Source organism: Flavobacterium urocaniciphilum (assembly GCF_900110615.1).
In the GTDB taxonomy this organism is placed as follows: domain Bacteria; phylum Bacteroidota; class Bacteroidia; order Flavobacteriales; family Flavobacteriaceae; genus Flavobacterium; species Flavobacterium urocaniciphilum.
Map to the genome: position 1 here is coordinate 1 of NZ_FOEI01000006.1, position 57,671 is coordinate 57,671.

General features: G+C 29.4%; 58 protein-coding genes (1 of these 58 running past the window's edge). 9 read left to right on the plus strand and 49 right to left on the minus strand.

Annotation, left to right across the window (positions count from 1 at the left end):
* Positions 1–291: T9SS type B sorting domain-containing protein (locus tag BMY86_RS10305; protein WP_143065642.1), on the plus strand; the 291-nt coding region annotated here is incomplete at its 5' end.
* Positions 292–362: 71 nt separating this feature from the next.
* Here the strand turns inward: BMY86_RS10305 and BMY86_RS10310 are convergent.
* The 5 genes from BMY86_RS10310 to BMY86_RS10330 all read right to left on the minus strand — a co-directional run bounded on the left by BMY86_RS10310 (position 363) and on the right by BMY86_RS10330 (position 6,003).
* The gene (locus tag BMY86_RS10310; protein WP_091468741.1) at positions 363–1,004 is read right to left on the minus strand and encodes an alpha/beta hydrolase; all 642 of its coding nucleotides are present in this window, start codon (positions 1,002–1,004) and stop codon (positions 363–365) included.
* Positions 1,005–1,007: 3 nt separating this feature from the next.
* On the minus strand, positions 1,008–1,319 hold the full coding sequence (locus BMY86_RS10315; protein ID WP_091468744.1) for a hypothetical protein: 312 nt from the start codon (positions 1,317–1,319) through the stop codon (positions 1,008–1,010).
* Positions 1,319–2,569 (minus strand): dihydroorotase, encoded by a 1,251-nt coding sequence (locus tag BMY86_RS10320; RefSeq protein ID WP_091469163.1) that lies wholly within the window; start codon positions 2,567–2,569, stop codon positions 1,319–1,321. The genes BMY86_RS10315 and BMY86_RS10320 overlap by 1 nt, the downstream gene beginning before the upstream one ends.
* Positions 2,566–4,494: a BatA domain-containing protein gene (locus BMY86_RS10325; RefSeq protein ID WP_091468746.1), complete on the minus strand. Its 1,929-nt coding sequence runs from the start codon at positions 4,492–4,494 to the stop codon at positions 2,566–2,568. The genes BMY86_RS10320 and BMY86_RS10325 overlap by 4 nt, the downstream gene beginning before the upstream one ends.
* Positions 4,495–4,659: 165 nt before the next feature.
* Positions 4,660–6,003, minus strand: coding sequence for a DEAD/DEAH box helicase (locus BMY86_RS10330; protein ID WP_091468748.1), 1,344 nt, complete (start codon positions 6,001–6,003; stop codon positions 4,660–4,662).
* 273 nt (positions 6,004–6,276) lie between these two features.
* Here BMY86_RS10330 and mnmD point away from each other — a divergent pair, with 273 nt between their 5' ends.
* Positions 6,277–6,945 carry a tRNA (5-methylaminomethyl-2-thiouridine)(34)-methyltransferase MnmC2 gene (mnmD, locus tag BMY86_RS10335; RefSeq protein ID WP_091468751.1) on the plus strand — a complete coding sequence of 223 codons (669 nt, stop codon included), beginning with the start codon at positions 6,277–6,279 and terminating at the stop codon, positions 6,943–6,945.
* A 385-nt stretch (positions 6,946–7,330) separates the two neighbouring features.
* On the opposite strand, the gene BMY86_RS10345 is transcribed toward mnmD, so the two are convergent.
* Together BMY86_RS10345 and BMY86_RS10350 are read right to left on the minus strand one after the other, a co-directional pair.
* The gene (locus tag BMY86_RS10345; RefSeq protein ID WP_091468753.1) at positions 7,331–8,032 is read right to left on the minus strand and encodes a VIT1/CCC1 transporter family protein; all 702 of its coding nucleotides are present in this window, start codon (positions 8,030–8,032) and stop codon (positions 7,331–7,333) included.
* Positions 8,033–8,174: 142 nt separating this feature from the next.
* Entirely contained in the window at positions 8,175–9,089 is a 915-nt protein-coding gene (locus tag BMY86_RS10350) for a ClpXP adapter SpxH family protein (RefSeq protein WP_177177166.1), read from the minus strand.
* A 161-nt stretch (positions 9,090–9,250) separates the two neighbouring features.
* Here BMY86_RS10350 and BMY86_RS10355 point away from each other — a divergent pair, with 161 nt between their 5' ends.
* The gene (locus BMY86_RS10355; RefSeq protein ID WP_091468762.1) at positions 9,251–9,562 is read left to right on the plus strand and encodes a winged helix-turn-helix transcriptional regulator; all 312 of its coding nucleotides are present in this window, start codon (positions 9,251–9,253) and stop codon (positions 9,560–9,562) included.
* A gap of 73 nt (positions 9,563–9,635) precedes the next feature.
* Here the strand turns inward: BMY86_RS10355 and BMY86_RS10360 are convergent, their stop codons facing one another.
* The 35 genes from BMY86_RS10360 to BMY86_RS10535 form a co-directional block, all read right to left on the minus strand.
* Complete coding sequence (locus tag BMY86_RS10360; protein WP_091468766.1) at positions 9,636–10,265, minus strand: class I SAM-dependent methyltransferase; 630 nt, start codon at positions 10,263–10,265, stop codon at positions 9,636–9,638.
* A gap of 182 nt (positions 10,266–10,447) precedes the next feature.
* Positions 10,448–11,215, minus strand: a complete 768-nt coding sequence (locus BMY86_RS10365; protein WP_091468770.1) for a hypothetical protein — start codon at positions 11,213–11,215, stop codon at positions 10,448–10,450.
* Between the two features lie 149 nt (positions 11,216–11,364).
* Positions 11,365–12,036 (minus strand): hypothetical protein, encoded by a 672-nt coding sequence (locus BMY86_RS10370; RefSeq protein ID WP_091468774.1) that lies wholly within the window; start codon positions 12,034–12,036, stop codon positions 11,365–11,367.
* Between the two features lie 151 nt (positions 12,037–12,187).
* Positions 12,188–12,730: a hypothetical protein gene (locus tag BMY86_RS10375; RefSeq protein WP_091468777.1), complete on the minus strand. Its 543-nt coding sequence runs from the start codon at positions 12,728–12,730 to the stop codon at positions 12,188–12,190.
* A 180-nt stretch (positions 12,731–12,910) separates the two neighbouring features.
* Positions 12,911–13,381 (minus strand): MlaD family protein, encoded by a 471-nt coding sequence (locus BMY86_RS10380; protein ID WP_091468780.1) that lies wholly within the window; start codon positions 13,379–13,381, stop codon positions 12,911–12,913.
* A 207-nt stretch (positions 13,382–13,588) separates the two neighbouring features.
* Positions 13,589–14,038 (minus strand): hypothetical protein, encoded by a 450-nt coding sequence (locus BMY86_RS10385; protein ID WP_091468784.1) that lies wholly within the window; start codon positions 14,036–14,038, stop codon positions 13,589–13,591.
* Positions 14,031–14,372, minus strand: a complete 342-nt coding sequence (locus BMY86_RS10390; RefSeq protein ID WP_091468787.1) for a hypothetical protein — start codon at positions 14,370–14,372, stop codon at positions 14,031–14,033. Before BMY86_RS10390 ends, BMY86_RS10385 begins: the two co-directional genes overlap by 8 nt.
* A 161-nt stretch (positions 14,373–14,533) precedes the next feature.
* Positions 14,534–15,103: a hypothetical protein gene (locus BMY86_RS10395; RefSeq protein WP_091468790.1), complete on the minus strand. Its 570-nt coding sequence runs from the start codon at positions 15,101–15,103 to the stop codon at positions 14,534–14,536.
* 190 nt (positions 15,104–15,293) lie between these two features.
* Entirely contained in the window at positions 15,294–15,953 is a 660-nt protein-coding gene (locus BMY86_RS10400) for a hypothetical protein (protein ID WP_091469169.1), read from the minus strand.
* 713 nt (positions 15,954–16,666) lie between these two features.
* Positions 16,667–17,206, minus strand: a complete 540-nt coding sequence (locus BMY86_RS10410; RefSeq protein ID WP_091468796.1) for a hypothetical protein — start codon at positions 17,204–17,206, stop codon at positions 16,667–16,669.
* 169 nt (positions 17,207–17,375) lie between these two features.
* Entirely contained in the window at positions 17,376–17,855 is a 480-nt protein-coding gene (locus BMY86_RS10415; protein ID WP_091468799.1) for a hypothetical protein, read from the minus strand.
* Positions 17,856–18,039: 184 nt separating this feature from the next.
* The gene (locus tag BMY86_RS10420; RefSeq protein WP_143065643.1) at positions 18,040–18,645 is read right to left on the minus strand and encodes a hypothetical protein; all 606 of its coding nucleotides are present in this window, start codon (positions 18,643–18,645) and stop codon (positions 18,040–18,042) included.
* 159 nt (positions 18,646–18,804) lie between these two features.
* A complete protein-coding gene (locus tag BMY86_RS10425) occupies positions 18,805–20,103 on the minus strand; it encodes an AbiH family protein (protein ID WP_091468806.1) in 1,299 nt (432 codons plus the stop codon).
* A 161-nt stretch (positions 20,104–20,264) separates the two neighbouring features.
* Complete coding sequence (locus BMY86_RS10430) at positions 20,265–20,804, minus strand: hypothetical protein (protein ID WP_091468809.1); 540 nt, start codon at positions 20,802–20,804, stop codon at positions 20,265–20,267.
* Between the two features lie 163 nt (positions 20,805–20,967).
* The gene (locus tag BMY86_RS10435) at positions 20,968–21,735 is read right to left on the minus strand and encodes a hypothetical protein (protein WP_143065644.1); all 768 of its coding nucleotides are present in this window, start codon (positions 21,733–21,735) and stop codon (positions 20,968–20,970) included.
* A gap of 162 nt (positions 21,736–21,897) precedes the next feature.
* The gene (locus BMY86_RS10440; RefSeq protein ID WP_091468817.1) at positions 21,898–22,695 is read right to left on the minus strand and encodes a cation diffusion facilitator family transporter; all 798 of its coding nucleotides are present in this window, start codon (positions 22,693–22,695) and stop codon (positions 21,898–21,900) included.
* A gap of 144 nt (positions 22,696–22,839) precedes the next feature.
* Entirely contained in the window at positions 22,840–23,367 is a 528-nt protein-coding gene (locus tag BMY86_RS10445) for a hypothetical protein (RefSeq protein ID WP_091468820.1), read from the minus strand.
* Between the two features lie 158 nt (positions 23,368–23,525).
* The gene (locus BMY86_RS10450) at positions 23,526–23,954 is read right to left on the minus strand and encodes a hypothetical protein (RefSeq protein WP_091468823.1); all 429 of its coding nucleotides are present in this window, start codon (positions 23,952–23,954) and stop codon (positions 23,526–23,528) included.
* Between the two features lie 137 nt (positions 23,955–24,091).
* Positions 24,092–25,732 (minus strand): S41 family peptidase, encoded by a 1,641-nt coding sequence (locus BMY86_RS10455; protein WP_091468827.1) that lies wholly within the window; start codon positions 25,730–25,732, stop codon positions 24,092–24,094.
* A gap of 161 nt (positions 25,733–25,893) precedes the next feature.
* On the minus strand, positions 25,894–26,301 hold the full coding sequence (locus BMY86_RS10460; protein WP_091468829.1) for a hypothetical protein: 408 nt from the start codon (positions 26,299–26,301) through the stop codon (positions 25,894–25,896).
* Positions 26,302–26,494: 193 nt separating this feature from the next.
* A complete protein-coding gene (locus tag BMY86_RS10465; protein WP_143065645.1) occupies positions 26,495–26,983 on the minus strand; it encodes a hypothetical protein in 489 nt (162 codons plus the stop codon).
* Positions 26,937–28,340, minus strand: coding sequence for a hypothetical protein (locus BMY86_RS10470; protein WP_143065646.1), 1,404 nt, complete (start codon positions 28,338–28,340; stop codon positions 26,937–26,939). The genes BMY86_RS10465 and BMY86_RS10470 overlap by 47 nt, the downstream gene beginning before the upstream one ends.
* 377 nt (positions 28,341–28,717) lie before the next feature.
* A complete protein-coding gene (locus BMY86_RS10475; protein ID WP_091468839.1) occupies positions 28,718–30,118 on the minus strand; it encodes a gluzincin family metallopeptidase in 1,401 nt (466 codons plus the stop codon).
* 308 nt (positions 30,119–30,426) lie between these two features.
* Complete coding sequence (locus BMY86_RS10480; RefSeq protein WP_091468842.1) at positions 30,427–31,233, minus strand: DNA-methyltransferase; 807 nt, start codon at positions 31,231–31,233, stop codon at positions 30,427–30,429.
* Complete coding sequence (locus BMY86_RS10485) at positions 31,226–32,023, minus strand: DNA-methyltransferase (protein WP_091469173.1); 798 nt, start codon at positions 32,021–32,023, stop codon at positions 31,226–31,228. Before BMY86_RS10485 ends, BMY86_RS10480 begins: the two co-directional genes overlap by 8 nt.
* Positions 32,023–34,032 carry an AlwI family type II restriction endonuclease gene (locus tag BMY86_RS10490; RefSeq protein ID WP_091468846.1) on the minus strand — a complete coding sequence of 670 codons (2,010 nt, stop codon included), beginning with the start codon at positions 34,030–34,032 and terminating at the stop codon, positions 32,023–32,025. Before BMY86_RS10490 ends, BMY86_RS10485 begins: the two co-directional genes overlap by 1 nt.
* Before the next feature lies 1 nt (position 34,033).
* The gene (locus BMY86_RS10495) at positions 34,034–34,360 is read right to left on the minus strand and encodes a helix-turn-helix domain-containing protein (protein ID WP_091468849.1); all 327 of its coding nucleotides are present in this window, start codon (positions 34,358–34,360) and stop codon (positions 34,034–34,036) included.
* 320 nt (positions 34,361–34,680) lie between these two features.
* Positions 34,681–35,160 carry a hypothetical protein gene (locus BMY86_RS10500; protein ID WP_091468799.1) on the minus strand — a complete coding sequence of 160 codons (480 nt, stop codon included), beginning with the start codon at positions 35,158–35,160 and terminating at the stop codon, positions 34,681–34,683.
* Between the two features lie 184 nt (positions 35,161–35,344).
* The gene (locus BMY86_RS10505) at positions 35,345–35,950 is read right to left on the minus strand and encodes a hypothetical protein (protein ID WP_143065643.1); all 606 of its coding nucleotides are present in this window, start codon (positions 35,948–35,950) and stop codon (positions 35,345–35,347) included.
* A gap of 119 nt (positions 35,951–36,069) precedes the next feature.
* Positions 36,070–37,113: a site-specific tyrosine recombinase/integron integrase gene (gene xerA / locus BMY86_RS10510; RefSeq protein ID WP_091468854.1), complete on the minus strand. Its 1,044-nt coding sequence runs from the start codon at positions 37,111–37,113 to the stop codon at positions 36,070–36,072.
* 80 nt (positions 37,114–37,193) lie between these two features.
* Positions 37,194–37,886, minus strand: a complete 693-nt coding sequence (locus BMY86_RS10515; protein WP_091468857.1) for a SanA/YdcF family protein — start codon at positions 37,884–37,886, stop codon at positions 37,194–37,196.
* Positions 37,887–37,979: 93 nt separating this feature from the next.
* Positions 37,980–38,252: a DUF4242 domain-containing protein gene (locus BMY86_RS10520; protein ID WP_091468860.1), complete on the minus strand. Its 273-nt coding sequence runs from the start codon at positions 38,250–38,252 to the stop codon at positions 37,980–37,982.
* Positions 38,253–38,494: 242 nt separating this feature from the next.
* Positions 38,495–39,328: an OmpA/MotB family protein gene (locus BMY86_RS10525; RefSeq protein ID WP_091468864.1), complete on the minus strand. Its 834-nt coding sequence runs from the start codon at positions 39,326–39,328 to the stop codon at positions 38,495–38,497.
* A gap of 277 nt (positions 39,329–39,605) precedes the next feature.
* A complete protein-coding gene (locus tag BMY86_RS10530; RefSeq protein WP_091468866.1) occupies positions 39,606–40,595 on the minus strand; it encodes a glycosyltransferase family 2 protein in 990 nt (329 codons plus the stop codon).
* Between the two features lie 41 nt (positions 40,596–40,636).
* Complete coding sequence (locus BMY86_RS10535; protein WP_091468870.1) at positions 40,637–41,077, minus strand: type I restriction enzyme HsdR N-terminal domain-containing protein; 441 nt, start codon at positions 41,075–41,077, stop codon at positions 40,637–40,639.
* Between the two features lie 64 nt (positions 41,078–41,141).
* Between BMY86_RS10535 and holA the strand changes: the two genes are divergently transcribed.
* The 6 genes from holA to BMY86_RS10565 all read left to right on the plus strand — a co-directional run bounded on the left by holA (position 41,142) and on the right by BMY86_RS10565 (position 49,472).
* Positions 41,142–42,143 (plus strand): DNA polymerase III subunit delta, encoded by a 1,002-nt coding sequence (gene holA, locus BMY86_RS10540; RefSeq protein ID WP_091468873.1) that lies wholly within the window; start codon positions 41,142–41,144, stop codon positions 42,141–42,143.
* A gap of 37 nt (positions 42,144–42,180) precedes the next feature.
* Positions 42,181–44,364, plus strand: a complete 2,184-nt coding sequence (locus BMY86_RS10545; RefSeq protein ID WP_091468877.1) for a response regulator — start codon at positions 42,181–42,183, stop codon at positions 44,362–44,364.
* A complete protein-coding gene (locus tag BMY86_RS10550) occupies positions 44,364–44,930 on the plus strand; it encodes a hypothetical protein (RefSeq protein WP_091468880.1) in 567 nt (188 codons plus the stop codon). The genes BMY86_RS10545 and BMY86_RS10550 overlap by 1 nt, the downstream gene beginning before the upstream one ends.
* Positions 44,931–45,178: 248 nt before the next feature.
* A complete protein-coding gene (locus BMY86_RS10555) occupies positions 45,179–45,355 on the plus strand; it encodes a CAL67264 family membrane protein (RefSeq protein ID WP_091468882.1) in 177 nt (58 codons plus the stop codon).
* Positions 45,356–45,521: 166 nt separating this feature from the next.
* A complete protein-coding gene (gene ettA, locus BMY86_RS10560; RefSeq protein ID WP_091468885.1) occupies positions 45,522–47,213 on the plus strand; it encodes an energy-dependent translational throttle protein EttA in 1,692 nt (563 codons plus the stop codon).
* A gap of 144 nt (positions 47,214–47,357) precedes the next feature.
* Complete coding sequence (locus BMY86_RS10565) at positions 47,358–49,472, plus strand: tetratricopeptide repeat-containing hybrid sensor histidine kinase/response regulator (RefSeq protein WP_177177167.1); 2,115 nt, start codon at positions 47,358–47,360, stop codon at positions 49,470–49,472.
* 70 nt (positions 49,473–49,542) lie between these two features.
* Here the strand turns inward: BMY86_RS10565 and lepB are convergent, their stop codons facing one another.
* The 7 genes from lepB to purL all read right to left on the minus strand — a co-directional run.
* On the minus strand, positions 49,543–50,223 hold the full coding sequence (gene lepB, locus BMY86_RS10570; protein WP_091468892.1) for a signal peptidase I: 681 nt from the start codon (positions 50,221–50,223) through the stop codon (positions 49,543–49,545).
* A 143-nt stretch (positions 50,224–50,366) separates the two neighbouring features.
* On the minus strand, positions 50,367–51,002 hold the full coding sequence (locus BMY86_RS10575; protein ID WP_091468896.1) for a hypothetical protein: 636 nt from the start codon (positions 51,000–51,002) through the stop codon (positions 50,367–50,369).
* A gap of 173 nt (positions 51,003–51,175) precedes the next feature.
* Positions 51,176–51,796: an HNH endonuclease gene (locus BMY86_RS10580; RefSeq protein ID WP_143065647.1), complete on the minus strand. Its 621-nt coding sequence runs from the start codon at positions 51,794–51,796 to the stop codon at positions 51,176–51,178.
* Between the two features lie 189 nt (positions 51,797–51,985).
* Positions 51,986–52,474, minus strand: coding sequence for a hypothetical protein (locus tag BMY86_RS10585; RefSeq protein WP_091468903.1), 489 nt, complete (start codon positions 52,472–52,474; stop codon positions 51,986–51,988).
* Positions 52,475–52,907: 433 nt separating this feature from the next.
* Entirely contained in the window at positions 52,908–55,385 is a 2,478-nt protein-coding gene (locus BMY86_RS10590) for an NHL repeat-containing protein (protein ID WP_091468906.1), read from the minus strand.
* Between the two features lie 2 nt (positions 55,386–55,387).
* On the minus strand, positions 55,388–56,920 hold the full coding sequence (locus BMY86_RS10595; RefSeq protein ID WP_143065648.1) for a T9SS type A sorting domain-containing protein: 1,533 nt from the start codon (positions 56,918–56,920) through the stop codon (positions 55,388–55,390).
* Positions 56,921–57,258: 338 nt separating this feature from the next.
* Positions 57,259–57,671: the 3' end of a phosphoribosylformylglycinamidine synthase gene (purL, locus tag BMY86_RS10600; protein WP_091468913.1), read on the minus strand. Its footprint extends 3,268 nt past the window's final position; the window shows 413 of its 3,681 coding nt (coding positions 3,269–3,681); the start codon falls outside the window, past its right edge — the gene reads right to left on this strand; its stop codon occupies positions 57,259–57,261.

The window sequence follows — 57,671 nt, forward strand, 5'->3', positions numbered from 1 at the left end:
AATTTATCAGCTGATGTAGTTGTAATTGACTACCCTAAATATTTCACTCCAAATGGAGATGGTATTCATGATACTTGGAATATAATTGGATTATCGGATTACAATAATGCAGTACTTTACATCTTTGATAGATATGGAAAACTAATCAAACAACTAGATCCATTAGGAATGGGATGGGATGGAACCTACAATGGAAGCCAATTACCATCAACAGACTACTGGTTTACAGTTGAGTTTACAGAAAACGATCAAAGAAGAACATTCAAATCACACTTCTCATTAAAACGATAAGTAGAGATAATAAACAATAAAAAAGGCTGTCAGAAATGACAGCCTTTTTTATAAAATAAGATTAAAAAAAATTAATTTAAATCTAACCAATTTTTAAAGTCCCAGAAGTTTAGTGGAGCAACTCCATGGCCTACAGGATATTCTTTATAAGTGATGTTTAAACCTAATTTTTCTAAATAAGGTTGCGTTTTTCTAGCCCATTCTACAGGAATAACTTGGTCTTGTGAACCATGTGATGCAAAGAATTTTATATGATTTATTTCATTTACATCAAAAGAAGAAGGTAAAATTTGCTCGTTCAAATATCCGCTTAATGCTACTACTTTATTGATTTTTTGAGGATATGTAAAAGCCATTCCATAACTTAAAATGGCACCTTGACTAAATCCTATTAATGAAATATTCGACTTGTCTAAAGGTAATTTTTCAGTGATTTCGTCTATAAAATTAGCAATAGTATGAATCGATTCCACAGCTTGTTCGTTGTTCGAAAACTTATTCATATCTGCATCAAAAGTGATTTCATACCAAGCATGTCCATAAGGCATTAAATCATATGGTGCACGAACTGATATTACATAAACATCTTCTGGTAATTGTGATGCAAAAGAAAACAAATCTTCTTCATTACTTCCATAACCGTGTAATAAAATTAAAGCGCCGTTTTGTTCTTTAATCTCTTTTGGCTCTCTTACCAAATAATATAAACTCATAAATTATAAATTTTTAAACCAATTTTGAAATTGTTCTCCAACACCTGGAATCAGTTTCATTTCATTACTCAAAACTCCAGAAAAACTTATAATCCAAAGTATTAAAAATAAAATCCAATAAGTCATTGAAGCGATCCAACTGTCAAAATATCCAATTAAATACCCTCCAATATGAAAGCATAAAAACATTCCTAACGTTTGTCTGTTATAGAAGCTTACAAATGGATTCTTCTTTTCGTTATTCATTAGTATAGAAACAATACATCCAATAATTGTAATATGACTTATTATTGAGTTTACTTTATGTTCTTCCATTAGATTTCAATTTTATTATTATTGATACTTCCGTATACTTTTCCTTTCATTTGTTTTCCAATCATAATTGAATTTTTAGAAAAAGAAAGAATGTTTTCTTTAGAAAATATATTATTTCCATTCGGATTGAATAAAGTCATTTCAGCTTTATTTCCTTCTAAAATAGAATTGGATTCGATTTTAAAATAGCTCTTTGCAGAAGTAAATTTATCAACTATGACTTCAGTTGGCAATACGGTTTGTAAAGCTCCAAAAGCACTTTCTAATCCAATCGAACCATAATCAGCTAAATCGTATTCTAATTGTTTTTGTTCGATGTTAACAGGACAATGGTCAGATGTAATTACAGAAATTACATTATTCAAAACACCATCAATTAAGGCTTTTCTATCTTCTTCAGTTCGAAGTGGTGGATAAATCTTTGTGTTCGAATTAAAATCTACCAATTCTTCATCGTTTAAAACCAAATTATTAACCGAAACTCCACATGTAATTTGTAAACCTTTTGCTTGTGCTTTCGCTATTAATTCTACCGATTTTTTAGTTGTGATGGTTGGAATATGTAATTTTCCATTTGTATATTCTAATAAAGCAATGTTTCTTTCGATTTCCATTTCTTCCGCCATAGCAGGAATTCCTTTCAATCCTAATTTCGTAGAAACTACACCTTCATTCACAAATCCTTTTCCTTTAATTTCTTTATTCATCGGTTGAATGAATAAAATTCCATCAAAATTTTCTACATATTGAAAAGCGATTTTCAGCAAATTAGCGTTAGTCATCGATTTTTTATAATCTCCAAAAGCCACAGCGCCAGCGTTTTTCATATCGAATAGTTCGGCTAAATCTACGCCTTCACTATTTTTAGTTAAAGAACCAACAACGTGTAAATTTGAAACAGAGTTTAGCGCTTTATTTTTCACAAATTGAATCACAGCCTGATTGTCAATTGCTGGATTCGTATTTGAATGTAAGAAAACAGACGTAAATCCACTTTTTGCTGCAACTTTTAATCCGTTTTCAATGGTTTCCGTAGTCTCAAAACCAGGTTCTCCAAAAACAACCGAAGTGTCTAACCAACCTTGTGAAACATGTAAGTTTTCTTTTTCAATGATTTCAAAACCTTCTTGTACAGGTAAATTTTTTCCAATTTTTGAAATAATTCCATCTGTAATTTCAATATCAACTTGTTGATTATGAAATGGATTTTGCTTTTCTAGTATAGTTGTGTTTTTTAGTAAAAGGTTCATTTTACAAATTTTTGTATTAGTAGTTCTAGTATTAAAAAGAGTAGTGTTGCAATGATAAAATATTTCCATACTTCATTACTTGTGCGAGAAGAATGAATGTCAGAATAAAAGGTTGAAACCGAATTAACTTTCGTACAATTATCGAAATAATCTGAGTTAATTTGAGATAAATCACTTTCTGTTCTTGGATAATTGAAACTGATGTTTTTTAAAGATTCTTTGTCTTTTAAAACAGCATAATTACCTGAATTTTCAGGATAATTTCCAAACGTTAATTTGATTTTATTGTTCAATATTTGTTGCATCGGAATAAAACTGTTTTCAGCATTTGTCACGCTTAAAACATTATCTTTTGCAATCGTTTCGTTGATAATTGTAAAATTGTTATTGCCAATTGTAAAGGCGTTTAACCCAGTTTTGTTATTGTTTTGTCCCATGTTATAAAACGTTGGAACAATTAAAGGCGAATTTTGAAAGTTCGAATTTTCCTTGTTAATGGAAGTTGAAAAGAAAAATAAATTCCCTAAGCGATTCGTAATATTTCCTAAGAAAACACTTTTGTCTTCGTATTGTAAAACGGGTAAATTACTTCCGTTTATGGTAAAAGTCGCATTGGTTTTAGGGTATTGAAAATTACTTACTTTCTTCTCGAAAACGTTGGTATATATCGGATGATTGAAGCTAATTTGTGTAATTTGTTTTTCTTTTACTACTTTTTCAGATAAAGAATTGTTACTGAAATTTCTCAAAAACGAATTATAACTGTCAACTGGACTATTTACATCTGGAATAAAAATGATGTTTCCGCCTTTGCTGTAATAGTTTTTCAACGTTACCGATAAAGCATTCGGAATATTTGAAACTTCATTTAGAATTATGGCATCTGCATTTTCAATAGAATTGTAATTCAATGTATTCAATTCAGTTGACGTATAATTGAATTCTTCTGCATTATAAATTCTCGATAGAAATTGATTTTTGTCTGTATTTCCAACAGCAATTACATTTGATTTTTGAGGTTTTGAAATACTGAAATAAAACGTATTGTCATAACTTAAACTGTTATCTTGAATCGTAACATATCCGTGAAAATCATTTTTTGGAATAGTAAATAAAATCTCTTTTTGTGGCTTTTCTTTTGAAATGAGTGCTTTTCCAACCAATTTTTTACCATTATACATTGAAATCGGAACATCATTTTCGAAATCTCCATACGATTTAATGCTGATTTTCAATTCGTAAAACTGATCTAAAACCTGACTGATTTGTACGTTTTCAATGGCAATATTATTCGTTTCATTTGCTTCAACCGTTTGATAATATAGCGAAGAAGCATCGCTTAAATTGGTCTTTAATTCATCTTTTAGTCCAACCGCATCTGAAATGAATAGAATGTCTTTCGGAAGGCCCGGTTTTTTGGCTTCAATTCTAGTAATAATCGCAGCAGGATTAAATGGAGTAGAAGAATATTTTAAGTTTTGTAATTCTTTTTGAATGTTTCTGATATTTGTGTCGTAGAAATTTTCATCATTGGTAAGAACCGATAATTGTTGCTCTTCTGGTGTGTTTTCTAATAAATCTTGAATGGTTCTTTTTAATAATTCACCACTGTTTCCTTTGGCTTGCATTGAAAATGAATTATCAATTACCACAATTAATTCATTATTCTTTTTATCAAAATCTTTAGCTTTGAAAAAAGGTTGTGCAAAAGCGAAAATTAAAGCAGCTAATAAAAGTAAACGAGTGGCTAACAATAACCATTTTTTGATTGTAGAACTTTTTCGAGTTTGAATTTCAAGTTCTTTTAGCAATTTAACGTTGGTGAATTCTTGTTTTTTAAATCTTCTCAATTGAAAAAGATGTACCAAAATTGGTATAATCAAGAGAAATAAAAAGTAAAGAATTTCTGGGTTTTTAAATTGCATTTCTAAAAAAGATTTGTCAAAAATAAGAAATTTTAAGGAGAAATCAGGAATAGAAATTTTAAATTTAATTTATAAATATTGTCAAACTGTACTTGTTTCTATTTCTCTTTGAAATTATTTTAGTTGCTGATCTCATTTTTAAGTACGAATCAGCATGACAATTGACTATTTCTTCTTACGTTTTTCTGCTCGTTTTCTTTCAACAGCTCTGTTTCTTGGAGCGGTTTTTCTTGGTTTTCTTTTACCCGGTCCGCCTAAATTTACCTTTTTGTTTTTGTCTGATTTCTCGTGGAAAGAAGCTCCTTTTTCAATCGTTTTTTTCTTTGAAGAAACTTTCGGTTTTTTAAATTCTTTTTCGAATTCTAATCGTTTTTCTTCAATTTTAACTTCAGAAGGAATAGCAATTACGTCTACTTCTTTCTGCATTAGCATTTCAATTTCTAAGAATTCTTCCTCTTCTTTCGGACTCACCATTGAAATCGCAATACCGTCTTTATCAGCACGACCGGTTCTACCAATTCTGTGAATGTATTGTTCTGGAGATTCTGGTAATTGTAAATTAATAACGTGTGTAATATCGGAAATATCCAATCCACGCGCCATAATATCAGTGGTAACTAATCCGCGTAATTCTCCATTTTGGAATAATTCCATGGTATTCAAACGGTAATTTTGCGTTTTATTCGAGTGAATCGCTCCAAATTGATCTGGAAAATCTTCTTCTAAATGTTCTAAAACAAAATCAGCTAAACGTTTACTGTTTACAAACAATAAAATTCGACTATACGATTCGTCTAAAAGAAAATGCTTTACTAAATTTAATTTCGTTAAGAAATTCGGAGTTTTATATAATCGTTGTTCGATTTTTTCTAATGGTGTTCCGCTTGGCGCTAAAGAAACTTCTTCAGGAAAATCAAAATATTCATCTAAAATTTCATCCACTTCTTCTGTCATAGTTGCAGAAAAAAGTATGTTTTGTCTTTTCGAACGAATCATTGATAAAATAGAAGTCAACTGTACTCTAAATCCTAAATTTAGAATCTCATCAAATTCGTCAATAACCAATTTTTGTAATTCGTCAAAACGTAAAACATTATCAAGCGCTAAGTCCATAACCCTACCCGGTGTTCCTACGATAATATCGGAACCCGCATAAATATCTTTCTTTTGAGTATTGATATTTACACCACCATAAACCGCAATTGAACGAACACTCATGTATTTCGTTAGTTTTTCAATTTCTTCATGTACCTGAACTACTAATTCACGTGTAGGAACTAAAATTAAAACTCTTGGAACGTCTAATTTTGCAAATTTCCATTGTTTTAAAATAGGTAACAAATAAGCATACGTCTTACCAGTACCAGTTTGAGCAATACCCATAACATCTCTTCCAGACATTACAACTGGAAAGGCTTTGGTTTGAATAGGAGTAGGAGTAGTATAGCCTAAATCGTCTATTGCTTTTTGTAAAGAAGTTGGTAAGTTTAAATCTTGAAATGTAACCATTTGTTTGAAAATTTATGCAAAGATAGTCATTGCGAACTTGTGAAGCAATCTTTTAAGTAGTTAGTTAGTTTTTTGATGGTGACACGGATTTGATATATAGAACAAATTTTTGATTTTTTTATTTTTGATTGTCAAATTAAGCGAAGCCGAAGTGCTTTTAATTGAAAAATGATTTTTAAATTGTCATATATCTTGATAGCTTTTACCTTTTTCCTTTTACCTTTGTCATTCACTTTTGCCTTTTTACTTTATACTTGGCTTTTAAAATTTACAATGAAACGCGAAATAATCATTACAGAAGACGGATCAACTTCAATATTTTTACCAGAAATGAATGAAACCTATCATTCTAAATTTGGTGCGATACAAGAAGCGAAACATGTTTTTATTAAAAATGGATTGGATTTATTTCCGGATAATAGTTCCGTTTCGATATTGGAAATTGGATTTGGAACCGGTTTAAACGCAATTATTACCTTGTTAGAAGCTGAAAATCGTAATTTAAAAATAGATTATGTTGGTGTAGAAGCTTATCCTGTTTCTAATGAAGAGATGCTTCAATTGAATTATACTCAAACTTTAAATGCTTTTGAAAAACAAGCTGACTTTGAAAGGATTCATACTTCAGAATGGGAAAAAGTAGCTGTTATTAATGAAAATTTCAAAATTGAAAAAAGAAAACAGTTTTTTAAAGATATTTCAGATCTAAATAAATACGATTTAATCTATTTTGATGCCTTTGGTTTCCCTGTTCAACCTGAATTGTGGAGTGAAGAAATCTTTGAAATCATGTTTAAATCGCTTAAAAATAAAGGAATTTTGTCGACTTATGCTTGTAGAACTACTATAAAAAAGGCAATGCAAAAAGTTGGTTTCCAGACCGAAAAGCTTCCAGGCGCACCTGGTAAAAGAGAAATGTTAAGAGCTTTAAAAAATTTGTAAAAATTTAACAAAATAAATATAATAATAACATTGATTTTTTCGTTTTTTTTATTAAATTTACAACAACGAGTTAGTTATTGTCTATCTAATTTTAAAAGTATGCCCAGACAAATCTTTTTATACACAAAAACAATTTTAGAGCGTGTAAGTTTCGATGTGAAATTATTTTGCAAAGAACTTGAGAAAGCATCAAGGGTATTGTTACCCTTTGAACTAGATGAACTAAGAGAATGGTTGCTTAGTTTTACTGAAGAAAAACCTGAATTAAGGCACTGTATTGTTTACATAGAAAATTAAAGACTAATCCCATTTTGATACTTTCAAAATGGGATTTTTAGTTTTAGTTATTTAAGTGTTTGAATACCAATGTTAATTGTAGTGACAATTAAACTTTTACACCAAAAAGATAGCCAACAAATGCAGATAATCCCATAGCAATTGTTCCCCAAATGGTAATACGCAATATTGCTTTTGAAATACTTGAACCACCAGTTTTAGCGGAAGTGGCACCAAGTATAATTAGAAAAACAATTGTAAAACCGTATAACCAATATTCCATTCCTTTTATGGGTGCAAAAAGAATTACCAAAAGTGGTAAAATTCCACCAACGGTAAAAGAAGCTCCAGAGGCTAAAGCGGCTTGTATCGGATTGGCCTGACTAATTTCATTGATGCCTAATTCGTCTCTAATATGTGCACTTAAAGCATCATGTTCTGTTAATTCAATGGCAACTTGTAATGCAGTTTCTTTCTTTAATCCACGTTTTTCATAAATTTGAGCTAGTATTTTAAGTTCTTGTTCTGGCATTTCTTCAAGTTCCATTTTTTCTCTTTCAATGTCTGCTTTTTCCGTATCGGTTTGTGAACTTACCGAAACGTATTCACCCGCTGCCATGGATAAAGCTCCTGCAACTAATCCTGCAACGGTAGCTAATACAATTGGTTCACGAGAAGAACTTGCGGCCGCCACACCAATAGCCAAACTCGAAATAGAGATTATACCATCATTTGCACCAAGTACAGCTGCTCGTAACCAATTACTTCTGTGTATATAATGACTGTCGAGATAGTTTTCAATTGTTACCATAGTTTTCTAGTTTGTAAAAAGTATCAATTGCTTTTGAAATGGCATTACATACCTTTTATTTTACACTAAGTTACTATTTTTCTGAATAAAATTGAAATTATATTTATGAAAAAAGTAAGTTTTCTAAAAATCTATTTTATGCTTATTTCAAAATCCAAATAGCGCCATTTTTAGTAGTGAATTTTTCTAATTTATCATCAGAAATTAAGTCATTTAAAAACTTCTCACTCTGATTACGAGGAATGTTGGTTAATTCAGAAAACTCATTTGCTGTTAGAGAATGATATTTAGAAAAAACATTATTCCATGATTTATCATAATTCGTTTTGCTCGCTTTCGGATACAGTTTCAATAAAGCTGATTCAAATGTAGTATATGGTTTTGATCCATAAACGTATTCGTTTTGTCCTTTTGTGTTAGTAAAAAACATAGTTGGAAATCCTCTAACTCCTAATTCTCTTCCCAATTTTAAATCTTGTTCGAAAAGAATTTTAGCATCACCTTCAAAATCAGATTTCAATTTTACGATATCCAAACCAACTTTTTTCCCTGCAGCTTCTATATGTTCCCATTTTGTGATGTTTTTTTTGTTAAGAAAAACCATTTCTCGAATTTCACGTAAAAATAAAATTGCCTTTTCTTGGTCTTGCATTTGAGCGGCTTTAAAAGCAATCGAAGGAGGATAAGAAGAGTGTAAAGGATCTTCTAACCAAACATCTCCATCAATAGGCATATCATAATATAAACTCACTTCGTCCCAATGATGTGCAACATCGGAAGGTTTGCTAATACCACCGCTATTATAACTCCAATCGGGTAATAAACCACCCATTCTGTATTCAATTTCGATTTCCGAACCGTATTCTAATTTTAATTTTCTTAATTGTGGTTCGATTCCCCAACAAGAAGAACAAATTGGATCTGTGAAATAAATTATTTTTACAGGTTTCGATTTTGATTTTTCGGAAATACTATCGTTTGAAATGGTATTATTGGCAGGCATTTCGCAAATTCCATTTTCAGGATTACACAATAAAGGATTGTTTTGTTCTGGCATATTATTTTGGTTTTTCGATTGACAATTCGCAAAACTAACTGTCAAAATTAAAATTATTAAGTAGTAAGTAAATTTCATTTTTATGAGTGAATAGCACACTGTTTGTTATCTTTGTACAAAGTTGAGAACTTATTTTAATCTATACAATAAGTCAAAAAAAGATGACTACACAAAAAGAAGCACAATCTGAAGAAACGTGTCCAGCTCAAGGATTATTAAAATTACTTTCTGGAAAATGGAAGCCTGAATTATTTCGTTTGGCTGTAGAAGCGCCTTTACGTTTTAGTAGTGTATTACGTCAAATTGAAGGATCAAATAAACAAACACTCTCAGTTGCTTTAAAAGAATTAGAAGAAGTAGGATTGTTAGAAAGAGTAGTTATTAAACAAAAACCTTTACATGTTGAATACAATTTAACCGAAAAAGGTATTTCACTTATTCCAATTTTTAAGCAACTAGAATCGATATCTTAATTAAATTCAACTTTATTCAAAACTTAGAAAGATTATTGCTAAGAAGAGAAGCACTTAATTTTGAAACAAATTATTAATGTTTTTTAGCGGTAAGAATTGTATGAATATCAAATTCTGAATCTGAAATTTTATACTCTACTTTGAAAGTATTTATATCACGAAAATTAAATGAATTCAATTGCGCTATTATTTCCTCTAATTTATGGTAATTGAAAAATACTCTACCACCACTACCAACTTTAAAATCCGATTCTTCCGGATTGCCTTCTACAAAACTTAGATAAAGTAGTCCATTTTCGTTTAATAAATTGTAAGCTGTGGCAATTAAATCATTACTTTCTATTGAAGATAAATAGGGTAAGCAAAATCCACCAACAATTCCATCGTATTGATCTTTAAGGTTTTTAATTAATCGACAGTCCATAACCGCAAAATCTGCTTTTGGATTATTCAATTTTGCCAATTCAATCATATTTGGAGCATTGTCTATTCCAAAAATGTCGAAATCGGGTCTTTTTGCTAATAAATAGCTAGTAATGTTTCCTGGTCCGCAACCAATTTCTAAAAGTTTTGCATTGGGTTTTTCAATGGAGTTACAAATGAAATCATACGTATCATTATAAATGTCCATTTTCATAAACTTTTCTTGATATAATGAAGCAACTTTATTCCAAGTTTCTAGTGTTTCTTTATGTTTATCCATTGTAATATTGTCTAAATATAACTTTTACTTTGAGATGATTGGTTTTGAGGTATTTTGTATAGTTGCTAAGATAACATTTTTCAGCGGATACGAGTAAAAATTGCGAACAGGCGAAGCAAAATCGGACGTTGTAGTTAAAAGTAAAAGTAGCTATTTTGACAAACCGCTGTTAGCAGTAGTTTTTATTTTCTTTTTATTTGATAATAATCAATGTAAATTCCATCAACCTTAAATTTGCCATTTGTTTTTTCTTTTATTAGGATAATGTTATCAGTAGCCATTAAATATTTCACATTTCTAATCATTCCATCTTCATATATATTTTGATAAATGTTTAATGTAAAAGAATTCGAATTTTGATTTTTAATTTCATATTCTTTCATTTCGCCTAACTCGTAACATCCGATATAAATTCTTGATATCTTTTCTGTTGGTTTTTCCATTTCAAAACTTCGTTCGTTAGTTACTAATTCTTTTGGAATATAACCAGCAAAGGCGCATCTTGTGGTTGGTTTCTGAGTAATTCTAGAAATGTTTTTTTTACTTTTTTTGTTTATTGCAAAATCAAGGCTTTCAATTTGTAAAGTATCAATTGAAAGGTTATTATTATTTGCATCAAAATATTTTCTAATAATATTAAATTTTAAAGACAGCTTATTCGATTTTGATGTGGTTGATTCAACTAATTCGTCGTTTCCAAAATTTTTCTTTTCTAGTTGTGGATTAAGCGTTATGGTGTCATTGGATATTTTCCATGTTCCTTTTTCAAAATAAACTGAATCCATTTTGTTTCCAGCAGGATTTAGAAAGAATTTGTTTTTATACTCAAAACTTTTGTCATTTTTGAATGTCACTTCAATTAACTCATTTTGAAATGTTCCAATAGGATTTTTCTGTGCAAAATTTGCTAGATTATAAAAACTTAAAATTATTATCGCAATTTTTTTCATAAAGTAACTGCTAACGTTCCGGCGCTTGGTGAGGTTGCGAGCTATAGAACTGATTATTTTCTTTTAAAGTTAAAATTTCTTTCGAAATGTAAACGTGTATTTACTGCAAAATTCGCAATCTTGCCAAACGACTGTTAGTGGTTGTTTTTTTATTTCCAAAATTTCCACCAATTTTTTCTATTCTCTCCAACTATAAAAGTAGGGTGTTTTTTCAAAGTATTTCCGTTAAAGTCTATAACATAAATATTGCTTTCAAAGTCAGTTAGTTTGATTTTGTCATTTTCAATACAAACTTCTTTCTTTCCATCAATATTTACCCAAATATCTTTACCTCCATAACTCCATTTGATATTTCCGTTTATATCTATTCTGTGAATTTCTAATTCGCCTCTTAGTAAAAAATCATCTTGTAAGTCATAAAACTCAAAAACTTCAGAAATGTCAGGTCGAAGTTTCCATTCTATTTCTTGTTTTTCAATATTGAAGGAAAAAAATGTAAAACCTGTACTTAATATTAAATTATTGTCTAATAGTTTTACAGACTGACATTTGTCAATTTTGTCACCATCATGCAAGTAAGTTCCTCCGTCAATACCAGTGATTAGACAATTATTATATTCGCCAAGATTGTTTGTTGTTTTAATTGCAAGAAGTGAACCTAAATAATCTTTCTCACTCAAGTCAATAATCTTAGAGTAATTATTCGCTTTAATAATTTTATTTTCAGCATTAATGTTTTCAAACCATAATTCAGCCTTCCAAATGTCATTACTAACAATCAGTTTTTGTGTATCAAAATTTATGGATTTTTCTGTCGTCATAAAATTATCGCTAACGTTTCGGCGCTTGGCGAGCTTGCAGCTAATTTACAAAAAATGTTCTTATGAAAGCTACGAGTTGAAAATCCAGCGGATTTTCAGCCGAAGTAGAGTAGAAGCTATTGTGCTAAACCGATGTTAGCCGACGTTTTTTTTAAGCTTTCCATTCGCAATTATATTTTGCTCTTTTTTTTATTCCATCCAAAAGTGAATTTTCGTCTATTATTATTTTTTCTCCTTTAGTTTTTTTAAATTCGATGAATAGTTTATGAAGTGTGAAATTGTTCCAATTATTTAATTTGTTTATCGTAATTTTTCTATTAGCACTTTTAAAAATAATAGAATAGCCAACAATACCTCCGCCTTTCGATTTATGTTCAATAATATGAATATTTACATCTTTTATCTTAAATTTTTCATTCCATTCTTTATTATAATTATAGCCGTAAAATTTAATTTCATTAGAGTTAATTCTAACTTCATAAATATATTTTTTTGATGCGATAAAGGTTACAATAATAATTACAAAAAGGATAAATACAGGAAATAAAATTGAAATCCAGTTACTACTCTCATTTCGGTTTACAGTTAAAGGAATTAAGCCTAGTAAAAGAAAGACAAAGATTTTTATTCCTAAATCTTTTTTAATTCTCTCTGCGAAAGTTAACTTTTCGGTTTTGAATATTTCTTCTTCCAAAGATTTGTTATATATTATGTTGGTGTAAAATGACGGCTAACGTCCCGCCGGCTTTACGGTGGTTGCGTAAATTTAGCACAAAAGATTACAAGTACAAAACTTCCCAGAGAAAATTCGGAGAATTTTCCAAACACAAGCCAAGCCTAGCAATCCCGTAAAACCGCTGTTGTGCGTTCGCTTTTATTTTCTTTTTTCGAGGTTTTCATTTAATCTTCTCAATTCTATTAAAATAGAATCGTTTTTGTCTTTTCCACTAATTTGATTTAATGCTTTTTGTATTTTAGTTCCAATTGAATCATTAAATATAGTGTTGTTTACTGTTTTTAAATTTATTATACTTTTTTCCGTGATATTTTCTTTGCTTTTGCCAATAGTAATATTTATTATTTTTCCGCTAATTAATCCTTCATCTTTGATTTCAAAATCGGAATCGATAGGAATATTTAGGTCAGATTTCAAATTTGCGGTAATTATGACATTTCCATTTTCGTCAAGTTTAGTATTTTCAATTTCTCCAATTTCAATACCATTAATTTTTAATTTTGTTTCATTAGAAATTCCTTCGGCATTTTCTGTTTTCAAAATTATGGATTTAGTTTTTGAACAAGAAAGATTTATTATTAGAATTGCAAATAGTATTATTTTTTTCATTTCCTTTTTTTAATTTATTTAATGCTTTTTCCTTTCTAAATTCAGTTTTTCTGTCGCGCTAAAGTGACGCACAACGGTTGACGGCTTGGCGATGTGGCGGATTTTTAGTACAAAAGCTCAAAAGAATTACTTCCGTTGAACCTTGCACAAATGTTTTATAGAAGCACTTCAGCCGCCATATTGCCAAACCGATGTTAGTGGCAGTTTTTATTTTTCTGTATAATACTTATCTTTTAAATGTTCTGTTTTTTGAATGTCACAACCTAATACAAATACTCTGTAAACAGGTTTGTCTATTCCGTAATAAGGTATTTTGTCTTCAAAAAATTCTATATTCATTTTTTGTAATTCGCTTTTTAGGTCTGTACATTTATTTATGTCTGTTGAAAAGCCAATACAATGCGTCTTTGCCCATTTATCAGACTTAATTTGATTAAAAGCGTATTCAATAATTTCATTTTCCGTTTTGAAATATTTTAAATTATCTTTTTGTCCACGTTCTGTATAATACCAAATATAAAGTCCACCTGATTTGTCAATTCCAAAACCTTCATAAATACTGTTTCCGTTTATTGAATAACTATTGAAATTGAAACAATTTTCGCTCGTCCAATGTTCAAGTTCAATTTCTGTTTTTGGTAAATAGTTGCTATCCATTAGTCAGTTTTTTATACGTAAATGGTCGCAACTCAATTTCTCTTTTTAGTTTTTCAAACTCGCTGTTAAAATACATTTTAAAGAAGTGTTTTACATCCTCCCAATTGTCAAGTTTAGTTTGTATTTGTTCGTCTTGGTTTTCTCCATAAACAAAAAACAAGTCACAGTTTTTGTGAACCTCAAGAACAAATTCATTTTCCATATGTCCAACCCAAAAAGCTCCGTGCTCTTCATCGATTTTTATAGTTTCTTCAATAGCGGTTTTTATGTCGTCAAATGTTGCGTTCTCAACTGAGTCGCCCCAACCTTTTTCTATCCAAATGTTTGTTGTCATACGTGTCGTTCTAAAATTGCCACTAACGTTCCGCGGCTTGGCGCAGTAGCGGCTGCGTGGAACGATTATTTCTTGCTAAGATAAGATTTTCCAGCGGAAAATCGAACGTGATGTTTAAGATAAAAGTAGCTATTGTGCCAAACCGCTGTTATGCACTGTTTTTATTTTTTCATTTTAAACGAATGAATAATATTATCCATTCTTCCAATTAGTTTTTCCTTGTGATGAATGTTTGTCCAAGACATTATTTGATAGTAGTTTTTATCATCTTCTATCAAAGCATATCTATAAAATACTGATTTTCCATTATCAAGGGTTTGCCCAAACATTGAGAATATAATAGCGTTACACGAATCTATTTTTGTTCTTCCAACATCGTTTACTTTTAAGTTTTTTGTAATTTCCTTGAAATGATTTGTAACTACTTTAAAATATCCATATAAGTTTGGAGTTGTATCATGTATTTTTAGTTTGACTGCATCTGCAAAACTTTGTTTAGTTTCTTCTAAAACAATAAAATACAAATCTTCATCTACTTTTTGAAATTGAATTTTTGCTAATTCGTTAAGTTTATTAGTTTTTTCAAAATCTTTAGGAACCATCAATGTATAATTGTCTGCTATGATTTTTTCATTTTCTACGTTTTTACTCTCTTTTTTTTGGCACGATAAAACAGAAAGTAGGAGTAAAGCTCCAACTATAAAATTTCTTAATGAAATAGAATTTGGCATAAAATAATATTTAGACTTAGGTTTTTAAATAGTGCATAACGTTCCGGCGCTTGGCGAGGTTGCGAACTTCGGAACTGATTATTTTCTGTTAAAGATAAAATTTCTTGCGAAAAATAAACGTGATTTTACTACAAAATTCGCAATCTTGCCAAACGCCTGTTAGTGGCTGGCTTTTTTTGTTATTTCGAATTTATTCTTCGACTGTCTGCTTAATATTATTACTCCAAATTACAGCATAATTGTCAGCAAAATCTTCAACTTGTTTATGATTTGCTTTGCTCCAATGTCTTTCATAGATATAATCAACGCAATGTCCAATTTCGTGCAACAGCAGTTTTTCTAGGTAATATTTTTTGTAGTTTTCAGTTGTCCATTGTAAATACCAGCCATTTTTGTTGTGAATTAAGTCAGTGCAGTATTTTTTATAAAAATTGAGTTGCTTTGTTGTTAGTTTTGATTGTCCGAATAGCATTTTATTATCCGACGGAACAGCGTAAAGCTTTATTAGATATATATTACTTCCGCAAATAAATTGACCTTGTAATGTTTCACCTTTCAAATATTCAGATTTTTTGACTTTGTCAAGCCAAATATGTGTCAAATACTTGGTGTGTTCCTTTGGAAGTTTTTTTAGAGTTTCCTTAATTTCGTCAATTGTTACAGGAAAATAAAAGTCTCGTGAAGTATTTTCAACGATAAAAATTGGCGTTTCTTGTCCTTCAGATGGTGGTAAAAGATTGTGAGTTCTGTTAAAAATCCCGTCAGCACATTTTAACCGCATTCTTCCACCATGAATGTCGCCAAATTTTCTGCTTTTTTTCCAAGCTGTTTCTTTACGATTTTGTTTCATACGATTTTCGGTTAAGTTTGCCACTAACGTTCCGCGGCTTGGCATAGTAGCGGCTGCGTGAACGATTTATTTTCTAGCTAAGATAAGATTTCTTTGCGGAAAATCAAACGTGCTATTTAAGATAAAAGTAGCTATTGTGCCAAACCGCTGTTAGCTGCTGGCTTTATTATTATTATTATTATTATTATTATTATTATTATTATTATTATTATTATTATTATTATTATTATTATTATTATTATTATTATTTGGTTCTCTTATTTTTTATAAAAAATAATTCTTTAAGAGCTTTTGTCGTTAGCATAAATGTTAGAATTACAAATATTTGAGTTAAGATAAAGAATATCAATTTTTGCCCCAAAAACATATATGTAATTAGTCCAAGATAACACCCAAAATTGAAAAAACCGTATGTTATTTTATCAAAATTGTTTTCAACAAATAAACCATTTAAATAAAAATGTGAATATAAACTTGAAAAGGTTCCAAGCATTAAATACACCAATCCAATAAACTTTAAAGATTCTATTATTCTGATTTGATTCATTTACGTTTAGTTTTTTTGTGCAGTTTTTCGAAGCTTGCAGCTAACGTTTCGCGGCTTGGCGCAGTAGCGGCTGCGTGGAACGAATATTTCTTGCTAAGATAAGATTTTCCAGCGGAAAATCGAAAGTACTATTAAAGATAAATTTAGCTATTGTGCCAAACCGCTGTTATATGCCGTTTTTTTTATGTCCATATTCTTTCATCAAATCATCACGAAGTTTGTGACACCATTTTTCAATTATCGAGTTTAGTTTCAAGAATTTAATCTCATTTTTACTTTGAAATAGATTTTTGTCAAGTATGTCTAATGTCATATTTAAACTAAAATATCCATTTTTATGATTGATGTCAAATGTTGTTTCATTGCTATCAGAAATTCCAAACACATTCTTATCATTGTAATAGTTTTCTTTTAGTATTATATCACTTTCAAAAAAACCATAGACTTCTTTTCGGATTTTGTATGGTAATTTTGATTTTAAGTTTAAAAAAATTCTTGCCGATTTATTGGAAGTAAAAAAATCTTTTAGATTTTTCTCGTGAAAAAATAAGAATAATTCGTAATCATAATTTTTATCAATATATAAATTCATTGAGCAAAGTTTATCATAAAACCCAGGAGAAAAACTATAAGAAAGCAAATACTTTTCTTTAAGTTTTCTTTTTCTATTTTCACTTGTATAAAATTTATTAATCTTGTGAATCATTCTTTGAGTTGTTGTTATTTAAAATGGCATATAACGTTCCGCGGCTTGGCGCAGTAGCGGCTGCGTGGAACGATTATTTCTTGCTAAGATAAGATTTTCCAGCGGAAAATCGAACGTTGTTATTTATTGATTAGTAGCTATTGTGCCAAACCGCTGTTATGTGTAGTTTTTATGTCAATTCAAGAATTAACTGTTCCCAAAATGTGAAAAAACTCACACGCTTAGTTCTTGTACAAAGATTAGTTGACATAAATTCTTTTTCTGCTTTTTGATCTTCAATTCCCCAACCAATTTTATTTTGTTGATTAAATGCATAAACTAAATATTCTTTATTTAAATCAAATTTATTTCCACAATCTGTTCCACCACCAGTTGTAATTATTGTAATTCTTTCTGAATAGTTAAATCCTTTCTTTCTTTTATGAATGTGTTTAATTTCAAAAATAAATTCATATCGTTTATAATCGACAATTTTTTCAGTATCAGTAAGTTTTTCTTTTGTTATTATTTCTTTTATTTCGACTACTTTTCCAGTAAAAACAAAGTCAGATTTATTTTGTCCTTTTAATATTCCCACTTTTGAACAAGAACATGCAAAAGTCAAACTAATAGAAAAAGTTAAAATTAAAAATGTATATATAAATTTCATTTTGGATTGTGTTTTAAAACTATTTCGTCTTTCTAAAATTACACATAACGTTCCGCGGCTTGGCGCAGTAGCGGCTGCGTGAAACGATTATTTTCTTGCTAAGATAAGATTTTCCAGCGGAAAATCGAACGTGATTTTAAAGATGAATGTAGCTATTGAGCCAAACCGCTGTTATGAGCAGTATTTACTTTATTATATCATGAATTTCTAAAGTTTCAGGGTTCAGGTCTATTATTTCTTTTAAATCCATTTTATCAAATACAATTTTAATTTTTCTATAGGCTCCATTTTCAACAACTCTAAACATATCAAATGTCACGTTTTCAGAATTAATTGATGTATTGTCAATTGTTTCATTTGTTCCGTATAATATAATGCTTTGAAATTCTTTAACAAACTTCTCAATTTCTGATATATCTTTGAATTTTATGCCAATAAAGTTTTTATAGAAATCTTTTTCTAAACCACTATACCAAAGTGGTGGCGCAAAATTTATTGTGTTTTTGGATTTGTCAAACAATATTAAACAATCACAATCATTTACATGATAGTCTAAATAATTAGTAATTTTTACAGAGTAAAGTTCATAATTAGTTAAATTACTTTGAATAAATGGCATTTCAAGTTTTTTCGGTTTGTTAAATTCAGAATGATATATCCAAATTCCATCTGCAACGAAAGATTCTTTAACGGGAAATTTTTCTGTTAATAGTTTTATCAATTGATTGCTTTCTTGTGAAAAACCATTCAATCCAATAATTAAAAATATGTATAAGATTATCTTTTTCAAAGTATGTTTTGTTATATTGCTCATAACGTTCCGGCGCTTGGCGAGGTTGCGAACTTCGGAACCGATTATTTTCTGTTAAAGATAAAATTTCTTGAGAAATGTAAACGTGAATTTACTACAAAATTCGCAATCTTGCCAAACGCCTGTTAGCTGCTGGCATTATGATAATGAGTTGCAATATTCTTTATTGACAACTTTATCTCTCATACTTGATTTATTATTGAAATTTCTAGAAATATTCTTTACAATATCTCTATAATTATCAGTATTGTCGTCCTTTTGATGATAAAATGGTTTTATTGAGCAACAATTTTTATGTTCGAAAAGTGTATTTAGTAAGGTTCTGTCAGAAATACCGCAAGAATGACCAAATATAAAAATTTGATAATTATCACTATTCAAAAACTCTAACAAGTTTTTATAATTATCTGTTTCAAGATATTTAATAGATTTAATATTTTCAAGATAATCATTATCATTCAAATTTTCAATAGATTTGTAGTCTTCATCAATTTCATCTCCGAATCCGAATATTACATCATTTCGGTCATATTTATCAGTAGTTCCATGAATATGCATATACTTTTTTATCAAATTTTTGTTTGAATCAAACGAATCGAATTGAGCATGATTAGCATATATTTTTTCTGTAAAAGTGTAATTGAAATTTAAGAATAAAATTTCTTCAGGCATTAAATCAAAATAATTGATTGCACTATCTGAAATGAGCAATTTTCTAATGTCGCTTAATGAGCAATTACTTCCTATACGAGAGATTATACTTTTGCTTTTTTCACTTGGTATTGGCTTAGGTGAATTGTTATCTGTTTTTGTTTCTACTTGTACTTTTTGAAATTCAATTTTAGCCTGATTGTTAATTGAAGATTCTGAAAAATCTTTAAAATAAAAAGGAGAATAAATCTTATAACCAATGTTATTTTTCAATTTGATATGGTTACTATCATTTCCAAAATTATCAATAAATTCTTTTTCAACTTCACTTAAATAATGTTCAAGTAATTTTTGTATTTGTTTTAGATCATTATTTAATTCCGCTATTTTGTATGAGCATTTTTCATTTCTAAAAGCTTCTTTTAATAAATTATAATATTCGTTTTCAATGTCAACCCAATTTCTTTCTCCATTTTTTTTAGTAAGAATTTCTAAAAATTTATTTTTAAAAATCAATTCAAGATTTTGTCTTTCCAAAATGTTTATAAGTTCATCAAAAGTATTTCCAGTTACCCAATCACCTGCATTATAATGATTTCCAGGAACATTTTCAATTTTAATTTCATCAGTTTCAAATACATTTAGATATGTTGTAATGTTTCCATTAACTTCATCTCTTAATTTCTGAATTATTTTTTCCCAGTAATCATTTATAAAGTGAGTATAACTTGTTTTAATGTTATGAGCTAAATCAAATCCATTTCCTATGAGTATAATTCTATTCATTGATATTTTTTCTGATGGTTGTTGAAATGCTTGCAGCTAACGTTCCGCGGCTTGGCGCAGTAGCGGCTAATTTACAAAAAATGTTCTTATGAAAACTATGAGTTGAAAATCCAGCGGATTTTCAACCGAAGTAGAGTAGTCGCTATTGTGGCAAACCGCTGTTATAGGCTGCCTTTTTTTTCAAGGTAAAGATATTTTGGAAAGATTGAATCTTTTTCAATTTCGTTTATTTTTTTGGTCCATTCAGGAAAGTTATATTTTACTTTAATTACAGAATCATTCACCAAAGTATATTCACAAAAACTATCACCATTTTTTGGATGTTTTTTCACACCGTTTGAATTTTTTAAGAATTTCATGTCCAATAAACAATCTGTTTTGTATGTCCAAAGTAATTCAATTTTATCTGTTTTAGTGTGATAATGATTTGTAAAAAACGAATAATAACATTGACCGTGAAATTGGTAAGTTGCAAACTCTTTTTGGAAAATTATTCTAACCCAATAACTCGCAGTGTCACTTTGTTTTGCAGTCCAAATAAAATCTTTCTCATCAGAAATATAATCTCCAATTCTTTTCGGCTTTTTTTCAGTTGCTTTTTCAGTTGATAGATTTTTATATTTTGCTTTTTCTTTAACACTTTCTTTTTTACAGCTTGTAAAAATTAAAATGAGAAAAATATAAAGTAAATTTCTTTTCATGAAAGGTTTTCTAAAGGTTGCCTATAACGTTTCGCGGCTTGGCGCAGTAGCGGCTAATTTACAAAAAAAGTTCTTATGAAAAACGCGAGTTGAAAATCCAGCGGGTTTTCAGCCGAAGTTGAGTAGAAGCTATTGTGCCAAACCGCTGTTATGCGTAGTATTTTTATTTAAGTTCGTAAAGATTATTATCAAAGTCTTCATATAAAAATATTTTGTCAAAGTTAGATGTGATTTCAATGTTAAATAAGTCATTCACTTCAAACGAACTTTGACCAGTTCCACCAATAACTAATACCAGCCATTGAGATAATTCTGTGTTTAGTCTATATGATGAACATTTCTTTTCTTTTTTAGCAATATATTCAAGTATCAAATCTTTTGTAATGTGTTGCTGCATATATGCTCCAAAATTTACATTTACATTCTTTTGTGAATGTTTCATTTTATAAGCATTTTTCACAAATTCGTTCGGAGCTAATTTTCCCGTCAACACAAATTCTTTAACCAATTCTGTGAATTTTTCTATTAAGTTATTTTTGTCTTTGATTTTAAAAGTCAAATTGTCTTTTAAATATAGATTTACAAGAAAGTTTGGTAATGAAGAATCATTTTTTAGATTCATTTCAACCTTCTCGCATATATTTTCATAAAACCCTTCTTCAGCTTTGTATTTAGTATCTAAAATTAATTCGTGTTCAACTCCAATATTTTTATTTCCATTTGATATTATAAAGTCTGGTTTTTCAGTTACATTAACAATTTCAAATTCATTGAAAAAAGTTCCAAGTAACTTTCCAATTTGACAAAGCTCCAAGATTTTTTGTTTGTCATCTTTTTTATATCTATCTAATTTTTTTAGATGAGAATTTATTTTTTCTCCAATACGTTTATGGGTTTCATTAAAAGTAATGTCTGAATGCAGTTGTTTCATAATATTACGCATAACGTTTTGCCGCTTGCCGCAGTGGGGGATTTCGGAGCACTTCACTGTCAACCAAGCACAAATGTTGATAAAAGCACTGCACTTGATTTAACCAAGTCAGCCCCCATTGCGGCAAACGGCTGTTAGCAGTAGTGGTTCTTCTTTCGTCTGTCATTTTGAAAGTTTTAATATTTTAAATGCTCCTTGTCCAACGATAAAAAATACAATTGTCCCAATGATAAGGTCTGGATATTTTGAGTTTGTCAAGTAAACAAGTCCGCCTGCAACAATTACTCCAAGATTTACAATTACGTCATTAGATGTAAAAATCATACTTGCTTGCATATGTGCTTCCTTGCTTTTACTTTTTTGCAGTAAATACAAACACAGTCCGTTTCCAATAAGTGCAAGAATTGAAATAATAATCATTGTCTGAAATGCAGGAACAGTTTCAAGTCCAATAAATCGTCTGATAACTTCTATAAACCCAAAAATTGCAAGTGTCAATTGAAAGTAACCTGCCGATTTTGCAATGTTCTTTTTTCGTGTCATTGTCCCACCAACCGCAAAAAGTGCAAGTCCGTAAACAATGCTGTCAGCAAGCATATCTAAACTGTCGGCAACAAGTCCCATTGAGTTTGAAATAAAACCTGTCGTAATTTCCAGTGCAAAAAAGAAAAAGTTGATAGCCAAAACTTGCCAAAGCAATTTTCTTTCTCGGCTTGTGTTATCGCTTGTTGAAGTATAATTGTCAGTCGTAACGCTGTCAATAAGTGAGGTGTCAAATTTTAAATTGTCAAGTCGCTGAAAAATTTGGTCGTGGTTGTCTGTATGAAAAACGGTCAATTGTCTGTTTGCAATATCAAAGTCCAACGAGTTGATATTTGTCAAGTCGGCAAGTTTCATCCGTATCATTTGTTCTTCGGATGGGCAGTCCATTTTTGATATTTTAAATGTCGTTTTTTGCATTATTTATTATTGTCGGTTGGGTCGTCCTACCATTACTGCTAACGTTCCGCGGCTTGGCGCAGTAGCGACTTCGTGGAACGATTATTTCTTGCTAATATAAGATTTTTCAGCGGAAAATCGAACGTGTTTTTTATTGATTTGTAGCTATTGTGCCAAACCGCTGTTAGCCGACGTTTTTATTTTATTTATTAGCTTTTTTATTTTTCTATCATTAGTATAAATTACAACAACACCTTCACTAGCAAATGTTCCGAATATTGCTTGAGATTGTCCATTTTTTTCAAAAAAATAAATTCTCTCAATATTAGATACGTTCATATTTTCAAAGACAATTTGGTTTTCTTTAAATAACAATGGATCAATTTGAACCATTTTTTTTCCCTTTTTATAAAACACAAAAAGCAAAACCTTTTTTCCACATTTATTGTTCAAATTGTCAAGATATTCATTGTCAAAATAACCACGATTTTTGAAATATGTAGAGTCAGGTTTGTAAATAGTATCTCGATAAATTTTATTAGTTATTAATTCTAATTTATTAGCAAGACTATTTTCATTTTTTATTTTTAAAACAAATTCAAGATTATCTTTTTCAAGTGAGCATTTTTCCAAATTTTGTTGAGAAAAACCTTGAAGAAAAGTTAAAAGAAAAATGACTAATGTAAATTTCATGAAGTTTCTTTAAAATGACGGCTAACGTTCCGCGGCTTGGCGCAGTAGCGGCTGCGTGAACGATTATTTTCTTGCTAAGATAATATTTCCTTGTGGAAAATAGGCTTGTAGCTAAGATAAAAGTAGCTATTGTGCCAAACCGCTGTTACAAGCTGCCTTTAATCAATAACCAATTCAGTTTTCACCCAATTCATATTGTTGAAGTTTCTTTTTCCCGGACCAATTGAGAACATTTCGGCATTATCAACCGTATCAAGATTGATTAGATTTGTATGATTGTCGTAAGTAAAATAAAAGTCCTTTATAATTTCATCTCTAGAAAATGCAAATTTAATTCCTTGAGCACTATACACACTGTCATTAATAAATAATTGGAATTCAGATATAAACTCTTTTTTTATTTTAGAATAATCTTTAAGTTCAAGATAAAAATTTTCTACATAGCCTTTTGGATTTTTGTGGCGGTTAAGAACTATTCGTTTGATTTCAATTGTGTCATTATTTTGTTTAAGAACTATAAAATTATCTTTCTGACAACTGATGAAAGTTAAAAATGCTAACACTATAATTATACGAAAGTTTGTCATAAGGTTGCTTGTAACGTTCCCGCGCTTTGCTGCGTTTGGGAGTTGGTAGCAGATTATTTCTGTTAAAAGTTTATTTCTTGGTTTACGGTAATTCCACTAAAACCCAAATGCGGCAAAACGTGTGTTGGCAGAAGTATTTATTTTTCTGCCCTAATTATTTCAATTGCCTTTTCTAATACCTCGTCTATTCCTTCTTGGATCCCTTTTGTTGTTGGATGTATTTCTATATCTACTTTAACTCCTTTTCTTTGTGTAATTGTTCCGTCTGGATAATATATTCCAGTACCTGACATTAATGATTTATACCCACCAATAAATTCAATATAACTTATATTGCCATCAGCACCAGCGGTTTGACTACCAATTGTTATCGCATTATTTGCTGTTTGCAAACACATTACAGAATATTCAGCTCTACTTTGAGTTTCTTCATTTACGAGCAAAACAACTTTGCCTTTAAAATATTCTTTATTATTTTTCCCAGCGGTAGCATATTCTTTCCATATAAATTTCCCAGGATATTTTAAATCTGGAATATTTGTTTTAGCAAAAGGTTTTTTTTCTGAATTAAGATAGTTTGCAATGGAATAGGGTATAAAATTAGGATAGTTCCTAATATCTATAATTATAGCTTTTGTGTTTTCTAATTTTTTCATTGTTTCGTCAACATCTTTCAAATCTAAAGCTGCCATATCAATATATCCAATATTATTCTCTAATATTTTATATTTTTCATTTTTAATATTTTTTTTGAAAATCAAATCAAAAGGGTAGCGATAAATTATTTTATCATATAATTTACCATTGCGATTTACAGATATTGCTAAACTATCGGTATTTCCATTAGCAATAGTATAATATGCACCCCTTAATTTGCTATTAAGATTAGAACCAGTAATATATTTTAATTTTTCATTAAGAATATCTTTTATGCTTTTTTCATTAACTTTTTCAATGATGTCTCCAATTCTTAAATCATTAATTTTAGATAATGAATCGTTATAAAACCCAGTTACGATTGCTTTATCATCCATTATTTTCAATTTTGCAGGAATAAACTTGGTTCCAAAATATTCCGTTGTAAATTTTGTTTTAAAAACACCATGACTATCATCAAGTTTAACGACTACTTCAAGCATAGCTAAATGGTATTCAGTTGCGTTTTTAGCACTTATAAATTTCGGAATCATTTCATTTAAAACTTCATTCCAATTTTGATTTGTTAGGTATTTATATGGATAAAAATACTCTACTGTATTCCAAAACTTAAATAAGCTTAATAATCGATAATTTTCATTTGGAAATTCAAAATTGTCATATTTAGGTTCATTTTTAATTTCTATATTCCCAATTTTAGTAGAAGTAACATAATAACTATTGCCTTGAAATCTATTGTTTTCAATATATTTTAGCTTAATAGTAAGTTCATTTGTAAATAATTCAGTGCTTTGTGTCCAAGAAAGGTCGAAATTTTTGTCAAAATATTTTTGATCGCTTAATTCATTACAAGTTTTACAAACTTTAACTGTTCCTAAATTTTCTATCCAATCCAGATATACTTTAGATAGTTCTTCTCTGTTTTTAGCTTGTGCAACTTTAGGTAGAATAATTAGCAATTGCTCATCCCAATTATAATCTCCTTTGGATACATTTGGATGATAGTATTTTAGAAATCCCCAAGTTTTGCATAAACTTGATAACTTTTCAATTTCTTTTAGTTCTTGAGAAAATCCAAATTGCGATCCAATTAAAATAAATATTAGAATGATTTTTTTCACTGCTTTTGATTTTTCGTTTTTTAAGGGAATATTTCTGCCAACGTTCCGCGGCTTGGCGCAGTAGCGCCTGCGTGAACGATTATTTTCTTGTTAAGTTCGATTTTCCAGCGGAAAATCGAACGTTGTATTTATTGATTAGTAGCTATTGTGCCAAACCGCTGTTAGGTGCAGCTTTTTATATTTAGTATGTCAAGTCTATCTATTTTCCAATAAATATATTCCCCAATAACTTTCTCATCGTTTGTTGGTAAGTTAATTTCCATTACAATATCTCCAAAATCAACGATAGTTGGATTTATAGATTTAATTTGTCCATAAGCTAAATAGGAGCAAAGTCTATTTTCAGGTATCAAACTTTTTAAATTTTGTTTATTTTCGGAAAAAATAACACTCCAATCTAAAGGATAGTCAAGTGAAGAAAATTCGACTAAATATCTTTTTTCAATTTCAAATTTTTCTCCCCAAAAAAAGGCTTCAATTTGCTTTCCATTTTGATTTGTAAAAGTGATTTCACCCTCATTTGAATCGAATAATTCTATTTTTTCTACTTTTAAATTATTGAATGTCATTTTTGAGTTTTGTTTGGTAAAGTTGCACCTAACGGTTTGCAGCTTGTTGCAGTAGCGGTTAAATACACCTAAATTTTTGGTTAAACACGAAGCATTACAAGTACAAAAGCGACTTTCAGTTATGCCCGAAAGCCGCTATTGCTACAAACTGCGGTTACCTGCTGGTGTTAAATAACAAAATTTCTTTTTATAATTAATCACAATTAGTTGCAGTATTATAGTGTCCTGTATTAATTGTGTAATTCAGTGTATAATTTTTCTTATTTACAGTTTCAATACTATAATCATCGTAGTTTTGTATATTAAATAAACCAGTACCTTCATTAGCTACAATGCCATCATTAATTTCCCTTGTAAAAGTTATACATTTATTGTCTTCAAAAATAATAACTAAAGAATCACCTATTAAACTATTGTCGACAGAGAAAAAAGGTGCTGTATTTGGATTTCCCTTGCAAATTATGGGTTTTGACTCATCAACATCAATAGAGTATTCTTCACTAATACCAATAGATGTATTAAAAACTTTCATGATTAAATTCTTACCACTGTTATTTTTATAAATAAAAGTTGCGGTATGACGTTCATCTACTTCTCCTTTATCACAAGATATAATAGAAGATAATAATAATACACTAATTCCAATAATCAAATAGTGCGTCCAAGTTGTTTTCTGTAGCATTGTTATGTAAATTTTTAATGTTGTCTCTCCATATATTCCAATTTCTTTTTCCTTGTAAAGCATCTTCAATTTGTCTAATAGTATAACCACTAACTTGGTCATAACTACTAGAACTGCTTATGCCATCAATCATATCTGGTACGACACCAGTATAAAAAGAAGATGGTTCAGTTGAACCTCCTTTTTTTCTTCCAAACCAAGCAGTATATGTTGGATAAGTCATCCTTGTTAATTCCCATTCAACACCTCTAGCCCAAGATTCTTTTACAATTTTTTCACTATCTCTAAAATCTGTCTTTTTCATATTAAAATGTGAAGCATGGGCTAGCTCGTGAATAGTTGTTGCATAGGTGTTACAACTAGTATTATCAGGATTATATATCCTAATAGATGGTAGGATACCCATGAACCTAACGGAGCATCTGTAATCACCATTAATTTCATTGTTAGGTTCGTTAAAAGCTCCAATTTTCATTTGAGGTTTCCATGTGCCATTTTCAGGAGGTCTTCTTAAACTTTTGATGTTTTTATAATAGTAATGATGAGCAGCTCTATGTATGTGACCATGAAATTGGTCGCTTCCACCTTGAATATCTTTATTCCAATTTTGTTTTTTTAACTTTGGTCCTCGTAATTCTGCTTGACCAAAGTTTCCAGTTCTAATACTATATTGGTATCTTTCCCATTGAATAATATATCTAGCATGACCACGAACATGACCTGTTGAAAAATAGCCACTAGAATTGGTTATGCCACTATCAATTGTAAACCATTGCCTCATAAGTATTTTAGCACCTTCTAATGGGACAAATTCACCAACTTTACAATTATCCCAAATACGAATTGTACCAGCTGGTCTCCAACGTTTTCCAAAAAACCATCGTTGGGATTCAGTTGAACCTTCTTCTAAAACTTCGTCTTCATTACCAGTATTAACAAATGCGTCAAATATTAAATGGTTAAATAAGTCAGTTTTGTTATTTATTTGATAATTTATTAAATACTTTTCATTTTCTGTAGTATCGTTAAAATAACTATCTTGTTCGGGAATATATAATTCATCTATTATTTCAAAAGGAACATTAGGTATAATTTTATCTATAGAAATAGCAGTATAATAATCTGGGATAGTGTCATTAGTAGCCTTTCTGTTCTCTAAAAAACCTTCTTTATATTCACAATCTAATCTATAGTTAAATAGAAAAAGAGTAGAATCACTTTTTAAAACTGCTTCTTCTTCAGCAGTTCTAGGTTTAAACTTTATATAAGCATGGGATGCTTCTATTTTAAAGTTTTTTAAATCCGAAAATGTTGAATTAGGATTTTTCTCTTTTAATGTTGATAAAGATTTTCTCATATTTGATAATGAGTAAGGATTTTGGAGAACTATAGAATCTCCACTAAATTCCCTTTTAACCATGCCGCTGGTTATGCTTTGAGAATTTACTTTTTCTATTACTTCATTATCCTTTTCACAAGAATAATTAAGTAAAATGGCTATTAAAAGCCCGATTTTGAACAAATTTTTAATCATATTTATTAAATTTAGTTAATATTCAAACGTTAATTTCTGCGTGATATTGTCATACACTTGCAGGTAACGTTTGGCCGCTTGGCGATGTGGCGGATTAAGAAAGTCTAAGCTTTCGGTTAATGACTAATGTTCCAAGTACAAAATCAACTTAAAATAAAGCCCAAAACCCGCCATATTGGCAAACGGCGGTTGGTGGCAGTTTATTTTTTCTCTTTCACTTTGTTAAGCACGTTTTCTGTTGAGTTTATATTGTTAAAATATTTTTCAATTATTTCATGTGTTTTTTTATTATCATTTAATGTGTTTCTTAAAGTCGCTAATAAATAATCGTAATTAGTAAAATCAGTTTTAGTGTTCAAAATATTACCAATCCATTCCCACATTTTTTTCATTCCTATTTCTTTCTCAATTGCTATAAACATCATTGAAGCATAATCATAAACAAAAGTTTCTCTATCTTCAATTTCACTGATAGATTTTATTTTTGAGATTGGAATAGTATTAAAATCACTTAAAAATTTGATTTTTTCTTCTATTTTTTTGTTATAAAATTCTTTGCCTTGAAGTTCTTCTACTAATTTTAAAGACAAGTATTCTGTAAAACCTTCGGACATCATATCGCCTAGTTCTGAATTTAAAACCTTATATGTTCCAAAATAATAATGACCAAGTTCATGAGCAATATATTGCTTATACCAATCTTTCTTTTTGTCGAAAAGTGCACCAATACCGTCATTACCATATCCAATTCCCATAATTGTTGGATATGAAACAAAAAGCCAACCATATTTAGGTGCTGTTGGAGTAGTATTTATGAAAATTGGTGGTTCTGTAAACTTAATTTTTAATTTTTTTTCATAATACTGTTTATATTTTGAAACCATTTGCGAGAAATCGTTAATGTTATCTTCTGCAAATGTTGGATTTAATAATATTAAATTTCCATCATCTATAAAATCATATTTCCCGCAAAACAGAGCTAATTCATATGGTTGTTCACTTTTCAAAGTTGTTTTTTTCGATTTAACAGGTTTGTTACCATTCATATAAATGGTGGAACAATCAATACATTCTATTTCAATGTCATAGTACATTTCTTCATAAGAAATATCTTTTTTCGCATCGTATAAATAAGGATACCAAGCACTTTGAGAACCATCTGTTCTTACAGAATAACCGTTAAATGCAATATTACCTTTCCAATCTTCTTTTGAATAATTACTAATTGTATCTGTTGCAACAGGAAATTTACCTACATATCTAAATTGTAACTCTTTTGGTAAAAATTTTCCTTTCCCTGTATTATCAGGAAAATAATATGCTATACTTTCACCAGTAGAAGTAGAATCTTTTTCTGATTTATTAAAACCAAGTACAAAATCGTTTGGTTTTTTACTTTTAATGTGTAATAAATTCATTCCTGAATTTAATCGGATTAAATAGTCTTCTAATGTTGGAATATTACTTATCGTTAAATCACAATCAAAAGTTCCTTCAATAATGGAAATTTTTACCTTACCTTTAATTTTTGGTGCATTTTCTTGAGCGAATGTCAAAAAAGAAATTCCTAAACTCAGGATAATTGTAAATAGTTTTTTCATTTGTTGTAATGTTAAATTTTGTACGTAGTTCGGTTAAATTGCCACCAACGTTTTGCAGCTTGGCGAAGTGGCGGTTTTAGAAGCACTTACTTTCAATTTAGCACTAATGTTTATTTGAAAACCAAATGTTCAATTTAGCACTGAATCCGCCATTTTGCCAAACTGCTGTTATGCCTTCGCCCTTATTTTCTGTCGTGTTTGTTATCATTTCGTGCCTGTTTTGGTGCGTTGGCTTGGTAGCTCTTTTGCTGTTTTATGTTTGGCTTGTGGGTTTAGAAAACAGCAAATGTGCTACCAATTGTGTTGGGTTAAGTTAGTCCATATTCAGCTTTTTCCTCTAAAAAGAACCTTAATTGCTCATCTTGTTTTAGCAACTTTTCAGAATAAACGGCTTTTCCGTTTACGCTCGTTCCGTTAATTCTATTTTGTGCTATTTCATAATATTCTGGACTGATTTCAAAACCGATAAAATTTCTTTTTAATTTTTTAGCTACAACTCCTGTCGTTCCACTTCCTGTAAATGGGTCAAGAATTGTGTCGCCTTGCTTACTACCAAGCAAAATAATTCTTTCTAAAAGTGTTTCAGGTTTTTCTGTTGGATGCGAAGTTTTGTGTCGCTCTGCGTTTATTTCCCACAGGTTTCGCATTTGTTTTCCTCCATTTATCATTTTTGCGGTTTCGTAATCGAAAAAGTATTTTTTCGTTTTACTCGCAATCCAAATCAACTCCGTTGATGGTGCAAGACGATTTTTTGACAATAAAGGTGCTGCATTTCGTTTAAACCAAATTACATCATTGATAATCCACAAGTTTAATTTTTTCAAAATAACTCCGATTGATGGGTGGTTGTGTAAAGTTCCCGAAATCCAAATTGTTCCGTCATCTGCTAAAACTCGGATACATTCTTTTACCCAAGTTTCGTTAAACTCGTGAATGTCGTCAATTACGTCCCAATCTCCTTTATCACAAGTAACCATTTTTCCGCTTTGAACGGTTTGAAAAGTTGCACCCGATAAATTATAAGGTGGGTCAGCAAAAATTTGATTGACACTTCCCGAAGGTAATTTTTTCAGGAGTTCAACGCAGTTTCCAAGTTGTAATCTTATATCAGACATATTCTTTCTTTTTTGGGGTTAAACGTTCATCTGCTATTTTTAAATAGTCAGAATTATTTTCTATTCCAATCCAATTTCTTTTTAATTTCTTTGCAACAAAACCCGTTGTTCCTGTCCCAAAAAATGGGTCAAGTACAATATCTTTTTCATTGGAAGATGCTTTGATAATCAACTCCAATAATCTTTCGGGTTTTTGTGTTGGGTGCAAAGCACGACCATTTTCGCCTCGTAATCTTTCTTTTCCTTGAACGATTGGAAGTTCTATAAAATCAAGAAAATCACGCATTTGCTTATCTTTTCCTTCTTTTGTTTTGTTAGGGTTGAATTTTTTAACTTCATCATAATTGAAAACCCAATTTTTGCCTTTTACAAACCAACAAACAAATTCCGTTGAATGTGTGTAAGTTCGTTTTGTAATATTTGGCATTGCGTTTACTTTGTACCAAGTCAAAATATTATTGAGTTTAAAGCCAAGTTTTTTAGCTTCAACCAAAATTTCTCCGATGTTGTGCTGTGTGCAAGAAATATAAAGACTTCCGTTTGGTGTCAAAATTCTATGACTTGCTTTTAACCAATCGGCTGTAAACTTCACATAATCATCATAATTAAACGTGTCCCAATCTTCATTTACTTTGTAAAATGCTCCGCCTGTTTTATTATTTTCGAGGTTCAAAGAATTTCCCGAAAGATTGTAAGGTGGGTCGGCAAAAATTAAATGCACGGAACTTTCATCAATGTTTTTATTGATAACTTCAATGCAATCTCCATTATAAATTTTATTTAATTCCATTATGAAAATATTGGGTTTATTTCGTTTGTGTACCATTTAAAACCGTCTTTGGTTTCTGAATTCAAAACAGTTTCGAACTTATTTTCAAGTTTATTGAAATCCGTTTCGTGCTTCAACAAGTAAATCATGTTTGAAACTGATAAAGGAAGTATGTTCATTGTTTCAACACTATCTTCATCAGAATAATACCAGGGTGAATATTTATAATTACGTAACACAACCAAATTATTACGGTCAAGTTGCCCTGCAACAAATAATGCTAAACTATTTGGATTGACTTCTAAAATGTGTTTTGCTAAATGTCGTGGAACAGGTTCAGCTTCCATTTTACGCTGTCCGTCATTGTCGCTCAAAGTTGCTTCAATCAAGTAATCTTTATCTTGGCAACGCACAACAATATCGGCTTGTCCTCCTGCGGTATGTGTTTTTGGTAAAAGATTAGCGTCTAATCCCGAATTGAGAATATCGGAAATTCTAACTTGCTTTTCAGAAAGCCAATAAAAAGAAATTCCCAGTAGATACTCAAATAATGCTGGAATAGTAGCTTCATAATCTTGATACCATTCTTTGATAAGTTTACGAATTTGGTCGTCTTTTCTCGGGTAAATATTTTCAAAAATCTTGATGATGTTTTCTTTTGTGAAAACAGTATTTACCAATTCTAATAAGCGTTCTTCTTTTTTCTTTAAAGCAAAGTTTTGTAAACCAAGGTTCTTAACCTCTGGAAAATCAGTTGCGATTTGTTTAGAAAGTTCAGTAACATTGATTTTTAAGAAATCATAAATATCTCCTATATTGCTTTGACTTGCTTCTAACTTTATTCTGTATTCGTTTTGTGGAAGTGGTTTTGCTTTTAGCAAATCATCTTTTACAGATTTGAATAAGTACCAAAAAACGAGGTCCAGTTTTAACTTTCCGTATTCAAAAACGAAAATATCAAGCAACTTTAAATGTCTTGTGTTCAAATCTCTATACTCCTCACAAAGAGAAAGTTTTTTGATGAACATATATAAGATGTGGAAATTTACAACAAAACTTTCTTCATCTTCCGAAGAAATCAAAGATGTATTTTCAAAAAAATTAATGATTTTTTTCCAATCAGACGAGTTGTTTAAAGCTGTTGTGTCAAACAAACTTTCTAAATAATAACTCGGTTTTTTGCTCGAAATATCTTTGTGTCTTGATTTTAATTTGTCTTGGATGAACTTTCTTTTTTTTGTTTCATTCCAAATTTCTTTATTCAACCAATAAGAATAAATATCGTGAAAAAGGGTAATCGTTTTATCTTTAAATGTGTTGCCTTTTCCGTGCGGAAGAATAGCATACAAAAGTTCTTTCAGCTCCTTTTTATCAGCAATATCATGAGTGGCAAAAAAATGCGTAGCATTTTTTGCTACAATTTTTGTATTCTCTGAATTAAGTGCAGATTGATAAACAGTTTCTTTATAGTCCGAATGTTTTTTGTAGTTTTTTATGTTGTCAATCAGCTCTTTTTTTGTTTGTGAACCTGACCAAACATATGTGACAAAATCAATCGGTAATTCGTTGTCAAATTCAATGATAGCGTAGATTAGTGAAAGTAAAGGAAAGATTTCAAAATCATTTTGTTGGTATTTCAAGAATTGCTTTAGATAAGTAAAACTTTCCTTTGAAATATCAAATTCGTTAGTTTCAAAATTTAAAGAATTTGTCAATAATTCTATTCCTGCGTTTGTAATAATTCGCTCATCAGTTGTAAAACCTAACTGTGAAATAAAACCTGTTTTTACTCTTACATCTTTGTCAGAACTAACTTTGTTGTCTGTTTTAATGTCAAAAATTTCAAATTCGCCTAAAAGTTTTCCAAAATCTGCTTGGTCTTCTGTTTCCCAATTTTTATTTTGTTTTCTGAACTCAACAAGAGCGTTCAAAATTTTGACATAAGTTGCTCTCGGGTCGCTTAATCTTGCTCCCGTGTTGCCTAATGAAATTAAGCCACTATTTGCCGTTATTTTTTTGTACTCACTCATATTAAAATTCCAATTCGCCTTGTTTTGCGTTTATATTTTTCAGATAATTTACTTTTTCTTCCGCAACAATAAGTGTTTCTGTTGAGCAATTATAAGCGTACATTTTTTTAGCGAATTGGTCGCCAAAATATTCGACTTTAAGTTTATCAATATTAAGGTTAAAAGCGTTTGCCAAGTTGTCTAAACACTTTTCGTCAAACTCTTTTTTACCTGTTTCAATCTTGCTCAATGCACCTGAGTCAATGCCAAGTTTTGCACCTAGTTGAGTAAGAGTCAAACCGTTTTCGGTTCTTAATTTTCTGATGTATTCTCCAAAATTTGCTTCCATTGTCTTGAATTTTAAATCTTGACGATTTTGACAAAAATAATAATAATGTTTCGTTTGTCCAATGTTTTGAAGTTCTTTTTTCGAGTGTTGGGAAAATTCAAGCTCTTTTGGTTTTTAACTTTGGATTTGTGTGGTTGGAAAACCAAATGTGCTTGAATGTGCGGTGGGTTTAGGGTGAGGCATAACGTTCCGCGGCTTGGCGCAGTAGCGGCTGCGTGGAACGATTATTTCTTGCTAAGATAAGATTTTCCAGCGGAAAATCGAACGTTGTTATTTATTGATTAGTAGCTATTGTGCCAAACCGCTGTTATGTGTAGTTTTTATGTCAATTCAAGAATTAACTGTTCCCAAAATGTGAAAAAACTCACACGCTTAGTTCTTGTACAAAGATTAGTTGACATAAATTCTTTTTCTGCTTTTTGATCTTCAATTCCCCAACCAATTTTATTTTGTTGATTAAATGCATAAACTAAATATTCTTTATTTAAATCAAATTTATTTCCACAATCTGTTCCACCACCAGTTGTAATTATTGTAATTCTTTCTGAATAGTTAAATCCTTTCTTTCTTTTATGAATGTGTTTAATTTCAAAAATAAATTCATATCGTTTATAATCGACAATTTTTTCAGTATCAGTAAGTTTTTCTTTTGTTATTATTTCTTTTATTTCGACTACTTTTCCAGTAAAAACAAAGTCAGATTTATTTTGTCCTTTTAATATTCCCACTTTTGAACAAGAACATGCAAAAGTCAAACTAATAGAAAAAGTTAAAATTAAAAATGTATATATAAATTTCATTTTGGATTGTGTTTTAAAACTATTTCGTCTTTCTAAAATTACACATAACGTTCCGCGGCTTGGCGCAGTAGCGGCTGCGTGAAACGATTATTTTCTTGCTAAGATAAGATTTTCCAGCGGAAAATCGAACGTGATTTTAAAGATGAATGTAGCTATTGAGCCAAACCGCTGTTATGAGCAGTATTTACTTTATTATATCATGAATTTCTAAAGTTTCAGGGTTCAGGTCTATTATTTCTTTTAAATCCATTTTATCAAATACAATTTTAATTTTTCTATAGGCTCCATTTTCAACAACTCTAAACATATCAAATGTCACGTTTTCAGAATTAATTGATGTATTGTCAATTGTTTCATTTGTTCCGTATAATATAATGCTTTGAAATTCTTTAACAAACTTCTCAATTTCTGATATATCTTTGAATTTTATGCCAATAAAGTTTTTATAGAAATCTTTTTCTAAACCACTATACCAAAGTGGTGGCGCAAAATTTATTGTGTTTTTGGATTTGTCAAACAATATTAAACAATCACAATCATTTACATGATAGTCTAAATAATTAGTAATTTTTACAGAGTAAAGTTCATAATTAGTTAAATTACTTTGAATAAATGGCATTTCAAGTTTTTTCGGTTTGTTAAATTCAGAATGATATATCCAAATTCCATCTGCAACGAAAGATTCTTTAACGGGAAATTTTTCTGTTAATAGTTTTATCAATTGATTGCTTTCTTGTGAAAAACCATTCAATCCAATAATTAAAAATATGTATAAGATTATCTTTTTCAAAGTATGTTTTGTTATATTGCTCATAACTTGTTTATATACGCAACATTGTTTCTCTAATTCACCAAAAAATGGGTGGATAAACGAAGTTTTGTTGCTTTTTCAAATTTAATTAAATTTTCTTACAAATCATCAAATGGACTCTTAATTTGTTGTATACTTTTTGTACTAACATGTGTGTATATTTCTGTGGTTTTGCTACTATTGTGTCCTAATAATTCCTGAATGTATCTTAAATCGGTTCCGCTTTCTAATAAATGAGTAGCATAACTATGTCGTAACCAATGTAAAGTAACAGGCTTTGTTATCTCTGTTTTTTGTAATGCATTTTTTAATACTTGCTGTAAACTTCTTGCTTCGTATCGATTACCTGGTTGTTGTCCTTCAAATAAATAAACTTTTGGTTTGTAAAGCTTATAATATTCTCTAAGTAATTCTAATATTTTTGGGCTTAAAGGAACAATTCTGTCTTTTTTACCCTTGGCTTGTTTAATTAAAATGATGTTTCTTTTCGAATCAATATGTTGAGGTTGTAAGGTTAATAATTCACCACAACGTAATCCGCAAGAATATATCAAACTCAACATTACACGATGTTTAAAGTTTATCGGTGAACTAATTATTTGTTTTACTTCTTCCTTGCTTAAAACATTCGGAAGTTTCTTCTCTCTTTTTGGTCGATGAATTTTTTCTATATCGATGGAACTTTCTTTAACTATTTTAAAAAATAATTTTATAGCATTTACAATCTGATTTTGATAGGAGCTAGAGAGCTTGTTTTTTAAAATGTAATCAGTATTGTACAAAATAACATCATCATTGGTAATTTCTTTTACCGATTTTGAGTTGAAAAATGTCAAAAAGGATTTCAACGCTTCACAATAAGTAGCAACGGTATTCTGACTATAGCGTTTGGATAATAAATAGTTTTTAAAGACTACTAAACTTTTAATTCCTTCTTCATTTGGAACTAAAGTATGGGCTAAAGGAATTTTAAAATGAAGTCTGTTTTCATCGTTATCGGGTAAGTGCCAGTATTTATGACTATTACTCCAACGGGCATCATGGAATGTTCTAATGCGTGCAATCAATCTGTCGTTTTTCTCAAAATATACAGCTATTCTAGGTGTATTTTTATGGAGAATGGCTTTGGCTTTCCAATTCATATGTAATGGCTTATAATACAACGAATATAAGTATATTTTTTAAAACAAAAAAGCGACTAATAAATTTGTCGCTTTTAATTTTATTTTGATTTTTCAATGGTGTCCCAACTTTTCATTCCGTTACTTGTAATAGGTATTTTTTCTCCAAAATAGGTCGGATTAGAATTTAGTAATACATCTTTAAATGCTTTTACTCGAGTGAGCATTTCTCTAGCTTTCCAATTAAATCGAACGGTTTCTTTATACATGCTTTCATCAACTGAAAATCCATAAGCCTCAATTCCTAAACTTCTTGCAATATAAACGGAACGATTAATGTGAAAATCTTGGGTAACAATTATCGCACTTTTAATATTGAAAATTTCCTTAGCTCTAAACATACTGTCATAGGTATCAAAACCGGCATGATCCATAAAAATTTGTTCGTTTTGTATGTTGAAATTTCTTCTGATTATGTATTTACGCATGCTGTTTACTTCATCGTATTCTTTTCTACCATGATCGCCCGATAATAATATGGCTTCAGCTTTATCTGCATAAATAATATTTACGCCAGCAATTAATCGATCTTCTAAAACATACGATAGTTTTTCTTTACTTACTTTAGCTCCTAATACGATTACTGCTTCTACTTTCGGAAGCTTTTTTATATCAGTGTAAACGTATTTTTCTGTAGATTTTACTATATAAATGTTAATGCTTAAAATGATACTTCCTATTAGGATACCTGTTATTAGAATTTTTTTAAAGTGTTTTTTTAAGAAGGTTTTCATGTGATGGTTTTACCTTTCAAATATAGCTATTTCTCACAAAAAAAAACGACAAATTTCTAAGTCGTTTCTTAATTTTTTTAGATTGTTTTGTTGTTATTCTGCGGTTACAGGATCAATTATTGCGGATACTTTACTGATTGTATTGGCTGGAAATCCGCCTTGTTTAGCATGTTCCAAAATCAATTCTTCATTTGGTGAATTGTACACACAATAAATTTTATCGTCAGTTACATAACTATGAACCCATTGAATTTCCGATCCTAATTTGCTTAAAACACCACAAGATGTTTGTGAAATGGCTTGCAATTGTTCAGGAGACAATTTTCCTGCTCCTGGAATTTCTCTTTCAATTACGTATTTTGGCATGATTAAAAAAATTTAATTAACCTAACTTTTGGCATTTAGGTTAGCCCTGTTTTTTACTGTGGTTTCTAGTTTCCACATTACAGAATGGTGGGCGATTTTTAATTGTAGATGATTGAAATTCGAAATACAAATGTACTGATTTTTAACGAAATAGCTATTGATTTTTGTTTTTAATATAGGATTTGATGAATAAAAAAAGCGACTAATTTCTTAGTCGCTCTAATTTATTTAAAGATTGAAAATTACTTAGATAGTGTTTTCATTTCTTTTTCTAACATATCGTAGAATTGATCAATTTTTGGCATAATGATAATGCGTGTTCTACGGTTTTTAGCTTTGTTAGCATCTGTGTCGTTTTCAGCTAAAGGAATGAAATAACTTCTTCCAGCTGGAATTAATTGTTTTGGATTAACTCCTAAATCGTTTTGTAATACACGAACAATTGAAGTAGCACGTTTTACAGATAAATCCCAGTTGTCTAATAATACTGCATTTTTAATTGGCACATTATCAGTATGACCTTCAACCATACACTCGAAATCTGGTTTGCTGTTAATTACTTTCGCAACTTTAGCTAAAACAGTTTTTGCTTTTAAATTCACATCATAACTTCCAGATTTGAATAATAAATTATCTGCAATAGAAATCATAACAACTCCTTTTTCAACGTTGATGTTAATGTCTGGATCGTCAATTCCTACTTCACGTTTTAAACTCGTAACTAAAGCCAATGTAACACTATCTTTTTTAGTTAAAGCATCTTGTAAACGAGAAATTTTTAAATCTTTTTCTTTTAAACTTTCTAATGATTTTTCAAGGTTTTCTGCACCTTTAGTAGTTAAAACGGTAAGTTCTTTTGAACTATTAATTAAATCAGAATTGTTCTTTTTTAGATAATCAACTTGATTACTTAAAGCGTCTTTTTCAGCTAAACATGCATTTAACTTTACAGTAGCTGAATTCAATAAATCTTGTGTTTCTTTTTGTTTGGCTTCTAACGCTGCGAATTTCTTTTTAGATACACACGACGTAAGCACAAAGGGAACGATTGCGGCTAAAACTAATACTTTTCTCATTTTAATAGGATTTTTTACAAAGTTATACAGAAAAAATCATACCAAAGTTGCATTAATAGTGAAAATTTCGTTAAAAAAAGTTTGATGTTAGTTGTTTGATGCTGGATGTTAGTTGTTTATAGTAGCAAGTTTTTTTAAACTTTCAGCAAAGCTGAAAAACTTAAATGACTTATATGTTAAAAAACAATTTATACATAACAACTTATGTGAACTATTTCTAAGCGCAGTGTCTTAATCAATTTTAAAGAAAAACTATGTTCCTATGTGTTTAAAAAAATTACAAAGTATCAAATGTTCTCTTTTTCTTCACGAAATAACTCCAAACGATTGATTTTGTGTAGTAATAATCAGTTTTTTGAACCGTATTTCTTTTCTTTTTATTTCTAGAAATTAAGTGATAAAATTCAAAATGTGCTTTTAAAATAGCAAAACAGTGTTTAAATTTTCCTTGAAAAATAAACTGAACTCCAGCAATTCCATCTAAGCATAAACGTGTAAAGATGATTGGGAATAATTTACCTTTCGGAAGATTTTTAGTCAGCATTAAAAGCGAATTCCTAAAATTCAAAAAGGTTTTCTTCGGATTAGATTCATTTAAAGTAGCTCCACCAACATGATATACTACTGAAGCTGGACAATATTTTGCTGTGAATCCTAAGTTATTTGCTCGCCAACATAAATCAATTTCCTCTTGATGTGCAAAGAAATCATCATCAAAACCTTGTAATGTTCTGTAAACTTCTTTACGAATAAAAAAACAAGCGCCAGTTGCCCAAAACACTTCAGTTTCTTCATCGTACTGACCTAAATCTGCTTCTAACGTATCGAAAATTCTACCCTTACAAAACGGATATCCGTATTTGTCAATAAATCCACCCGCACCGCCGGCATATTCAAAATGCGTTTTCTTTTTATAATCTAATAATTTTGGTTGAATGATAGCGGTTTTTGGTTCGTTATCAAAAATGCGTTCAATTGGATTCAACCAATTTTCAGTAACTTCAATATCCGAATTGACTAACGCATAATAAGGTTCTTCTACAAACTGCAAGGCTTCGTTATATCCTCTTGCAAAACCGAAATTACCAGTGTTTTGAATGATTTTTACAGTTGGAAACTCCTTTTTTAACACTTCGATAGACGTATCAGTCGACGCATTATCTGCCACGTAAATTGTAGCATTTGGAGAAAATTCAATTACAGAAGGTAAGAACTGTTGCAATAACTTTGCACCATTCCAATTTAAAATAACTACGGCTGTTTTCATTCGTCATTGCGAGCTTGCGAAGCAATCTCATTTTTTATTGTTTAATATGTAGGCAATTCTTTCAAAAAAGTATATTGTTCTTTTTCAAAATCCATTTGGCAAAAATAATGATTTAAACCGTTTGTTACCATCAAATATTCTGCATTCAAAGTAAAATTATAGCGAGCAATTTGATCAAAGGTTTGCTGACTAATACTTACTTCAGGTTGTTTGCATTCTACAACTAAGAAAATACTTCCATCAGAACGAAAAACAACAATATCGTAACGTTTACTCATGCCGTTAATTTGAACTTGTTTTTCAACATTAATAAGCGATTTTGGATAATTGCATTCTTGAATTAAAAACTGAACAGTATGCTGACGAACCCATTCTTCTGGAGTTAACACCACAAATTTTTTTCTAATTTCATCAAAAATGGCAACTTTATTTTCACTATTTTTGAACCGAAAGGTATATTTATTGAAATTCAATTTTTGCATGTAGCAAAAATAGTATTTTCTCTTTCACTGCCAACTAAAAACTGAACACTGATTACTAAAAACAATGACTGAAGTAATAAAAATTGTTAACGACATTAAATCAAGAAATTTTAAGCCAATATATTTTCTTTGCGGAGAAGAGACCTATTATATCGATAGAATTTCCGAATTAATTGAAGAAACTGTTTTAACCGAAGATGAAAAAGCATTTAATCAAGTGGTTATGTATGGAAGAGATACTTCTGTGGAAGAAGTAGTTTCTACTGCGAAGCGTTTTCCGATGATGGCGGATTACCAAGTGGTTATTGTAAAAGAAGCTCAGAATTTAACCAAAACATTTGAAAAATTTGAAGCCTATGCTTCACATCCACAACCTACAACCATTTTAGTTTTTGCCTATCGAGATAAGCCAGATGGTAGAAAAAAAATATTCAAAACGTTAAAAGATAAAGGCGTTTGGTTTGAAAGTAAAAAATTGTACGAAAATCAAATTCCCGAATGGATTGTAAAGGTATTGAAAAGTAGTAATTACGGTATTCAGCCTAAAGCAGCAGCTATGTTGGCCGAGTTTTTAGGAACCGATTTGGCTAAAATTAACAACGAATTAGAAAAACTTAAGATTGTTTTTCCTGCCGGACATGTGTTTACACCCAACAACATAGAAGAAAATATTGGTTTTAGTAAAGATTATAATGTTTTCGAATTGAAATCGGCATTAGCCAATAGAAATCAAGAAAAAGCTTATAGTATCATTCACCATTTTGCTTTAAATCCGAAAGACAATCCAATGATTTTGATCACCGGACAAATGTTTTCGTTTTTTTCTCAATTATTACAATTTCATGGTTTAAAGGATAAATCTAAAGGTAATGTTGCAAAAGCATTAGCAATCAATCCGTTTTTTGTAGACGAAATTTTAATAGCAGGTAGAAATTTCCCAATGCGTAAAGTTAGCCAAATTGTTGAGGTTATTAGAGATATCGATGTAAAATCGAAAGGAGTAGGGTCGGGATCCATGAACGAAGGCGATATGCTTAAAGAAATGGTTTATAAAATTTTTAATTAAACTTTTTTTGTTATATTTGAGTTGTTTGCCTCTCAAAATGTTTAAAAAGAATCTTGTTTTAATCCTTATACTACTATTTTCCATAATTTCTTATGGACAAGGTTACTTTGTAAAATTCAAAGAAAATCCCAAATACGATTCTATTTTTAAAAGTTCATTAAAATATCTTGATTCAGAGAATATTAAAGATTATACCTATATCATCAAGAAATTAAAGAATTTTGAAAACAATATCTCAGGTAAACATAAAGAATACAATACTGCCGCTTATTATTTAAATATGTCTTCCGTTTACTACACTCAAAGTGGTTTAAAGGAAAGCGAACTTTATTTAGAAAAAGCCTATAAAATTATTACCGAAAATAAATTTGAAAACTTATTAGCCTTTTACTACGAAATGCAATTAGTAAATTCCAGCTTATTAAGTGATTATGAAAGGCAAAAAAAATATTTAGCATCTTATAAAAAATACCAAGAAAAGTATACTCCAAAAGAAAAAAGAAGTGATTTGTACTATAATTTAGCCAACGCTTATTTCCGCATTCATAATTGGAATGAAGCCATTTTAAATGCTAAAAAATACGATACCATTGTACAAATTTTAAATAAAGGAGACAAAAATGAATACATAGAAATTATTCAAGGAATTTCACATGTTAATTTAAAACATTTAAAAGAAGCTAAAAAACATTTGGCTAATCTTAATGAATCGTATCGATTAAAAATCCTTGATAGTACTGCATCTTTGCGAAATCAAATTATGTATTGGAATTTAAATGGTTTAATTGCAATTGAAGAAAATAAACCCGATTTAGCCAAAAACTATTTTAATAAGTCATTTATTAAAGTCCAAATTTTAACCAATAATGCTCGACAAAAAAACTTGAAGTTCATTCGTTTTGAAAATCAAATTAAGTTAAATGATTATGCACTTAAAGTTTCGGAAACAAAAATAAAAGCAAATATTGAGAAAATTGATTATCAAAAAAAGTTGCAGTTTTATCTAATTGCAGGTTTGGTTCTATTAACAATAGTTGTTGTTTTACTGGTTTTAAATAACAGATTGAAAGCAAAAAACAATAAATTATTGGTTCAAAGTAATGCCGAGTTACAAAAAACAATTCATATAAAAACAAAATTATTAGATTCATTTTCTCATGAATTAAGAACGCCATTAAATGCGATTAAAGGTGTTTTGTATTTATTTAGTAAAGATGAAAAAGAAAAAAATAAAGAAAACTTAGAACTTTTAGAAAATGCATCCAATCAATTAATTACATTGGTAACTAATGTTATAGATTATAATGTTATTGATAGTAATATTAAGTTGAATAATGAAATAGTTGATATTAAAGAGCTTCTTGCCTTAATTATAAAACATTATGAAGCATTAATTAAAAATGAAAATTCAATAACCGTTACAATAGAACCAAATGTTTCCAATTTAATTTATATTGACAAAACTAGATTAAGTCAAATTTTAAGTTGTTTAATAGATAATGCCTTAAAATTTACTTCGAAAGGTGAAGTTAAAATTAACGTGTCGGTTTTAGCTATTGAAGGAAATAAACAAGTTTTAAATTTTAAAATTAGCGATACAGGAATTGGAATTTCGAAAGAAAATTTAGCCACTATTTTTGAATTATTTAAGCAAGTTTCAGATGAAATTCATATGAAATATGGTGGCAGTGGTTTAGGTTTAGCTTTAGTTAAAAAGAATGTAGAATTATTGAAAGGAAATTTTAACATAGAATCTGAAGAAAACGTTGGTACTACATCCGAATTTTCAATAGAGGTTGAGGTGAAAAATTCCGAAAGTCTTGAAAATGAAATTACTTCAGAAACAAATGTTCAGAAATGTAATTCCAATAAAATATTGATAGTTGAAGACAATAAAATTAATCAAATATTAATACAGAAAATACTTGCTTCAAAAGGATATGAAACTGATTTAGCAGAAAATGGTAAAGTTGGAGTAGAAAAAGCTTTAAGCAACGATTATTGCTTAATTTTAATGGATATTATGATGCCAGTTATGGACGGATTTGAAGCATCTAAACAAATAAAAAAGATAAAACCAAAAGTTCCAATTATTGCATTAACTGCCATTTCTCAAGAATTAAATAAAAGTAATTTTATGGATTCTGAAATCGATCAAATTTTAAACAAACCAATTAAAATTGATCAATTGGATATGGTTTTAAAATTATATTGCGCTTAATGAATTCAAATGCTTTAGCAAGAAATATTAACAACTTAACCAGACTATTTTATGTAATCAGTCTATTTGTTGTTTATTTTATTAAAGTACCCATTCTATATTTCTACATCATTTTCTTTTTTATTAATGTTGAAATTTTACTGCTAAAAAAGAATCAATCAAACACTAAGATATTTAAAACAACTCAAGTATTTTTTACCTTATTTGTGAGTTATGTTTTGTTTGTTAGAGCTCATATGTGTGGGTTTTCGCTAACTACAGAAGATAATTTAAATACGATTGAACATCTACTTTTTGCATTTGTAATTAGCTTAATGATTTATTATTACAGTTCTTTTTTTGGGAAAGTTAATCATTCAAAATCAGTTGTAATAAGTGTTGTTATCTTCAACTTAATTGGATTGATTAATGAATTTTTTCAGAATTATTTTCAAGGAAAACCTGTATTTGTTTTAGATGAATTTTCCATAAAAGATTTAATTGTAAACGTATTGGGAACATTAGTTTTTATACTACTAATTAGCTTGTTCAAAATGAAATTTACCATTCAAGAAAAGCAGAACTAAACTTTTCAATAGCCTATAAAAATGTAATTTTTCATGCTTTAGTGTATGGGGAATGTATGAGGAGTGTATGCTGAGTGTATGCTAGAAGTATGTATGAAGTATAGATGATGTATGAAACAAGTATGAAAAAGATACTTAAAAAATTATGCAGAAGTAATTATGTTGAGTTGAATTTTGTAGCTTAATATTTTATAAAAGCGTAAAAAATCACGATATTTGCCTTCCAAAATGTTATAAAAATTAAGATTATGAACAAAAATACAGTTTTAGCGTGGGCTACTGGAATTATGGTAATTATGGGTATCATTATTATTGGTCTTGCTATTTACCGATATGATGATGTAGCAGGCTGGGGATTTGCAGCTGTAGGTGTAGGTTTTTTTGCCAATGCATGGGTATTTAATGCCTTAAAAGGTAGAATGTAAGTTCAATTTACGATTTACGATTTAGGATTTACGAATAAAGTTGAGCGGAAACTTAGAAGTTATATGAGTTAATAAATCATTCAGTATCCAACAACCAGCATTCAACATCAAACATCCAACAACAAACATCCAACATAAAAATAAATAACAATAAATAAACAAAAATATGTCAGACGATAAGAAAGTCATTTTCTCAATGCAAAAATTGAGTAAAACCTATCAAGGTTCAGATAAGCAAGTCTTAAAAAATATATATTTAAGTTTCTTCTACGGTGCCAAAATTGGTATCTTAGGTTTAAACGGTTCGGGTAAATCCTCTTTATTAAAAATCATCGCTGGAGTAGATAAAAACTATCAAGGTGATGTTGTTTTTGCTCCAGGTTACACAGTTGGATATTTAGAGCAAGAGCCACAATTAGATGAATCAAAAACAGTACTTGAAGTAGTTCGTGAAGGAGCTGCAGAAATTTTCGAATTATTAGCTGAATTCAACAAAATTAACGACGATTTCGGATTACCAGAAGTGTATGAAGATGCCGATAAAATGGATAAGTTAATGGAGCGTCAAGCGGTTTTACAAGATAGAATCGATGCTTGTGGTGCTTGGGAAATCGATACGAAATTAGAAATCGCAATGGATGCTTTACGTACTCCAGATGCAGATACTCCAATTTCGGTTTTATCAGGTGGAGAAAAACGTCGTGTTGCTTTATGTAGATTATTATTACAACAACCAGATGTTTTATTATTAGATGAGCCTACCAACCACTTAGATGCAGAATCAGTATTATGGTTAGAGCAACATTTAGCACAATATTCTGGAACAGTAATCGCGGTAACGCACGATAGATATTTCTTAGATAACGTTGCAGGTTGGATTTTAGAGTTGGATAGAGGAGAAGGTATTCCATGGAAAGGAAACTATTCGTCTTGGTTAGAGCAAAAATCGAACAGAATGGCGTTAGAAGAAAAAGTAGCTTCTAAACGCAGAAAGAACTTAGAACGTGAGTTAGAATGGGTTCGTCAAGGAGCTAAAGGTCGCCAAACGAAACAAAAAGCACGTTTACAGAACTACGATAAATTATTAAACGAAGATCAAAAAGAACTAGACGAAAAATTAGAAATCTACTTTCCTAATGGTCCACGTTTAGGAACAAATGTAATTGAAGCGAAAAATGTTTCTAAAGCATTTGGAGATAAATTATTATACGACGATTTAAATTTCGTTTTACCACAAGCAGGTATTGTTGGAATTATCGGACCAAATGGTGCTGGTAAATCAACAATTTTCAAAATGATTATGGGTGAGCAACAACCTGATGGTGGTAGTTTTTCAATTGGTGATACAGTAAAAATCGCTTATGTAGATCAATCTCACGCGAATATTGATGTAAATAAATCACTTTGGGAAAACTTCTGTGACGGTCAGGAATTAATCATGATGGGTGGTCGTCAAGTAAATTCAAGAGCGTATTTATCACGTTTCAACTTTGGTGGAAGCGATCAAAACAAAAAAGTTTCAACTTTATCAGGTGGTGAAAGAAACCGTTTACACTTAGCGATGACTTTAAAAGAAGAAGGAAACGTTTTGTTACTGGATGAGCCAACGAATGATTTAGATGTTAATACACTACGTGCCTTAGAAGAAGGTTTAGAAAACTTTGCGGGTTGTGCGGTAATTATTTCTCACGACAGATGGTTCTTAGATAGAGTTTGTACACATATCTTAGCATTCGAAGGAGATTCTCAAGTGTATTACTTTGAAGGAAGTTTCTCTGAGTATGAAGAGAATAAACGCAAACGTTTAGGTAAAGAAGTAACACCTACTCGAATCAAATACAAAAAATTAATTCGTTAATTAAAATAATCCTATTAAAATCCTGATTTATGTCAGGATTTTTTTATTTTTACAATACTTCAATAAAATGAAATGAGAACAAGGTTAATTTTATTACTTTTTTTTATTCTTGTCTTCCACAAATTTAATTTTGCTCAATCTGTCGTGACTAACAAAGAGGAAGCAAAAACCACACTAAAAAAAGCTATTGACGATTTAAACAAACTCGATTGTAAGTCATCTTTAGACAATGCACAAAAAGTATTAAAATATTCCTTCGAAAACGACGATTATAGTTATTCTGCAAAAGCCTACAACATTATAGGTTTAAATTACGAAGAATTTTCCGATCTTAAAAAAGCACTTTATTATTATACTGAAGGAATAAAATATGCCTTAAAAGCAAATGATGTTCAACAAATTGAATATTTGTATAACAATACCGGAAACCTTTATTTCTTTCGATTGGATAATCCAAAAATAGGATTGGATTATTATTTGAAGTGTTATAAGTATTCCAAAATGCATGGCGATTTATTAGATATTGCTTTTACCGAATTAAACATTGCAGATGTTTATTTTAAACTAGAACAATATGAAGAAGGTAAAAAGTATTTAGATCGCATCATTCCTACCTTAAAAGATAAAAACGAATTTGAAATGTATGTTACCTATTACACGCTTTTAGGTAATTATTATTCGAGTAAAAATCAAAATATAGAAGCCGAGAAAAATTACAACCTTGTAATAGAACGTTTAAAAGAAAATAATGTTGAGTTTTATAAGCCAAATGAAGTAGAAATCTACGATGAAATTTATAAGTTTTACAAGAAGAATAACAATATTGCAAAAGCATTATTTTATTTAGAAAAACACGATAAACTTCAAGACGAACTGGAATTAAAAACCCGAAGTCAGGATATTAAATTTGCGGGTACTTCTATCGATGTGTTAGAAATGAATAATAAAATTCAGAAAATTGCAACCGAAAAGAAAGTGCAAGATCAAAAAATGAACGCCTCTTCCAAGTTGGTAAAAATGAGTTTGTTCTTCGCAGGTATTTTATTGATTTTCTTAATCTTTATATTTAAAAACTACTTAGAATATAGAGAATTAAACAAAAAGCTGAATGTTTCCCACGAACAATTGAAAATTGCAAAACAAAAATCGGAAGAAGCATCTATTTTAAAATCTCAGTTTTTAACCAATGTGAGTCACGAACTAAGAACACCTTTATACGGAGTAATCGGTATGGCCGACATAATTGAAAGCGAGCATAAAGAATTAAAAAACAACGAATACTTCAAAGCATTAAAATTCTCGTCTAACTATTTATTATCCTTAATTAACGACGTTTTAAATGTTTATAAAATTGAAGATGAGAAGTTCGAATTAAAATTCGAAAACGTAGAATTACGCAAAGAAGTTAAAACCATCAAACAGAGTTTAAAAGTCATTGCTCGTTCTAACAACAACGACATCATTTTAAATTTTGACGAATCAGTTCCGCAATTCATTAAAACCGATTTAACTCGTTTTTCTCAAATCTTAATCAATTTAATTAGTAATTCCCTAAAATTTACTAAAAACGGACATGTAAAAATTGTTTTTAATTTGATTGAAGAAAACGAAGTAACGTTTATTAAAATTTCGGTTATCGATAACGGAATAGGAATTCCAGAAGAATATTTGGATAAAATATTTGATAAGTTTGTGCAATTAGACGTTCAGTTGCAAGATCAGTACAAAGGAACAGGTTTAGGACTTTCCATCGTTAAAAAATTAGTAGAATTGTTTAACGGAACTATTACTGTAGAAAGTAAAATTAACGAAGGAACCCAATTCAACATACAATTACCGTATGTTAAATCGGAATTAGAAAGCGATATAAGCGAACATGAGGAAAAAGCGAAACCTCATATTGCCAACTTGAATATTTTGGTTGTAGAAGACAATAAAATCAACCAAATGGTAACCAAAAAATTATTGGAAAAATGCCATCATAAATGCACCATTGTGGAAAACGGACAAGAAGCGATTGACATTATTAAGGTTAAACCATTCGACTTAATATTAATGGACATTCACATGCCGGTATTAAACGGAATAGAAACTTCTAAACAAATACGCGAATTAGGCATTACCACGCCAATTATCGCCTTAACTGCTTCCGATAGAAACGAAGTATTAGATGAGGTACAATCGAACGGTATTAGCGATATTTTAGTAAAACCGTTTGAGTTTAAAGATTTACAATTGATTATTGATAGACATTTGTAAAAAAAGAGCAACTGGAAGGTTGCTCTTTTTTTTGTTTGATGTTTGAAGTTATTGAATGTTTTACTAAACCTTATTTACTTATTACCACTCCAATAATATCCGATTGGTTTATTAAACCTATATATCTTGAATCTTCTGAGTTGTCTCTATTGTCACCCAAAACAAATACTTTTCCATTTGGGATTTTTATTGGTCCGAAATTATCTTTATTCCAATTGTTTTTATAAACCGCAGAAATGTATTGATCTGGTTTTCCTTTTTCGTCAAGTAGTCTTTTAGAGTTCAGATTATATTTTTTAGCTATTGAAGTTTCTAAACCAATTATAAAAGTATTGTGATCAAGTTGATGCACACCATTTTTTTCTGTAAGTTTTACGCTGGTGTTAATTTTATTAAAATCTTCTTGTGCTATTTTATAATTATGAATCAATTCTGTGTTTTCGTCCAAATTTTTTTCATTAAGAAAAACAACACCGTTTTTTATTTCAATAACATCATTTTCCATTCCACATAATCTATGTACTCTAGTTTGTTTTCCAAAATGTGGATTTTCATTCTCATAACAAACAAAATCTCCAATTTTTGGTTCTATTAAATTAGTTGCAAAAAACCAACTATTCAATTTTAAATTTGGTTCGTTTGAAGTAGTTGGACTTTTATATGTTTTAAAAATTCCAGTTAACGACAATAAAAAATAAAGTACAATTATAATACTGATACCTATAGGTACATATTTTAGTTTTTTGTTCATGTGAGTTTTGTTTTTTTAATATTCGAAAAGTAAGGAAATCCTTGCTGTGCAATGACTAGCAATGCCTAACCACTCCGTTAGGTTTCTTGACTTTGAACTTAATTATTCTTACTCAAAGTCGGGAGACTTTGTGTAGCGGGGGATTAATCTCCAAAAACATTCCAATTAAGTTTTAGATGTTCTTGACTATTAAACTTTTCTATTTTTTCAATAATAGATTTACGATGAGCTACACCACACAAATAAATTGCTGAATTGAAATTGTTATTTTTACAATATGAATAAATATTATTCATCATTGAATTTTCATACGATTCAATTTCTTCGTTAAAGACGATTTCTAATTTATGACCATTTAAAAGAGAACTTTCTAAAACTCGCATTTCTTCTTGTAACTTAATGCTTTCAATGCAATTTAGAAATTCAAAACCATGCTCTTTAGCTAATGAATTATAATTATCAATTAATTTCTGCCATTCTTTATTATCACAAACCAAGTTGTATTTTTTTTCAAATGCATCAGATAATCCGTTGTCTAGGACTGGAATAAATTCAAATGAATTATTTAAACTATAGTATTGGATAGCAGATATTTCTAACTTCTTATGAAATACACCAAATGATGTAAATAAATGATTTTCATATTTTGAATAAGTTTCATTAAGAGCTTCTAAAAAAATAACTTCAGGGTTTATTTTTTCAATAATTTTGCATAGCTCAATGGAATTACATTTTCCTATTTCATTATGAATTGTACTTATAAAAGTTATGTTGTGCATAATATTTTATTATAAATTAATCAATTCCTTGCAGTGTAATGACTGGCAATGCCTAACCACTCCGTTAGGTTTCCCAACTTTGAACTTACTTTTTTTTACTCAAAGTCGGAAGACTTTGTGTAGGGGGTTAGGTGTAACTAGACTTTGTAAAGCGGTAGTTTGTCACTTATAAACTATATAATTTTATCTGATTCAATTTTTCTATCCATTTTCGTAATTATTTCATGACATCTAAAGCAAACTGATATTAAGTCAAACAAAGGTTCATTAAAAACATGTTTATATGTAAGATGATGAATTTGTGTGGCTTTATTGGCTAAACAACTTTGGCAAATAAAATTATCTCTTTTAAGTACAGATTTTCTTTTGAATTGCCAAGTTTCTGATTTTAAATATTCATTATAACCAGGAAATTGATTTTCAAATGTGTAGTTTTCATTTTTGAAAGTATCAAATTTTACTTTGAATTCAGCATATTCTATAGCAGCCATTTTGTGAAATTGTTCAGCTTTATGTTCATCTCTCAATTTGATTTTATTCAAATCAAAATCGCTTTTCTTTAACGCAAGTCCAAAAGAATGTCCACAATTATTACATTGTTGTCTGATTTGAAAACCACCACCTCGCATATTTATTCTCACAGGAAGAATTTCTGGAGAATAACAGCAATTCTGATTATCTTTAGGTATGCTTTGTTGTTCGAAGCAGTTTGGACAGAATGCATAAACGTTAAATTTTCCTTTTTCAATTACCAATTCGGATGTACATTTCGGGCAATGATTATTAACATTCATATTTTTATCTGACTTTATTTTATATTCTGATTTTTAACAACTTACCTATAATGTTTCCAAGCTTGTTGTCAGTTACGAACTTCGGAACCGATTATTTTCTGTTAAAGTTAAAATTTCTTGCGAAATGTAAACGTATATTTACTACAAAATTCGCAATCTTGCCAAACGCCTGTTAGCAGCTGGCTTTTTTTACAATTTCAATATTCCATTGAACTCTTTTATTTCTTTGTATACTTTAATTCCTAAAATATTCCATTCTAATGTACCTAACACATTGTATTTATAAGTGTTTTTAGAGTTTTTCACTTCTTCAACTGATGAATAATGTGATTTCCAATCAGTACCAATTACAAACCCATATCTATTTGTTTTCGACGTTATATACAAAGTGTCTTTTCTTTTACCATAAGAAATTCTCGTTTCAATTTTTGTAACTAATTTATCTTCGAGTATTTTTGATTTTGAGTTAGTATATATAACTTCATTATTTAATTCTGTAGTTTTTTCATGAAATTTTTCTTCAGTTGATTCTTTTAAAAATGAAATTATGAAAACAATAAAGATTAATGAAGCAAATAAACCTAGTTTTTCTTTAATTAATTTAGTGATTTTTATAAAGTTTATTAAACAAATTAATATTAACACAATGTTTATTATTCCCCAAACTAATTCAATCATAATTTTCTGTTTTTCTTAATTTTACTTGGGTTCTTCGTAGTTATCTGCTAACTTGTTTATATACGAAACCCTCACTCGCATATTTATACTCATTAGTTTCCCAAATATATAAAAAAGTAATTTCTTACAAAAAATTAATTTACATTTTGCGAATAGTTATTCACAAAAAGTGTAACAAATTTTTCATTTAAAATAAAATGTTACTAAAGTTGTAACTTTTTTTTTCGTTTTAATTTTTTTGTTACAAAAAATGTAACAAGTTTTTCAAGTTCAAATTATTTGTTACCAAGTTGTGGCAAAATTTTTTGTCAAATTTTTTTTGCCACAAAACTGTGGCAATTTTTTTAAAAGGAATTTTTTTGCCACAAAGAGGTATAAAAAAAGAGCGACATTTCTGTCGCTCTTTTTATTTGTTATGTTAAAAGGTAATAATTTATTGTATTCTCTTTATTAATATGCTACCACCGCCGTGAAACACAATTTTATCATTACCATCAAAATACATGTTTTTTAAACCATATGATATATTTGCAGAATTAGTATCAGTATCTTTAAATATTCCATTATTCGCAAATGTTGAATCAATAATCCCTAAATTATTTATTTTAATAATAGTTGAATTGTCGCCACCTGTATAAGAAAAACCTCCAATATAATAATCATTTCCTTTAGCTAACACTTTTGAAGCATTAAAATCAGGTATAATTGTTTCAACATCTAAATAACCATTCGTACCAAAATTTGTGTCTAAAGTTCCATTGGTATTAATCTGAACTAATCTTTTATTTGAATACACTAATAATTTTCCGTTATCCTGAATAACAATATTCAATTTATTGGTTGGCTGGTTGAAAAATGGAACCATATTAACCATTCCGTTGGTACCAAATGTTGTATCAAAAACACCTGTATTATTTACTTTTGATAATGTAATTATTTGATTTGCAACATTAAAAACATCCAATTTTAAACTAACGGTATAATTATATCCTAAATTATCGCTAATAATTTCTTCTGTATTTTCTAAACTCGGATATGAAGAATAATTGGAAATGTTTAATAAAATAGGATCATTATAATTAGTATCACTTTGACCGTTAGTATTGAATTTTTCTAAAAGAATTTTTGGTTCTGGATTCGTAATGTATGAGGCAACAACATATTTATTATCTGATGTTATTTGTAACCCAAAAATATTCATTAAATTTTTCTTTTTAACACTACCTAAATTACCAAAAGTATAATCGATTTTACCATTTTGATCGAATTTAGAAATAAGTGTCTTATATCCGTTTGTTATAGTTGAAGTCATACTACAAATTAAATTTCCATCGTTGTCAATTCTGAAATCTCTAACGTTGGGAATTTTCCCATTCAAACCAAATGCTGTATTTACTTTAAAATTCGAATCTAATTGATATAAATCGCCAGTAAAAGAATTGTCATTTACATAGGTTAATCCGTAATATATATTGTTCTGCTTTATGATTTTATTTAAAACTAAGTTGGTGTAATTATTATAACACGCTGTAGGAAATGAATTCGAATTTGTTGAAGGAATGCTCAAAAAAGTAGAAGTTCCACCCAAACAGTTGCTAAATTTTACTACGGCATGTACTTTTGTTAATGCAGATCCTAAAACCATATCTGAAGGTTTTATTGTAGCGGAAATAATTTCTGATTCAAAAAGTGTATAATCTGTAGGGAATTGAAAAGATGTCGAATTTTGAAGTGTAAAACTATTGTCTAAAGAAAAGCAAAAACTCCATAATCCTGTTTTTCTGGTAATGATATTATATTGAGCATCATAACTTCTTTTAAATGCCGAACCATAAATATAAACGCGTTCATTAATATTGTCATAAGCCATACAATTGATTTCTTCATCTTCAGGAACATAAGTTGAAGGATTGTATTGATAAAAACCTAAAGATTTAATAAATGCTCCAGGAATAACACCATTTGAAGCAGAAGTGTCTAAGATACCGTTTGAAGTATATTTGAAAACAGAAAAATTGTATGAGTACAGATTTGAAAATCCGAAATCGCCGCCTGTTGTATATGCTTTTCCTCCAATTAAAATACTACCATCTGTGGTTAAAATCATCGAATTTCCTGTATTATCATAATTGTTAATATCTTTAATTACGATTCCGTTAGAACCAAAATTGGTATCGGTTGTACCATTAGTATTTAAACGAGTTATGAAAAAATCTATAGTATTTCCGTTTAAACAATTTCCAGCTATTAAAATTTTACCATCTGGTTGAATTGCCAATGAAGTTGGTTTTGTAGTTTGTGCTATTTGAAAAATATAAAACCCTTTTTGATTGAAAGTTCTGTCTAAATATCCTTCTGCAGTGTATCTAATTATTACACCATTTGTTCCACTATAACCTAAAACTACAATTTTATTATCCGATTGTAATTTTATAGCCACACCTTCTTCATCTGTTTCTTTGGTGTCGAAGATTATTTTCCCATCATAATTTAAGGCATTTCCAGCAGCTATTTCAGTATTATTAGTTGTTTTCGAAATATAAATGGCTTTATTGTTGTCTTCTTTAGAAGTATATCCGGTTGTAAATAAAATATTGCTTGCATTATACAAACCATCTTTAACAACGGTTTTATTGTTCCAAACAGTGTTAGAATTTTGTATTCCATTAGTACTATTAATAACTGGCAAAATACCACCATTAACTAAATCATTTCCTAAATGCGTAAGTGTTCCAGTGCTTGTAAAAAGTGCTTTAATTGTTCCTCTTGGATTACCATCACCATTATAATAAGTAATTTTAGAAGCTTTATTTATACCATTATTTCCAAAACTAGTATCTAAAATCCCTTGTTGTGCGTGTAATATTTGAAAAGCAAATAGTAGACAAATTAAATTATATTTAAATTTCATGATTATTTTTTTATTATTTTAAAAGTATTAAGATAATTGTCTGAAGAAATTTTAAGGAAATATATCCCAGTAGCATATTTTTCTAATTCATTAATTGTTAATGTGTTATTATTTACATTAGAAAAATTAGAAGAATAAATTTCTGTACCATTTATGTTATACAAAGAAATCTTTCCATTTGATACATCAAGATTTTTAAAATCAATGGTAAAACTTTCTGAAAAAGGATTTGGATAAATAATTGATTTGTCTGAAATATCATCTAAACTTGTAATTGAAAGAAATTGATTTTCAATTAAATAAGCATTAATATAGTAATCATTCAGATTTACGGTTCTATGATAAGCTACATATAATTTATCGTTTAAAACTTTTGCTTTAGCGATAGGTGTGAAGTCGTTTATTAGATCAATTGAAATGTTTCCAAAAGTAGTGTTTATACTACCATCTGAATTTATTAATGATGTTGTAATAAAATTATCATTATTATTGTTTTCACTAATTTGAGTAACTAAAAATTTATTATTGTCTAGAAATTGAACATTTTGTAATCTTAAATCACAACCTAAACAATTGTTGAATTGAATATAACCAGTTGAATTAAAATTCAATAAAAGATTACCATTCATGTCAATTTTATAAATTCTTGCATATCCAATGTTTTGAGCTGTCATATAACTTCCATTTACTAACATTATTATGGAATTATCTGCAAGAACTTTAAAATCACTAGCATAAAGATTACTTTCTGTAGCATTTGGGTTATATGGCATGTTAATTCTTTTAATTCCAAAACTCGAATCAAAAACACCATTTGCACTATACTTTGCGATAATTACTTTGTTCGAATTAAAATTTGGATTAGATGAATCTCCTATGCATATAATTGAATTATCACTTAAAATTTGAGCGGATGTGAACTTTTCAAAAGTATTGTTGTCATCCAATGTTGTGATGCCATTAATTCCAAAAGAAAGGTCGTGAAAACCATCTGAATTTAGTTTTTCAATACAAAAATCATTTACTGTATTTCCAAATAACAAAATTTGCTGATTTGGTGTTAGCAACATTTTGTTAATGTTTTTAGATTCTACAGTAACCTTTCCGTTAAAACCAAAATCAGTATCAATTGAACCATTAGAATGTAAACGAGTTAAAACGCCACGTGAATTATTTGCTGTATTTCCAGCAATTAAAATTTTACCATCATTTTGGATAACAACTGAAGTTGGATTTGAGTTTTGGTACGAATCGAAATTTAAAATAATTTTTCCGTTGATTCCGAAAGTGTTATCGAAACTACCATCTTCATTGTATTTGATGATTGCAAAACCATCTAAATTGGAGTTTAAAGTAATCTTACTATTTCCAAATAATAAAACTTTACCATTTTGTAAAAGTTGTAAATCACTAAATAAATCATAGTCATAAGCATAATCTGTACTTATGGTTCCATTCGTGCCAAAATTTGGATTTATTTGTTGACTATAACCAATTATTGGTAACAATAATAGGAGTAAAATCTTTTTGATCATTAATTTTTGTTTTTGATGTTTTACTTTAAGATTTTTAAAATTCACCTTTCAGAACAAATGGTAAATTTGAATGAAGTGTTTCTTTGTCAGTTTATTACTTTCGTAATGCAGTAATGTTAAATCTCAGACAAATATAACATAAAATAGTAATTTCTTACAAAATATAACAAGTAATTTTCGAGTAATTCTAAATAAGCTATAAGCTGTTATATAATTTAACTAATTTAAAAATTGCCTCAAAAAATGTCATAAAAATTTCATTCAGATAAAAAAATAACAAGCAAAATGTTTTGAGAATTTTAGAAAAAAAAAGAGCGACATTTCTGTCGCTCTTCGTATTATTTATTTTGGTTTTCTATCCATTTTCTTGCGTTAACAAAGGCTTCTAACCATGGCGTAACTTCGTCTTTCTGGTTTCTTTCTGGGTAATTCGCCCAGTTCCAAGGGAAAGTAGAACGCTCAATATGTGGCATCGTAACTAAATGTCTTCCCGTTGCATCACATAACATTGCTGTGTTATAATCGGAACCATTCGGATTAGCAGGATAACCTTCATAACCGTATTTCGCTACAATATTATAGTTGTCTTCGCTCATTGGTAAATTAAATTTTCCTTCACCATGCGAAATCCAAACTCCTAATGTTAAACCTTCTAAACTAGAAAGCATCACCGAATTGTTCTTTTGAATTTTTACAGAAGTAAAACCACTTTCGTGTTTATGAGAATCGTTGTGTTTCATTTTTCCATGAA

Bases quoted from the DNA above. Each gene is read 5' to 3' on its own strand.
- BMY86_RS10310 (WP_091468741.1), bottom strand. From the start codon at position 1,004: ATGAGTTTATATTATTTGGTAAGAGAGCCAAAAGAGATTAAAGAACAA.
- BMY86_RS10315 (WP_091468744.1), bottom strand. From the start codon at position 1,319: ATGGAAGAACATAAAGTAAACTCAATAATAAGTCATATTACAATTATT.
- BMY86_RS10320 (WP_091469163.1), bottom strand. From the start codon at position 2,569: ATGAACCTTTTACTAAAAAACACAACTATACTAGAAAAGCAAAATCCA.
- BMY86_RS10325 (WP_091468746.1), bottom strand. From the start codon at position 4,494: ATGCAATTTAAAAACCCAGAAATTCTTTACTTTTTATTTCTCTTGATT.
- BMY86_RS10330 (WP_091468748.1), bottom strand. From the start codon at position 6,003: ATGGTTACATTTCAAGATTTAAACTTACCAACTTCTTTACAAAAAGCA.
- mnmD (WP_091468751.1), top strand. From the start codon at position 6,277: ATGAAACGCGAAATAATCATTACAGAAGACGGATCAACTTCAATATTT.
- BMY86_RS10345 (WP_091468753.1), bottom strand. From the start codon at position 8,032: ATGGTAACAATTGAAAACTATCTCGACAGTCATTATATACACAGAAGT.
- BMY86_RS10350 (WP_177177166.1), bottom strand. From the start codon at position 9,089: ATGCCAGAACAAAACAATCCTTTATTGTGTAATCCTGAAAATGGAATT.
- BMY86_RS10355 (WP_091468762.1), top strand. From the start codon at position 9,251: ATGACTACACAAAAAGAAGCACAATCTGAAGAAACGTGTCCAGCTCAA.
- BMY86_RS10360 (WP_091468766.1), bottom strand. From the start codon at position 10,265: ATGGATAAACATAAAGAAACACTAGAAACTTGGAATAAAGTTGCTTCA.
- BMY86_RS10365 (WP_091468770.1), bottom strand. From the start codon at position 11,215: ATGAAAAAAATTGCGATAATAATTTTAAGTTTTTATAATCTAGCAAAT.
- BMY86_RS10370 (WP_091468774.1), bottom strand. From the start codon at position 12,036: ATGACGACAGAAAAATCCATAAATTTTGATACACAAAAACTGATTGTT.
- BMY86_RS10380 (WP_091468780.1), bottom strand. From the start codon at position 13,381: ATGAAAAAAATAATACTATTTGCAATTCTAATAATAAATCTTTCTTGT.
- BMY86_RS10385 (WP_091468784.1), bottom strand. From the start codon at position 14,038: ATGGATAGCAACTATTTACCAAAAACAGAAATTGAACTTGAACATTGG.
- BMY86_RS10390 (WP_091468787.1), bottom strand. From the start codon at position 14,372: ATGACAACAAACATTTGGATAGAAAAAGGTTGGGGCGACTCAGTTGAG.
- BMY86_RS10395 (WP_091468790.1), bottom strand. From the start codon at position 15,103: ATGCCAAATTCTATTTCATTAAGAAATTTTATAGTTGGAGCTTTACTC.
- BMY86_RS10400 (WP_091469169.1), bottom strand. From the start codon at position 15,953: ATGAAACAAAATCGTAAAGAAACAGCTTGGAAAAAAAGCAGAAAATTT.
- BMY86_RS10410 (WP_091468796.1), bottom strand. From the start codon at position 17,206: ATGATTCACAAGATTAATAAATTTTATACAAGTGAAAATAGAAAAAGA.
- BMY86_RS10415 (WP_091468799.1), bottom strand. From the start codon at position 17,855: ATGAAATTTATATATACATTTTTAATTTTAACTTTTTCTATTAGTTTG.
- BMY86_RS10425 (WP_091468806.1), bottom strand. From the start codon at position 20,103: ATGAATAGAATTATACTCATAGGAAATGGATTTGATTTAGCTCATAAC.
- BMY86_RS10430 (WP_091468809.1), bottom strand. From the start codon at position 20,804: ATGAAAAGAAATTTACTTTATATTTTTCTCATTTTAATTTTTACAAGC.
- BMY86_RS10435 (WP_143065644.1), bottom strand. From the start codon at position 21,735: ATGAAACAACTGCATTCAGACATTACTTTTAATGAAACCCATAAACGT.
- BMY86_RS10440 (WP_091468817.1), bottom strand. From the start codon at position 22,695: ATGCAAAAAACGACATTTAAAATATCAAAAATGGACTGCCCATCCGAA.
- BMY86_RS10445 (WP_091468820.1), bottom strand. From the start codon at position 23,367: ATGAAATTTACATTAGTCATTTTTCTTTTAACTTTTCTTCAAGGTTTT.
- BMY86_RS10450 (WP_091468823.1), bottom strand. From the start codon at position 23,954: ATGACAAACTTTCGTATAATTATAGTGTTAGCATTTTTAACTTTCATC.
- BMY86_RS10460 (WP_091468829.1), bottom strand. From the start codon at position 26,301: ATGACATTCAATAATTTAAAAGTAGAAAAAATAGAATTATTCGATTCA.
- BMY86_RS10465 (WP_143065645.1), bottom strand. From the start codon at position 26,983: ATGCTACAGAAAACAACTTGGACGCACTATTTGATTATTGGAATTAGT.
- BMY86_RS10470 (WP_143065646.1), bottom strand. From the start codon at position 28,340: ATGAGAAAATCTTTATCAACATTAAAAGAGAAAAATCCTAATTCAACA.
- BMY86_RS10475 (WP_091468839.1), bottom strand. From the start codon at position 30,118: ATGAAAAAACTATTTACAATTATCCTGAGTTTAGGAATTTCTTTTTTG.
- BMY86_RS10480 (WP_091468842.1), bottom strand. From the start codon at position 31,233: ATGTCTGATATAAGATTACAACTTGGAAACTGCGTTGAACTCCTGAAA.
- BMY86_RS10485 (WP_091469173.1), bottom strand. From the start codon at position 32,023: ATGGAATTAAATAAAATTTATAATGGAGATTGCATTGAAGTTATCAAT.
- BMY86_RS10490 (WP_091468846.1), bottom strand. From the start codon at position 34,032: ATGAGTGAGTACAAAAAAATAACGGCAAATAGTGGCTTAATTTCATTA.
- BMY86_RS10495 (WP_091468849.1), bottom strand. From the start codon at position 34,360: ATGGAAGCAAATTTTGGAGAATACATCAGAAAATTAAGAACCGAAAAC.
- BMY86_RS10500 (WP_091468799.1), bottom strand. From the start codon at position 35,160: ATGAAATTTATATATACATTTTTAATTTTAACTTTTTCTATTAGTTTG.
- xerA (WP_091468854.1), bottom strand. From the start codon at position 37,113: ATGAATTGGAAAGCCAAAGCCATTCTCCATAAAAATACACCTAGAATA.
- BMY86_RS10515 (WP_091468857.1), bottom strand. From the start codon at position 37,886: ATGAAAACCTTCTTAAAAAAACACTTTAAAAAAATTCTAATAACAGGT.
- BMY86_RS10520 (WP_091468860.1), bottom strand. From the start codon at position 38,252: ATGCCAAAATACGTAATTGAAAGAGAAATTCCAGGAGCAGGAAAATTG.
- BMY86_RS10525 (WP_091468864.1), bottom strand. From the start codon at position 39,328: ATGAGAAAAGTATTAGTTTTAGCCGCAATCGTTCCCTTTGTGCTTACG.
- BMY86_RS10530 (WP_091468866.1), bottom strand. From the start codon at position 40,595: ATGAAAACAGCCGTAGTTATTTTAAATTGGAATGGTGCAAAGTTATTG.
- BMY86_RS10535 (WP_091468870.1), bottom strand. From the start codon at position 41,077: ATGCAAAAATTGAATTTCAATAAATATACCTTTCGGTTCAAAAATAGT.
- holA (WP_091468873.1), top strand. From the start codon at position 41,142: ATGACTGAAGTAATAAAAATTGTTAACGACATTAAATCAAGAAATTTT.
- BMY86_RS10545 (WP_091468877.1), top strand. From the start codon at position 42,181: ATGTTTAAAAAGAATCTTGTTTTAATCCTTATACTACTATTTTCCATA.
- BMY86_RS10550 (WP_091468880.1), top strand. From the start codon at position 44,364: ATGAATTCAAATGCTTTAGCAAGAAATATTAACAACTTAACCAGACTA.
- BMY86_RS10555 (WP_091468882.1), top strand. From the start codon at position 45,179: ATGAACAAAAATACAGTTTTAGCGTGGGCTACTGGAATTATGGTAATT.
- ettA (WP_091468885.1), top strand. From the start codon at position 45,522: ATGTCAGACGATAAGAAAGTCATTTTCTCAATGCAAAAATTGAGTAAA.
- lepB (WP_091468892.1), bottom strand. From the start codon at position 50,223: ATGAACAAAAAACTAAAATATGTACCTATAGGTATCAGTATTATAATT.
- BMY86_RS10575 (WP_091468896.1), bottom strand. From the start codon at position 51,002: ATGCACAACATAACTTTTATAAGTACAATTCATAATGAAATAGGAAAA.
- BMY86_RS10580 (WP_143065647.1), bottom strand. From the start codon at position 51,796: ATGAATGTTAATAATCATTGCCCGAAATGTACATCCGAATTGGTAATT.
- BMY86_RS10585 (WP_091468903.1), bottom strand. From the start codon at position 52,474: ATGATTGAATTAGTTTGGGGAATAATAAACATTGTGTTAATATTAATT.
- BMY86_RS10590 (WP_091468906.1), bottom strand. From the start codon at position 55,385: ATGAAATTTAAATATAATTTAATTTGTCTACTATTTGCTTTTCAAATA.
- BMY86_RS10595 (WP_143065648.1), bottom strand. From the start codon at position 56,920: ATGATCAAAAAGATTTTACTCCTATTATTGTTACCAATAATTGGTTAT.